The organism is Streptomyces sp. NPDC058663, assembly GCF_042716745.1.
Taxonomy (GTDB): Bacteria; Actinomycetota; Actinomycetes; order Streptomycetales; family Streptomycetaceae; genus Streptomyces.
On the sequence record NZ_JBHXRV010000002.1, the window covers coordinates 90,752 to 147,809 of the forward strand.

49 protein-coding genes and 1 tRNA gene (2 of these 50 cut by a window edge) are annotated in these 57,058 nt (G+C 70.3%); 20 read left to right on the forward strand and 30 right to left on the reverse strand.

Translation table 11 applies throughout. The features are described 5' to 3' along the window. Positions 1–18, reverse strand: the start of a protein-coding gene (locus ACFWVV_RS01665; RefSeq protein WP_384342744.1) for a PPOX class F420-dependent oxidoreductase. The gene continues 414 nt to the left of window position 1, outside the view; only the first 18 of its 432 coding nucleotides appear in the window; the start codon lies at positions 16–18; its stop codon lies off the left edge, out of view. Between the two features lie 141 nt (positions 19–159). Between ACFWVV_RS01665 and ACFWVV_RS01670 the strand changes: the two genes are divergently transcribed. From ACFWVV_RS01670 to ACFWVV_RS01685, 4 genes are all read left to right on the forward strand, one after another. Next, a complete protein-coding gene (locus tag ACFWVV_RS01670) occupies positions 160–711 on the forward strand; it encodes an RNA polymerase sigma factor (protein ID WP_384342742.1) in 552 nt (183 codons plus the stop codon). Continuing rightward, positions 696–1,781, forward strand: a complete 1,086-nt coding sequence (locus ACFWVV_RS01675; RefSeq protein ID WP_384342740.1) for a CU044_5270 family protein — start codon at positions 696–698, stop codon at positions 1,779–1,781. The genes ACFWVV_RS01670 and ACFWVV_RS01675 overlap by 16 nt, the downstream gene beginning before the upstream one ends. A gap of 301 nt (positions 1,782–2,082) precedes the next feature. Further along, a complete protein-coding gene (locus ACFWVV_RS01680) occupies positions 2,083–2,481 on the forward strand; it encodes a hypothetical protein (protein ID WP_384342738.1) in 399 nt (132 codons plus the stop codon). A 165-nt stretch (positions 2,482–2,646) separates the two neighbouring features. Next, positions 2,647–3,540 carry a D-alanyl-D-alanine carboxypeptidase family protein gene (locus ACFWVV_RS01685; RefSeq protein WP_384342736.1) on the forward strand — a complete coding sequence of 298 codons (894 nt, stop codon included), beginning with the start codon at positions 2,647–2,649 and terminating at the stop codon, positions 3,538–3,540. A gap of 100 nt (positions 3,541–3,640) precedes the next feature. Here ACFWVV_RS01685 and ACFWVV_RS01690 read toward each other — a convergent pair whose 3' ends face one another. Then, positions 3,641–4,798 carry a serine hydrolase domain-containing protein gene (locus tag ACFWVV_RS01690; RefSeq protein ID WP_384342734.1) on the reverse strand — a complete coding sequence of 386 codons (1,158 nt, stop codon included), beginning with the start codon at positions 4,796–4,798 and terminating at the stop codon, positions 3,641–3,643. Positions 4,799–5,103: 305 nt separating this feature from the next. On the opposite strand from ACFWVV_RS01690, the gene ACFWVV_RS01695 reads away from it, so the two are divergent. Together ACFWVV_RS01695 and ACFWVV_RS01700 are read left to right on the forward strand one after the other, a co-directional pair. Next, a complete protein-coding gene (locus ACFWVV_RS01695) occupies positions 5,104–5,511 on the forward strand; it encodes an SsgA family sporulation/cell division regulator (protein WP_384342732.1) in 408 nt (135 codons plus the stop codon). A gap of 126 nt (positions 5,512–5,637) precedes the next feature. Continuing rightward, positions 5,638–9,006, forward strand: coding sequence for a S41 family peptidase (locus tag ACFWVV_RS01700; protein ID WP_384342730.1), 3,369 nt, complete (start codon positions 5,638–5,640; stop codon positions 9,004–9,006). Between the two features lie 60 nt (positions 9,007–9,066). On the opposite strand, the gene ACFWVV_RS01705 is transcribed toward ACFWVV_RS01700, so the two are convergent. The 3 genes from ACFWVV_RS01705 to ACFWVV_RS01715 are packed head-to-tail and all read right to left on the reverse strand — an operon-like array spanning position 9,067 to position 12,484. Further along, positions 9,067–9,954, reverse strand: a complete 888-nt coding sequence (locus ACFWVV_RS01705) for an SDR family oxidoreductase (protein ID WP_384342728.1) — start codon at positions 9,952–9,954, stop codon at positions 9,067–9,069. Beyond that, on the reverse strand, positions 9,951–10,964 hold the full coding sequence (locus ACFWVV_RS01710) for an alpha/beta fold hydrolase (protein ID WP_384342726.1): 1,014 nt from the start codon (positions 10,962–10,964) through the stop codon (positions 9,951–9,953). Before ACFWVV_RS01710 ends, ACFWVV_RS01705 begins: the two co-directional genes overlap by 4 nt. Next, complete coding sequence (locus ACFWVV_RS01715; protein ID WP_384342724.1) at positions 10,961–12,484, reverse strand: flavin-containing monooxygenase; 1,524 nt, start codon at positions 12,482–12,484, stop codon at positions 10,961–10,963. The genes ACFWVV_RS01710 and ACFWVV_RS01715 overlap by 4 nt, the downstream gene beginning before the upstream one ends. A 430-nt stretch (positions 12,485–12,914) precedes the next feature. Between ACFWVV_RS01715 and ACFWVV_RS01720 the strand changes: the two genes are divergently transcribed. Next, positions 12,915–13,526: a MerR family transcriptional regulator gene (locus ACFWVV_RS01720; protein WP_384342896.1), complete on the forward strand. Its 612-nt coding sequence runs from the start codon at positions 12,915–12,917 to the stop codon at positions 13,524–13,526. 140 nt (positions 13,527–13,666) lie between these two features. Here the strand turns inward: ACFWVV_RS01720 and ACFWVV_RS01725 are convergent, their stop codons facing one another. Beyond that, on the reverse strand, positions 13,667–14,461 hold the full coding sequence (locus tag ACFWVV_RS01725; protein ID WP_384342722.1) for an exodeoxyribonuclease III: 795 nt from the start codon (positions 14,459–14,461) through the stop codon (positions 13,667–13,669). A gap of 50 nt (positions 14,462–14,511) precedes the next feature. Between ACFWVV_RS01725 and ACFWVV_RS01730 the strand changes: the two genes are divergently transcribed. Then, the gene (locus ACFWVV_RS01730) at positions 14,512–14,997 is read left to right on the forward strand and encodes a GNAT family N-acetyltransferase (RefSeq protein ID WP_384342720.1); all 486 of its coding nucleotides are present in this window, start codon (positions 14,512–14,514) and stop codon (positions 14,995–14,997) included. Between the two features lie 140 nt (positions 14,998–15,137). On the opposite strand, the gene ACFWVV_RS01735 is transcribed toward ACFWVV_RS01730, so the two are convergent. From ACFWVV_RS01735 to galU, 7 genes are all read right to left on the reverse strand, one after another. After that, a tRNA-Ala gene (locus tag ACFWVV_RS01735) sits at positions 15,138–15,211 on the reverse strand. A 75-nt stretch (positions 15,212–15,286) separates the two neighbouring features. Then, positions 15,287–16,669, reverse strand: a complete 1,383-nt coding sequence (gene glpR, locus ACFWVV_RS01740; protein ID WP_384342718.1) for a gephyrin-like molybdotransferase receptor GlpR — start codon at positions 16,667–16,669, stop codon at positions 15,287–15,289. A 130-nt stretch (positions 16,670–16,799) separates the two neighbouring features. Continuing rightward, a complete protein-coding gene (locus ACFWVV_RS01745; protein ID WP_384342716.1) occupies positions 16,800–17,399 on the reverse strand; it encodes a GNAT family N-acetyltransferase in 600 nt (199 codons plus the stop codon). A 17-nt stretch (positions 17,400–17,416) separates the two neighbouring features. After that, positions 17,417–18,028 (reverse strand): molybdenum cofactor biosynthesis protein B, encoded by a 612-nt coding sequence (locus ACFWVV_RS01750; RefSeq protein ID WP_384342894.1) that lies wholly within the window; start codon positions 18,026–18,028, stop codon positions 17,417–17,419. Positions 18,029–18,171: 143 nt separating this feature from the next. After that, on the reverse strand, positions 18,172–18,651 hold the full coding sequence (gene moaC / locus ACFWVV_RS01755) for a cyclic pyranopterin monophosphate synthase MoaC (RefSeq protein ID WP_384342714.1): 480 nt from the start codon (positions 18,649–18,651) through the stop codon (positions 18,172–18,174). An 87-nt stretch (positions 18,652–18,738) separates the two neighbouring features. Beyond that, a complete protein-coding gene (gene glp, locus ACFWVV_RS01760; protein ID WP_384342712.1) occupies positions 18,739–20,136 on the reverse strand; it encodes a gephyrin-like molybdotransferase Glp in 1,398 nt (465 codons plus the stop codon). A 3-nt stretch (positions 20,137–20,139) separates the two neighbouring features. Further along, positions 20,140–21,042: a UTP--glucose-1-phosphate uridylyltransferase GalU gene (gene galU / locus ACFWVV_RS01765; RefSeq protein ID WP_384342710.1), complete on the reverse strand. Its 903-nt coding sequence runs from the start codon at positions 21,040–21,042 to the stop codon at positions 20,140–20,142. 101 nt (positions 21,043–21,143) lie between these two features. On the opposite strand from galU, the gene ACFWVV_RS01770 reads away from it, so the two are divergent. After that, entirely contained in the window at positions 21,144–21,821 is a 678-nt protein-coding gene (locus ACFWVV_RS01770; protein ID WP_384342892.1) for a 5-formyltetrahydrofolate cyclo-ligase, read from the forward strand. A gap of 32 nt (positions 21,822–21,853) precedes the next feature. Here ACFWVV_RS01770 and ACFWVV_RS01775 read toward each other — a convergent pair whose 3' ends face one another. Continuing rightward, entirely contained in the window at positions 21,854–24,706 is a 2,853-nt protein-coding gene (locus ACFWVV_RS01775; RefSeq protein ID WP_384342708.1) for a penicillin acylase family protein, read from the reverse strand. A gap of 184 nt (positions 24,707–24,890) precedes the next feature. Here ACFWVV_RS01775 and ACFWVV_RS01780 point away from each other — a divergent pair, with 184 nt between their 5' ends. The 6 genes from ACFWVV_RS01780 to mscL all read left to right on the forward strand — a co-directional run bounded on the left by ACFWVV_RS01780 (position 24,891) and on the right by mscL (position 30,753). Further along, entirely contained in the window at positions 24,891–26,450 is a 1,560-nt protein-coding gene (locus ACFWVV_RS01780; protein WP_384342890.1) for a potassium/proton antiporter, read from the forward strand. 347 nt (positions 26,451–26,797) lie between these two features. Continuing rightward, positions 26,798–28,024: an MFS transporter gene (locus tag ACFWVV_RS01785; RefSeq protein WP_384342888.1), complete on the forward strand. Its 1,227-nt coding sequence runs from the start codon at positions 26,798–26,800 to the stop codon at positions 28,022–28,024. 66 nt (positions 28,025–28,090) lie between these two features. Continuing rightward, positions 28,091–28,444, forward strand: coding sequence for an FmdB family zinc ribbon protein (locus ACFWVV_RS01790; RefSeq protein WP_384342706.1), 354 nt, complete (start codon positions 28,091–28,093; stop codon positions 28,442–28,444). Between the two features lie 92 nt (positions 28,445–28,536). Further along, positions 28,537–29,370, forward strand: coding sequence for an S-methyl-5'-thioadenosine phosphorylase (locus ACFWVV_RS01795; protein ID WP_384342704.1), 834 nt, complete (start codon positions 28,537–28,539; stop codon positions 29,368–29,370). A 180-nt stretch (positions 29,371–29,550) separates the two neighbouring features. Next, entirely contained in the window at positions 29,551–30,129 is a 579-nt protein-coding gene (locus tag ACFWVV_RS01800) for a hypothetical protein (RefSeq protein ID WP_384342702.1), read from the forward strand. A gap of 153 nt (positions 30,130–30,282) precedes the next feature. Beyond that, the gene (mscL, locus tag ACFWVV_RS01805) at positions 30,283–30,753 is read left to right on the forward strand and encodes a large conductance mechanosensitive channel protein MscL (RefSeq protein ID WP_384342700.1); all 471 of its coding nucleotides are present in this window, start codon (positions 30,283–30,285) and stop codon (positions 30,751–30,753) included. A gap of 22 nt (positions 30,754–30,775) precedes the next feature. Here mscL and ACFWVV_RS01810 read toward each other — a convergent pair whose 3' ends face one another. The 9 genes from ACFWVV_RS01810 to pflB all read right to left on the reverse strand — a co-directional run bounded on the left by ACFWVV_RS01810 (position 30,776) and on the right by pflB (position 41,026). After that, positions 30,776–30,979 carry a hypothetical protein gene (locus ACFWVV_RS01810; protein ID WP_384342698.1) on the reverse strand — a complete coding sequence of 68 codons (204 nt, stop codon included), beginning with the start codon at positions 30,977–30,979 and terminating at the stop codon, positions 30,776–30,778. A 52-nt stretch (positions 30,980–31,031) separates the two neighbouring features. Further along, a complete protein-coding gene (locus ACFWVV_RS01815; protein WP_384342696.1) occupies positions 31,032–32,462 on the reverse strand; it encodes a NarK family nitrate/nitrite MFS transporter in 1,431 nt (476 codons plus the stop codon). A 5-nt stretch (positions 32,463–32,467) separates the two neighbouring features. Further along, positions 32,468–32,854 carry a hypothetical protein gene (locus ACFWVV_RS01820; protein WP_384342694.1) on the reverse strand — a complete coding sequence of 129 codons (387 nt, stop codon included), beginning with the start codon at positions 32,852–32,854 and terminating at the stop codon, positions 32,468–32,470. Next, positions 32,851–33,543 (reverse strand): Rieske (2Fe-2S) protein, encoded by a 693-nt coding sequence (locus tag ACFWVV_RS01825; RefSeq protein ID WP_384342692.1) that lies wholly within the window; start codon positions 33,541–33,543, stop codon positions 32,851–32,853. Before ACFWVV_RS01825 ends, ACFWVV_RS01820 begins: the two co-directional genes overlap by 4 nt. After that, a complete protein-coding gene (locus ACFWVV_RS01830) occupies positions 33,540–34,139 on the reverse strand; it encodes a 4Fe-4S dicluster domain-containing protein (RefSeq protein ID WP_384342690.1) in 600 nt (199 codons plus the stop codon). Before ACFWVV_RS01830 ends, ACFWVV_RS01825 begins: the two co-directional genes overlap by 4 nt. 6 nt (positions 34,140–34,145) lie before the next feature. After that, positions 34,146–36,485: a molybdopterin oxidoreductase family protein gene (locus tag ACFWVV_RS01835; protein ID WP_384342688.1), complete on the reverse strand. Its 2,340-nt coding sequence runs from the start codon at positions 36,483–36,485 to the stop codon at positions 34,146–34,148. Then, the gene (locus ACFWVV_RS01840) at positions 36,482–37,708 is read right to left on the reverse strand and encodes an MFS transporter (protein ID WP_384342686.1); all 1,227 of its coding nucleotides are present in this window, start codon (positions 37,706–37,708) and stop codon (positions 36,482–36,484) included. Before ACFWVV_RS01840 ends, ACFWVV_RS01835 begins: the two co-directional genes overlap by 4 nt. A gap of 46 nt (positions 37,709–37,754) precedes the next feature. Beyond that, complete coding sequence (gene pflA / locus ACFWVV_RS01845; RefSeq protein ID WP_384342684.1) at positions 37,755–38,582, reverse strand: pyruvate formate-lyase-activating protein; 828 nt, start codon at positions 38,580–38,582, stop codon at positions 37,755–37,757. Between the two features lie 167 nt (positions 38,583–38,749). Beyond that, positions 38,750–41,026, reverse strand: a complete 2,277-nt coding sequence (gene pflB, locus ACFWVV_RS01850; RefSeq protein ID WP_384342682.1) for a formate C-acetyltransferase — start codon at positions 41,024–41,026, stop codon at positions 38,750–38,752. Between the two features lie 304 nt (positions 41,027–41,330). Here pflB and ACFWVV_RS01855 point away from each other — a divergent pair, with 304 nt between their 5' ends. From ACFWVV_RS01855 to ACFWVV_RS01865, 3 genes are all read left to right on the forward strand, one after another. Next, on the forward strand, positions 41,331–42,539 hold the full coding sequence (locus ACFWVV_RS01855) for a low temperature requirement protein A (protein ID WP_384342680.1): 1,209 nt from the start codon (positions 41,331–41,333) through the stop codon (positions 42,537–42,539). 200 nt (positions 42,540–42,739) lie between these two features. Next, positions 42,740–43,876 carry a P1 family peptidase gene (locus ACFWVV_RS01860; RefSeq protein WP_384342678.1) on the forward strand — a complete coding sequence of 379 codons (1,137 nt, stop codon included), beginning with the start codon at positions 42,740–42,742 and terminating at the stop codon, positions 43,874–43,876. A gap of 158 nt (positions 43,877–44,034) precedes the next feature. After that, positions 44,035–44,802 (forward strand): DUF6227 family protein, encoded by a 768-nt coding sequence (locus ACFWVV_RS01865; protein ID WP_384342676.1) that lies wholly within the window; start codon positions 44,035–44,037, stop codon positions 44,800–44,802. A 16-nt stretch (positions 44,803–44,818) separates the two neighbouring features. Here the strand turns inward: ACFWVV_RS01865 and ACFWVV_RS01870 are convergent, their stop codons facing one another. The 4 genes from ACFWVV_RS01870 to ACFWVV_RS01885 all read right to left on the reverse strand — a co-directional run bounded on the left by ACFWVV_RS01870 (position 44,819) and on the right by ACFWVV_RS01885 (position 51,134). Beyond that, positions 44,819–47,023 carry a fructose-specific PTS transporter subunit EIIC gene (locus ACFWVV_RS01870; RefSeq protein WP_384342674.1) on the reverse strand — a complete coding sequence of 735 codons (2,205 nt, stop codon included), beginning with the start codon at positions 47,021–47,023 and terminating at the stop codon, positions 44,819–44,821. A 253-nt stretch (positions 47,024–47,276) separates the two neighbouring features. After that, positions 47,277–48,224 carry a 1-phosphofructokinase gene (pfkB, locus tag ACFWVV_RS01875; protein ID WP_384342672.1) on the reverse strand — a complete coding sequence of 316 codons (948 nt, stop codon included), beginning with the start codon at positions 48,222–48,224 and terminating at the stop codon, positions 47,277–47,279. Between the two features lie 105 nt (positions 48,225–48,329). After that, a complete protein-coding gene (locus ACFWVV_RS01880) occupies positions 48,330–49,091 on the reverse strand; it encodes a DeoR/GlpR family DNA-binding transcription regulator (protein WP_384342670.1) in 762 nt (253 codons plus the stop codon). 390 nt (positions 49,092–49,481) lie between these two features. Further along, a complete protein-coding gene (locus ACFWVV_RS01885) occupies positions 49,482–51,134 on the reverse strand; it encodes an MFS transporter (RefSeq protein ID WP_384342668.1) in 1,653 nt (550 codons plus the stop codon). A 63-nt stretch (positions 51,135–51,197) separates the two neighbouring features. On the opposite strand from ACFWVV_RS01885, the gene ACFWVV_RS01890 reads away from it, so the two are divergent. Beyond that, positions 51,198–52,181, forward strand: a complete 984-nt coding sequence (locus ACFWVV_RS01890; RefSeq protein WP_384342666.1) for a helix-turn-helix transcriptional regulator — start codon at positions 51,198–51,200, stop codon at positions 52,179–52,181. Positions 52,182–52,473: 292 nt separating this feature from the next. On the opposite strand, the gene ACFWVV_RS01895 is transcribed toward ACFWVV_RS01890, so the two are convergent. Next, a complete protein-coding gene (locus ACFWVV_RS01895) occupies positions 52,474–53,487 on the reverse strand; it encodes an RNA polymerase sigma factor RpoD/SigA (protein ID WP_384342664.1) in 1,014 nt (337 codons plus the stop codon). Positions 53,488–53,987: 500 nt separating this feature from the next. Next, positions 53,988–54,770 carry a dioxygenase gene (locus ACFWVV_RS01900; RefSeq protein WP_384342662.1) on the reverse strand — a complete coding sequence of 261 codons (783 nt, stop codon included), beginning with the start codon at positions 54,768–54,770 and terminating at the stop codon, positions 53,988–53,990. A 44-nt stretch (positions 54,771–54,814) separates the two neighbouring features. Here ACFWVV_RS01900 and ACFWVV_RS01905 point away from each other — a divergent pair, with 44 nt between their 5' ends. Next, positions 54,815–55,357 (forward strand): MarR family winged helix-turn-helix transcriptional regulator, encoded by a 543-nt coding sequence (locus tag ACFWVV_RS01905; protein WP_384342661.1) that lies wholly within the window; start codon positions 54,815–54,817, stop codon positions 55,355–55,357. 218 nt (positions 55,358–55,575) lie between these two features. Here the strand turns inward: ACFWVV_RS01905 and ACFWVV_RS01910 are convergent, their stop codons facing one another. Next, positions 55,576–57,058, reverse strand: the 3' portion of a protein-coding gene (locus tag ACFWVV_RS01910) for an MFS transporter (RefSeq protein ID WP_384342659.1). The gene runs 101 nt beyond the window's last position; 1,483 of the gene's 1,584 nt are visible here — the last part of the coding sequence; the start codon falls outside the window, past its right edge; its stop codon occupies positions 55,576–55,578.

Below are 57,058 nucleotides of genomic sequence, written 5' to 3' on the forward strand. Positions count from 1 at the left end.
ATTCGCGGTGTTGGACATGATCGCGAGCTTAGGACGTGCCGTGACGCGCTGATCGTGCTGGACGTGCTGGACGTGCTGGACGTGCCCATGCCACGGCAGGAATCCTTCGCGAAGGTGTAAGTCCGGGCGCCCGCTCCACACATACGGGGTGGAGGGGATGTGATTCCAATCGACGACGAGCAGTCGTACACGGACTCCTACCGGCTGCACTTCGCCGCCGTGGAGTCCTACGTGCGCCGACGTGTGCGTGCCGACGCGGTGCCGGACGTGGTGGCGGAGGTATTCACCGTGGCGTGGCGGCGTTGGCACGAGGCTCCTCGCGAGCGGCTGCTGCCGTGGCTGTACGGGGTGGCACGGCTGACGCTGGCCAACGCGTACCGCGACGAGAGGCGCCGCCAGTTGCTCACGGACACTCTGACCCGGGCCGTGACGGAGCACGTCGAGGGTGACCATGCGGCGGACGTGTCCGAACGCCTGCTGATCGCGGCGGCTTTCGAGGTGATGCGTCCCGCAGACCAGGAGGTACTGCGGCTGGACATCTGGGAGGGACTGGCGCCGAGGGACGCGGCGACGGTGCTGGGGTGCACGACGGCGGCGTTCCACGTACGGCTGCACCGGGCGCGGCGCCGATTCCGGCAGGCGCTGGCATCCACCGAGACGCCTCCACGACCCACGGCGGTTCTCGCGGAAGCGGAATGGGGGACCAGATGAAGGACCACTCGTACAGGACGCTGAAGTCGATCGACCCGGCCAGGGACACCGGCACGGGCGCGCGCACGGCCACCGCCCCCGAGGCAGGGGCGGGGTCAGGGGCTGGCGTACGGGACGGCTGGCGCGCCACGCGGCTCGGCCGTGACCGGCTGCTGGAGCAGATTCTCCGCTCCCGCCGTGAGTTGCCCGCGGCCGCACCCCGCCCGGCGCGCAGGTGGCGGTGGTCGGTGGCGGGAGTGGCGGTCGCCACGTCGCTGGCGCTCGCGGTGTCCGCCTACACGATGATCGGACCTTCGCCTCAGCCTGCGCAGGCCGTCACCCCGCCCGCCCTCGGCTACCGGGCCGGCAACCAGTCGCCGCAGCTGGTGCTGGGCCGTCTCGCCGCCGCGGCCCGCAAGGACACCTCTACCGTGCCGGCCGGAGCCACCGTGCGCCTCAAGCACGAGAGCTGGTCCCTGTCGACGCGGGTCGACGGCTTCCAGGTGCGCTCGGCAGTCGTACCGGAGGAGCGGGAGACGTGGCGCAAGCCGGACGGTACCCAGCGGTGGAAGGCACGGACGAAGCCGCCGGTGTTCGACAACCCCGAGGAGAAGGAGGCCTGGGAGGACTCGGGCGCCGTCGGCGAGGACCCGGTGACCACGGAGGGCACCTCGACCGCCCCGGCCGGCTCACGGCCCGCTCCGGAGAACGCGCCGGGCATGGGCAAGTGGCTCCTGTCCAACCACGAGCAGAACTCGGGCTCCGGTGAACTCTTCGACTCCGTCACCGCACACCACCTCACCGAGTTCTGGAACGGGCGGCAGCGGGCCGCCCTGCTCGACCTCCTCGCGGCCCGGCCCGACGTCAAGTACCGGGGAACGGTCACGGACAGGTCCGGCCGTACCGGGCAGGCGGTGTACGTCGACTCCGACTACGGCGGGCTGCCCGGCCGGCACACCCTGATCTTCGACCCCGCCAACGGCAAGCTGCTCGCCTACGAGGAGGAACTCACCAGGACCGCCGGTGCGCTCAACGTGAAGATCCCCTCGGTGATCATGTACGTGAACTTCCTGACCGCACGGGCCGAGTGACCGCCAAGTGCCGTGTACGGCCGACGCCCCCCCGGGCGGTGGCGTCGGCCGCCCCACCACGGCGGCTGCGCAGCTGGAACGTGCCTTTCTGCTGCGCATGAATCCCTCCCGGCCGCGGGCCACTCACCCGGCAGCCACGAGATCCTCACCCGCGGCCGCCGCGAGCGTCGAGATGCTTTCACCTCAAACGCGGGTGGCTCGATTTCATCAGCAGTCCGCGGCGTACCGCCGTGCACCGTCGTGCACCGCAGTTCGTCAACCCGCACCCACTCGGCACTCCGACCCCCGTACGCTCGGTCACATGACACTCGCTCCACGTGGCCTGGCGGCCGCCATGGCCGTTGCCGCGGTCCTGCTACTGGCCGGCTGCAGCGCCGAACCGCCCACGCCCGACTCGGACAGGAAGAGCCTCAGCGCCGGACCCGTCCCCCTCAAGGCGGCACAGGTGGCCGAGCGGTTCCGTAAGGACGGGGGCGAGAAGGCGATCCAGGGGATCGACACGAGCAAGGCCGCCGAAGGTGTGCCGCAGGTGACCGTGTGGTCCACCGACAGGCAGAGCGACGGCGCGCACTTCGACAAGCTGCGGCCCGCACTGGAGGCGTACTTGAAGGAGAAGGAGGGCTTCAAGGCGCCCAAAGGTTACTTCATCGACATTTTCGGTGGCGACGGCAAGCTGCTGCACCGGTTCGACACCACCTGACACCCCCGCACGGACAAAGGCAGGGAAAGGTGACGCTGCGCGCGGGCGAGGTATGGAAAGGGTAAAGCTTTCGGTTTCCGCACATCCATATGCTCTTCACCTGCGTCACACACGCAGGCGACCTCCCCATGTGGTCGCCACTTCAGGGCATTTGGAGCATTTACCTTGAATACTGGCATCAAGACGATCAGTCGCATATCGGCGACTCTCGTCACCGCCGGGTCGGTCATAGCCACCGGGGTCTTCGTCGCCCCGGCCGCGCAGGCCGCCGCACCCAAGGCGCCGTCGATCGTCGCCAAGGGCGGTTTCCTGATGGACGCCGCTTCGGGGCGTACGTACTTCGGGAAGTACGCCGACACCCGGCTGTCCACGGGTTCCACGACCAAGATCATGACCGCCCGGGTGGTGCTCGGCGCCAAGGGTCTCAACCTGGACACCAAGGTCACGATCGACAAGGCGTACAGCGACTACATCGTCAGCCGGGGCGCCTCGTCGGCGCGGCTGATCGTCGGCGACAAGGTGAGCGTGCGGCAGCTGCTGTACGGGCTGATGCTGCCGTCCGGCTGCGACGCGGCGTACGCGCTGGCGGACAAGTTCGGTGCGGGCTCGACGCGGGCGGCACGCGTGAAGTCGTTCATCGGGAAGATGAACGCCACCGCACAGAGCCTCGGCATGAAGAACACCCGCTTCGACTCGTTCGACGGCATCAGCAACGGCGCCAACTACTCGACGCCGCGCGACCTTTCCAAACTGGCCGTCAACACGCTGAAGAACAGCCACTTCCGCGCGATCGTGAAGACGAAGTCGACCACGCAGCGGGTGACCACCAGGAACGGTGGCTACCGCAACATGGCGTGGACCAACACCAACAAGCTGCTCGGCACCTACAGCGGTGCCATCGGCGTGAAGACCGGCTCCGGCAAACAGGCCAAGTACTGCCTGGTCTTCGCCGCCACCCGCGGCAAGCGCACGGTGGTCGGCGCGGTTCTCGCCTCGACCAACGAGGTCAACCGCACGGCCGACGCGAAGAAGATCATGGACTACGGCTTCAAGCTCTGATCCGGCTCCGCACCGCTCGCTCCCACAGGGGTGGGGCGCCCACCTCGGTGGGCGTCCCGCCCTTTTGCGTGGGCCCGCATCGCCGGCGGGACCCGGCGAGCTACAGGCTTTCGCGTACCGCCGCGATCAGCGCCAGTGCCCTCGGGTCTGCCGTGACCCCGGTGCGCAGGCCGTTGGTGACGTACCCCAGAGCGATGCCGGACTCCGGGTCGGCGAAGCCGAGGGAGCCGCCTCTGCCCGGGTGGCCGAAGGAGCCGGGGCCCAGGAGCGGGGAGGCCGAACCGTGCAGCATGAAACCGAGGCCGAAGCGGGTGTTGACCACCAGGACCCGGTCGGGGCCCGAGGACTCCTCGGTGCGGGCGAGGGTGAGCGTCGCGGGGGCGAAGAGGCGCGGGCCGTCGTCGACGGCCCCGATCATCGCGGCGTAACAGCGGGCCAGGGCGCGGGCGGTGGAGATGGCGCCGGAAGCGGGGAGTTCGGCGGCGCGGTAGGCGGGGTCGTTCTCGTCGGGGAGCGGGTCGATGGCGGCGAACGCCCTGCTGGTCAGCGACGCGGGGTCGGCGTAGGCGTCGCTGACCGCGCGCTTGGGGCGGAGCCTGAGGCCCCCGGGGGTGCTGGGTTCCTCGATGCGGCCGATGCGGCCGACACGGTGCGACTCCTCCTGGGGCAGCCCGATCCAGAAGTCCAGGCCGAGCGGGCGGGCGATCTCCTCGGCGACCCAGCGGCCGATGGTGCGGCCGGTGACGCGGCGGACGAGTTCGGCGGCCAGGAAGCTGTAGGTCTGGGCGTGGTAGCCGTGGTCGGTGCCGGGCTCCCACTGCGGGGCCTGGGCGGCGACCGCGCGCGCACCCGATTCGCCGTCGCACGCCTCGGCGGGTGTCAACGGCCGGTCCAGCGCCGGGATTCCGGCCCGGTGCGAGAGCAGGTGGCGTACCCGCACGCGTTCCTTGCCCGCCGCCTTGAACGCGGGCCAGTACGTTCCGACGGGCGCGTCGAGGTCGATCTGGCCCCGCTGGTGGAGCAGGAGCGGGACGGCGGCGGCTATGCCCTTGCCGGCCGAGCGGACCACCTGGGCGGTGTCCAGCGCCCACGGGTCGCCGCCGTCGACGTCGCGGGTGCCGCCCCAGAGGTCGGCGACCTTGCGGCCGTGCCGGTAGACGGCGACGGCCGCACCGCGCTCGCCACGCTGGCGGAAGTTCCGTACGAAGGCGTCCCTGACCGGCTCGAAACCGGTCGCCACCGTGCCCTGGACGTCCACGCACACCACTCCCACTCACACCCGGCACCGACTTGTCCGCCCCCATGGTGCAACGCGTCACCCCGCGGCCCGGTCCCGCCCCCACGCTTGTCTCCTGCGGCCGGTCGCGGGCAGGACGCGGGCCGGCCCGTTCACGGGCGGCGTACAGGGGTACCCGCTGTGACCAGAGACCAAATATGTGACATTAGGCATTAAATGCCACGCATATTTTCATTTCGCACAGGGGATGACGACAAACAGACAAAGACGTACCGAACGATGACGACGCGCAGCGCGCAGGACGACGACGTGAAGGAGCCGGGCCCATGTCCCGCACCGCCGAGGAGCCCGCCGTGACCGGACCCGCGCAGCCCGTACAGCGCGCGTTCGAAGTGCATCTGCGCGGCCGGCTGATCACCGACGCCGCCGTCAGTCCCCGCATCCCGGTCGCACTGCGTCACGACCCGGCGTCCGACCCGCGCGCGGTGAGCGTGGTGCTGCCGACCGCGGAGCCCGGTCAGGACCGCGGCCGCCGGCAGGACCGCACGGTGTGGACCTTCCCGCGCGCCCTCCTCGAAGCGGGCCTGCGCACCCCCGCCGAACAGGGCGACGTACGGATCTGGCCGTGCGGCCGGGTCCAGGCGGTGCTGGAGCTGCACACGGCACGCGGGGTGGCCCTCGTACAGCTCGACTGCGCACCGGTGGTCAGCTTCCTGCGCCGCACCTACGGCTAGACGTACATACGGATACCCCTACGTACGTGTGGACCGGCGTGGGCGGGGATGTCCCGCGGTGTGCGTACCGGGAGAGATCCGGCCGTACGAGTTGCCGGGGCCCTGGTGCGCGGAAAGCATTGGGGCATGCGAGTGCCCATGAACGACGACGCCGAGCAGCCCCACGGTCCCGCGCATCCCGATCCTGAGCATCCCGGCCCCGGGCCCACCGCCCCGGGGCATCCCGTCCCCGCGGCCGCCGCCCCCGGCTACCTGCGCTTCCCGCACCTGCACGGCGACACCCTCGCCTTCGTCGCCGAGGACGACCTCTGGGTGGCGCCGCTCGCCGCCGCCGGTGAGACGCCGGGGCGGGCCTGGCGGCTCACCGTCGACCGGACGCGGGTGGGGCACCCGCGCTTCTCGCCCGACGGCAGCCTGCTCGCGTACACGACCTGGCGCAGCCTGGATCCGGAGGTCCACGTCGTCCCGGTCGAGGGCGGCCCGTCGCGACGGCTGTCCTACTGGGGTTCGGTGGACGCACGGGTGTGCGGCTGGACACCGGAGGGGAACGTCCTCGCGGTCTCCTCGCACAACCAGCCGTTCTCGTACTTCTCCTGGGCGTACTCGCTGCCCGTCAACGGCAGCCCCGGCGGCAGGCTCCCGTGGGGGCCGGTCTCCGGCATCGCGGTCTCGGACGCCCTGCCCGGCTGCGACGGCGAACGGCGCACCCTCCTGCTGACCGGAAAGCCGCCGCACGAGCCGGCCGCCTGGAAGCGTTACCGGGGCGGCGCCACCGGCCGGCTGTGGCTGCACGGCGACCGGCTGCTGCCGGACCTGAACGGGCATCTCGACTGCCCGATGTTCGTCGGTGACCGGATCGCGTTCCTTTCCGACCATGAAGGCATCGGAAACCTTTACTCCTGCCGCACCGACGGCAGTGACCTACGTCGACATAGCGACCATGACGCGTTCTACGCCCGGCACGCATCCTCGGACGGCGCACGGGTGGTGTACCAGTGCGCGGGTGAGCTGTGGCTGGTCGACGACCTGTCGCCGGGCGCCCGTCCCCGCAAGCTGGAGGTACGGCTGGGAGGCCCGCGCACCGGGCGGCGCGGCTACCAGGTACAGGCCGCCGGCCACGTCGGCGGCCTCGCGGTGGACACCACGGGCCGGGCGAGCGCGGTGTCGGTGCGCGGCAGCCTGTACTGGCTGACCCACCGCGACGGTCCGGCCCGCACCATCTCCGACACCCCCGGGGTGCGGGTGCGGCTGCCGGAGATGCTGGGGGCCAGCGGGCAGGTCGCGTTCGTGACGGACACCGAGGGCGAGGACGCCGTCGAGATCGCCTACCTGCCGCGCGCGGCCGGCGCCCGCGCCCCGCGCCGTCTCGCCTCCGGCCAGCTGGGCCGCGTACACGAGATGGTGTCGGACCCGGAGGGCGAGCGGATGGCCATCGCCTCGCACGACGGTCGTCTGCTGCTGCTGAACGTGACCGAGGGCGAGGAGTCCCTGACCGAGCTGATCCGCTCGGTCAACGGTCCGGTGCGCGACCTCGCGTTCTCCCCGGACGGCGCGTGGCTGACCTGGTCGCACCCCGGCATCGGCCGCTCGCTGCGGCAGATCAAGATGGCGCGGATCAACGACAGCCTGATCGTGGACGTCACCAACGGCCGTTTCGAGGACGAGAACCCGGTCTTCACCAGCGACGGCCGCTACCTCGCCTTCCTGTCCTGGCGCGGCTTCGACCCGGTGTACGACGTGCACACCGGCGACCTGTCCTTCCCGCTGGGCTGCCGCCCTTACCTCGTCCCTCTCTCCTCGGCGACCCCCTCCCCCTTCGCGCTCTCCCCCGACGGGCGGCCCGCGGCGGGCGGCCTGGACCCGGTGGAGGCGGCGGAGGGCGACGGCACGGTGACGGTCGAGGTCGAAGGGCTGCCCGCCCGGGTGACCCCCTTCCCGGTCGCCGCCTCCAAGTACTCCTCGCTGTCGGCGGTGAGCAGCGGCGGACTGGTGTGGCTGCGCTGGCCGATCTCGGGCGCGCTGGGCGAGACGTTCGCGAACCCCGCCGACACCTCCGGGCGTCCCACCCTCGAACACTTCGACCTCGTCAAGGCCCGCAGGACGGAACTGGCCGACGACCTGGAGTGGTTCGCGATCAGCGGCGACGGCACGCGGCTGGTGATCGTCGAGGACGGCGACCTGCGTGCCGTCCCGGCCACCGAGCGCGCCGACAACGACACCACCGTCCACCTCGACATGCGGCGCATCCTGCACGACGTGGACCCGGGCGCGGAGTGGCGGCAGTCCTACGAGGAGGCCGGCCGGATCGTCCGGGCGTACTTCTGGGAACCGCAGCTGGGCGGCATCGACTGGGACGCGGTCCTCGCCCAGTACCGTCCCCTGGTCGAACGTGTCGCCTCCCCCGACGAGTTCGCCGACCTCCTGCGCGAGGTGCTGGGCGAGCTGGGCACGTCGCACGCATACGTGGCTCCCGCACGCCGCAACGAGGGGCCGCCGCACTACCAGCGCGCCATGGGTCTCCTCGGCGCCAACTTCTACGTCAAGGACGGCAACTGGACGCTCTCCCGGATCCTCCCGGGCGACTCCTCCGACTCCAAGGCACGCTCCCCCCTCGCGGGCACCGGCATCCGGGTCGGCGCGGTCCTCACGCATGTCGACGGCCGCCCGGTGGACCCGGTCGCCGGCCCCTTCCCGCTGCTGTCGGCGGCCGGCGGTACGACGGTCGAACTGACCTTCCTCCCCGAGGTCCCCGAAGGCAGCGAGGCCCGGCCGCGCCGGGTCGCCGTCGTACCCCTCGTCGACGAACGCCCCCTGCGCTACCAGGACTGGGTGGCCAAACGCCGTGAGGTCGTACGGGCCCTGAGCGGCGGCAAGTGCGGCTATCTGCACATCCCCGACATGGGCGGCTCGGGCTGGGCCCAGTTCAACAGGGACCTGCGCCTGGAGGTCTCCCGCCCCGCCCTGATCGTCGATGTCCGCGGCAACGCCGGCGGCAACATCAGCGAACTGGTCATCGAGAAGCTCACCCGCCGCATCCTCGGCTGGGACCTGACCCGCGACGCCCAGCCGATCTCGTACGCCTCGAACGCCCCGCGCGGCCCGGTGGTCGCCCTCGCCGACGAGGCCACGTCCTCCGACGGCGACATGATCGCCGCCGCTTTCCGCCTGCTCGCGCTGGGCCCGGTCGTCGGCCAGCGCACCTGGGGCGGAGTCGTCGGCATGACCGGCCGCCACCCCCTGGGCGACGGCACGGTGATCACCGTGCCGATGAACGCGGCCTGGTTCGACGAGTACGGCTGGTCGGTCGAGAACCACGGCGTCACCCCCGACGTGCCCTCGCTGCGCACTCCGCTGGACTGGGCGGAGGGCCGCTACGCGCAGCTCGACGACGCGGTCCAGGTCGCCCTCGACCTCCTGGCCGCCTCCCCTGCGGCCACCCCGCCCGACTACTCCTCGGTCCCGGACAAACGCCGCCCGAAACTACCGCCGCGGTAGATCCGGCGCGGGGTGGGTGGCCGCCGTACCCGGCCGCCACCCGCCCCTGTCTGCCGGCCCCTATCCCAGGCCGGCCGAGTGCTGGCGTGTCGACTCGTCGGCCGCTCCCCCGGCGCCGACCAGCCCCTTGCTCACGCCGCCCAGCCGGGGGGCGAACCGTTTCATCTCGCGCTGGCCCACGGTCCCGATGATGCCCGGCAGGTACCCGCGCACGGACTGCATCCCGCGCAGCCACCACTGCGCGTACACGTGCGAGGACCGCCGCTCGATGCCGGCGACGATGCGGTCCACGGCCGGCCCCAGGGGGTACGTGCGGTTGGCGGGCCACGGCAGCCGCTGCCGCAGCTCCCGCATCACGTCGTTCTCGTCCGCGCCACGCACCATGTCCGTGTCCGTCCAGGACAGGTAACCGACGCCGACCCGGACTCCCTTGTAACCGACCTCCGCACGCAGACAGTGCGCGAACGCCTCCACCCCCGACTTCGAGGCGCAGTACGCGCTCATCATCGGCGCCGGGGTGATCGCGGCCAGTGACGCGATCTGCAGGAAGTAGCCGCGGCTCTCCATCAGTACGGGCAGGAACGCCCGGGCGGTCACCGCGCCCCCCACCAGATTCACTTCGATGACCCGCCGCCAGGCTTCCGGGTCGGAGTCGACGAAGGGACCGCCGGACGCGACACCCGCGTTGGCGACCACGATGTCGACTTTTCCGAACCGCTCCTTGACCTCATCGGCGACCCGCGCCATCGCCTCGTGGTCGGTGACGTCGGCGTACCACCAGTCGCACTCGGTGTGCAGCCGGCCCGTGACGTCCTTCAGCTGTTCGGGCTCCAACCCGACCAGGGCGACGTTCGCCCCGCGCGCGGACAGCTTCCGCGCCAGCAGCTCACCGACTCCCCGCGCTGCCCCCGTGACGACGGCGACCTGTCCCTCAAGGCTGTAGCTCACGCGACTCCCTCCCGTACATCCTCATCAGTAGCGGCATCGCCAGCAGCGACGCCGCTGACACCAACCCCGTCAACAACGACGCCGTCAGCAGCAACCTCGCCAATAGCGACATATCGACTCATCAGCTCACGGATCCTGCCGGTCACCAGCTCCGGCGCCTCCACCGGTGTCATGTGACCGACCCCGGTGAGCACCGTCAGCCCCAGTGACTGCGGCAGCGCGGCTTCGATCTCCCGCGCCTGCGACGGCGGCGTCAACCGGTCATCGGCACCCGCCACCACCGCAACCGGCACCCGCAGCTCACGCACACCTGCCGAGAGTTCGAGTTCCGCCAGGACGTGCGACCAGGCCACCCGCACCCCCGGCGGGCACGCGTGTACGATCCGCGCGCACTCCGCGACCCGCGCCGGCGACGCCCCGCGCCCCATCGTGGCGTACTTCAGTACGGCCCTGGAGAGGGGCGTCACCGGTCCGAGCGGCGCCCGCGCACCGAACACGGCCCTGGTGAGCCGGGTCCGCAAGTCCCCCGCGCGCATCGGCAGCACCAGCGCCTCACCGACCAGCCGCGAACTGCCCGTGCTGCACAGCAGTACCGCCGCCGCATGCTCCACGACGCCCGGCCTGCCCGCCGCCGCCATGATCGTCATACCGCCCATGGAGTGTCCCGCCAGCACTGCCTTCTCGCCGGGCGCGAGTGTGGCGGCGAGCACCGCTTCGAGGTCGTCGGCGAGCGCGTCGGTCGAGCAGGTGACCGACGCGGGCGTCCGTCCGTGCCCGCGCTGGTCGTACGCGATGACGCGGAACTCCCGGGCCAGCTCCCGCACCTGTGCGTCCCAGAAGCGGATGGAGCACGTCCACCCGTGGACCAGCACCACCGCCGGCGCACTCTCCGGCCCGTACATCTCGACGTGCAGCCGTGCGCCGTCGGCGGAAGTGACGGTCAGTTCCCGCACGTCCAGTCCGAGATCACGCCGCCGGCCGTTCTCACGCGTCCTCCCCCGCCCGCTCATGCGACGGCCTCCTCGACATCGGCGGTCTCCGCCGCAGGCGCCGCCGCCCGCACCACCTCGTACTCCGCGAGGTTGACCTCGCGGGTCGCCCGCCGGAACTCCGAGGTTGTTCCCGGCCATACAGTCGTATTGCGGCCGTTGGCGTCCAGATACCAGCTGTCGCAGCCGCCGGTGTTCCACACGGTGCGCTTCATCCGCTCCTGCACCCGCCGGTTCCACGCGCCGACCGCCGAAGGCCGGGCGGTCAGCGCCACCCGTCCGCCCAGCACGTTCAGCTGACGCATGTAGTCGGCCAGGTAGTTCAGCTGCGCCTCGATCATCAGGATCATCGACGAATTGCCGAGGCCGGTGTTCGGGCCGATGATCGTCATCCAGTTCGGGAAGCCGACGGCGCTGGCGCCGCGCAGCGACTCCATGCCGCCCTTCCACGCCTCGGCGAGGGTGATCCCCTCGGCGCCCACCACCCGGTCGGCGATCGGCATGTCGGTGACGTGGAAACCGGTGCCGAAGATGATCGCGTCGACCTCGGCCTCCGTACCGTCGGCGGCGAGAAGCGTCGACCCGCGCACCTCGCTCAGCCCGGAGGCGACGACGTTGACGTTGTCCTTGGCGAGCGCCGGATAGTACGTACTGGACAGCAGGATGCGCTTGCAGCCGATGCGGTACGAGGGCGTCAGCCTGGCGCGCAGATCGGGGTCCTTGATGGCCTTGGCCATGTTCGCCTTGGCGATGTTCTCGACGAACCCGAGTTCGCCGGGGCGCTTGGTGAACGCGGACACCTGCAGTTCACGGATGCCCCACAGCAGCCGCCTCCTGGCGGTGCCGGTGAGCGGCACGGTGCGGTGCAGCCACCGTTCGGCCCCGCTGATCCCGCGGTCCATGCGCGGCATCACCCACGGCGGCGTGCGCTGGAACAGCGTCAGTTCGCTCACCTCGGGCTGGACCGCCGGCACGATCTGGATCGCGGACGCGCCGGTTCCGATCATCGCGACCCGCTTGCCCCTGAGGTCGTAGTCGTGGTCCCAGCGGGCGGAGTGGAAGACCTTGCCGGGGAAGGAGCCGAGGCCCGGGATGTCGGGCATCTTCGGGTCCGACAGCGGCCCGGTGGCCGAGACCACGACATCGGCGACGAGGGTCCTGCCGTTCGCCGTCTCGATCTTCCACCACAGCTGTTCGGCGTCCCAGGTCATCATCGTCACCTCGTGGCCGAGGCGGATGTGCGGACGCAGCCCGAAGGTGTCGGTGACCCTCTCCAGGTACGCCCTGATGTGCTCCTGGCCGGAAAAGGTGCGCGGCCACTCGGGATTGGGCGCGAAGGAGAACGAGTAGAGGTGGGAGGGCACGTCACAGGCGCATCCCGGGTAACTGTTGTCCCGCCAGGTTCCGCCGACCGAGTCGGCCCGCTCCAGGACGACGAAGTCGGTGATCCCTTCGCGGCGCAGCCGGACGGCGGCCCCCAGGCCCCCGAATCCGGACCCGATCACCGCCACTCGTACATGCTCGTGCTCGAATTCGGCCATGCCCGACGCCTCCCGCACTCACTTGCTCAACCTATGACGCTGCCAGCAATCACTGGCACGGTTCGGAGCGTAAGGCAGTGGCGTACTGATCGGTAGGGGTAGGACACGACAAGTTACCGGGGGTACGGCATAGGCTTCCGGCGTGGCAGAGGCAGAGAGGTCCAGAGAGCCGGGCGGCCAGCGCGCGAACGGCGACGGCCGACGGGGGCACACCCGGCAGGACGCGAAAGCCGTCGCACCCGGCGCGAGAAAAGTCGACACACCGAGGCCCGTCGAACCGGAAGCAGAAGCGGACGCACACGCGCCGCGTCCGACGGCCGCGACGCACGGCGCACCTGCGCCCGGCGCGGGATCCACCGACCCCACCGACGGCGCTGACTCCACCGGCCCTGCGGCCCCCGAAGAGACCCAAGCCCTCCGCGAGTACCGCATGGAGGAACTGGCCGAGGCCGCCGGCATCCCAGTGCGCACCCTGCGCTTCTACCGCGAGCGCAAGCTCATCCCGCCGCCGCGGCGCGAAGGCCGCATCGCCTGGTACAACGACCACCACCTGGCCCGCCTGCGCACCATCACCGCCCTCCTGGAACGCGGTCACACCCTCACCGGTATCGCCGACCTCGCCTCCACCTTCGACAGCGGCCGCGACGTGGGCGAACTCCTCACCCTGGGCGAGGTCACCGAGGAAACCCCGGTCCGCCTGACTCCCGAACAGCTCGCCGACTACTTCGAGGGCGAGGTCACCCCCGAGAACCTCGCGTCCGCCATGGCGCTCGGCTATCTCGCCATCGACGGCGACGAGGTCGTACACGTCAGCCGTCGCCTGCTCGACGTATCGGCGGCGCTGGTCCGCGAGGGCATCCCCCTCTCGGAGGTGATGGCGGCCGGCCTCGCCGTCCGTGAGCACGCCGACGCACTCGCCCGTATCTTTATCGACTTGGTCGCCGCGCACGACGCCGACCCGCAGCGGCTGCGCCCCTTCGCCAAGAGCGTGGTGGAGGCCGAACTCTCGATGGCCCTGGACCGGCACCTGAGCAAGGGCTGACCCACCACGCCCCCGCCCGCCGTGCGGACCACAGGCCACACACCCGACAGCCAGCCAGGGCACAGGGCAGACAGGGCACAACGCACAGGGAGGCGACTCACCCGTACCGCCCGTACCGCCCGCAGCCCGCATGCCCCCTGCTAGCCGTAGACGACGGTCACCGGCGCATGGTCGCTCCACCTCTCCCCGTGGCTGGCCGCGCGCTCCACCCGTCCCTCAAGGGCACGCACCGCCAGGCCGAGGGTCGCGATCTGGTAGTCGATCCGCCAGCCGGTGTCGTTATCGAAGGCCCGCCCCCGGTACGACCACCACGAGTACGGCCCCTCCACCCCCGGGTGCAGCTTGCGTACGACGTCGACGTACCCCGCCTCCTCGAAGACCCGGGTCAGCCACTCACGTTCCTCCGGCAGGAACCCCGAGGCCTTCCGGTTCCCCTTCCAGTTCTTCAGGTCGGCTTCCTGGTGCGCGATGTTCCAGTCGCCGCACACCACCACCTCGCGGCCGGCCTCAGCCGCCCGGGCCTTCAGTCCCACCAGGTACATCAGGAACTCGTCCATGAAGCGGTACTTCTCATCCTGCCGCTCGGTCCCGACCTCCCCGGAAGGCAGGTACAGACTGGCGACGGTCACCCCTTCCAGATCCACTTCCACATACCGCCCGCTCGCATCGAACTCGGCGCTCCCGAAGCCGATCTGCACCCGCTCCGGCTCCTCGCGCGTGTACAGCGCCACCCCGGCCCGCCCCTTGGCGGCTGCGGGAGCGAGCACCACGTGCCACCCCTCGGGCGCCCGCACTTCCTCGGGCAACTGCTCGGTCTCGGCCCGTACCTCCTGGAGGCACACGACGTCCGCCTTGGTCTCCGCCAGCCACGGCACGAAGCCCTTCTTGGCGGCGGCGCGCAGTCCATTCACATTCACAGTGGTCACAGTCAGCATCCGAAAACCCTACCGACCTGCGCACGCTCGGCCCTCCGTACGCTCCTCCCATGGAAATCCGCTCTGTCGCCTACGACCACCCCGACGCAGTCAAACTCAACGACCAGGTCCAGCTCGAATACACCGAGCGCTACGGCGAGCAGGACCTCACCCCGCTCGACCCGGCCATGTTCGCCCCGCCCCACGGGCTCTATCTGATCGCGTACGACGACGAGGGCTTTCCCGTCGCGACCGGCGGCTGGCGCGCCCAGCGGGCGGGCGAGGAGAACTACGCCGACGGCGACGCCGAACTCAAGCGGATGTACGTCGCCCCCACCGCGCGTGGCCTGGGCCTGGCCCGTCGCCTCCTCGGCCTGCTGGAAGCCGACGCGCGTGCCGCGGGCCGGCTGCGCATGGTTCTGGAGACCGGTACCGAACAGCCCGAGGCCATATCCCTCTACTCCTCGGCGGGCTACACCCCGGTGCCGCAGGCGGAACGTTTCGGCCTCTACCGCCACACCGACGAGAGCCGTTGCTTCACCAAGCCCCTGACGTAACGCACCTCACACCACCCGCACATGGATGCGCAAAAGGAGGGGCCGGCCTCCCGGCCGGCCCCTCCTTCCTCTCAACTCCTGTCACACATGCAGAAGATCCCGCCCGATCTTTCGATCGGACGGGATCTTCTGTGTTGTTGTGGACCTGTGGGGATTTGAACCCCAGACCCCCTCGATGCGAACGAGGTGCGCTACCAGACTGCGCCACAGGCCCTTGCAACGAGTGAAACTCTAGCACCTCTCCGGGGGTGCTTGGAAATCCGTTCCGAGGCCCCCACCTGCGGCGGATTCACTCATTGGCTGCTCGGGGCCGTTCTTCGTCGTCGTACTGGTCGAAGAGCGGGGTGCGGCCGCGGTCGCGCGAGCGGCGGCCTGTCTGCGGACGCCGCTGGGGCGAGGAGGAACCGGAGGCGGACGAGTCCGAAGGGGCCGCCGGGTCCGCGGCAGGGGTCGCGGGGTCGGCGGTGCTGGACCGGGCGGAGCTCCAGGTTCCGGGGGCGCCGAGGTCGAGGTCACCGGTGGCGCGCGGGGCGACCGGGGCGGTGACGTACGTGGGGAGCGGGACGGGAACCGGCTCCCAGCTCTCCCCGCGGGCGGCGCCGCGTTCACGCTCGCGCTGCTGGTCGACCCACTCCGCGTGGTCGGTCTGCTCGACCAGGGCGCGGCGGCCGGCCTCCTGCGGGGAGAGCGCGGGCGCGGGCTCCGGTTCGGGGCGCTCGTCGGACTCGGCGCGGTGGTGCTGCTGCCCGGGGGCGGCCGAATGCTGCTGCGAAGCAGGGCGGCGGACCTGCTGAGTGCGCTGCTCGCGCAGCCGCTGGGCGGCGAGTTCGGCGCGGCGGCGGTCCATGGTGAAGGCGAACCGGCGCTTCTCCTGCCCGCGCAGATGCACGATGTACGCACTGAGCAGGACGGCCGGGATGCCGGGCGCCCACAGGTACCGGAGCCCGCCGACCGCGGCGACGACCGCACCCAGCGTGAACGCGGCGAAGAGCAGCACGGTGGTACGGCGCCGGCGGGCGAGCACCTTCGTACGGCGGGCCCGCTCGGCGGACGCCGGGGACGGGGCCGCGGGAGCGGCGGAACGGGAGCGGCGGGACTGATCGCGCGACGCCTGCTGGTCACGCCCAGCCTCGCGGCCGGGCTGCGGGTCGCGCCCGGCGTGCTGCTCACGTGCGGACTGCTGATCGCGTACGGCCTGCTGGTCGCGCGCGGCCTCGCGGGGCTGGTCGCGCACCTGCTCGCGCGACGGTTCCCGTACGCCCTGTTCGCGTCCCGCCTGCTCGCGTGCCTGCGGGTCCCGGACCTGAGCCTTCACCTGAGGACGAGGCTGCTCCCCGGCGGCGAGGCGTCCACCCCTGGACCGGGGCGCCGCGAAGTCGCGGACGTCGGCCGAGTCGGCCGCCGGGTCCGCACTGCTCGTGATGTCGGGATCGCTGGGCTCCGTGCCTTCCGTACCGCCCGGGCCGTCCGCACTCGCGGAGTCGCGCTGCTGGAGCTCCTTGGCGTACCGGCGCTCCATGGCCGCCCGTCCGGACAGCAGTCGGATGGCGGTGCTGAAGCGTTCCGTCGGGCGGGCCTCGTTGAGTTCGTCCTGCCTGCGGAGCCACATCGGCACCAAGTAGGCGGCCCAGGCCCCGACAATGACTGCGTAGATCAGGCCGCTGCTGCTCACACCTCACACCGTAGAGGTGTACGGAGGGGGCCATCCGCCAATTGGGCCGGTGTGTCGGACGTATCTGTCTGATATTCCGAACTTTTTTGACGTCCGGCATTGCAGCCACGATCGAATTCGAACACTTACTTCATTTCTGGGACGTGGAACGTCTCCGCCACCGGCCGAGGACGCCCTCGGGCACCTCTTCCGAGGTCAGCGCGAAGACCAGGTGATCGCGCCAGGCGCCGTCGATGTGCAGGTACCGCGGCCGCATCCCTTCCTCCCGGAAACCGAGTTTTTCCACGACGCGGCGGCTGGGGCCGTTCTCCGGGCGAATGCACACCTCTACGCGGTGCAGTCCGACGTTGCGGAAACAGTGATCGACGGCCAGGGCGACGGACGTCGGCATCACGCCCCGCCCGGCCACGTCCCGGTCGACCCAGTAGCCGACGTGACCGGAGCACATCGACCCCCAGGTGATGCCGGCGACGGTCAGCTGGCCGACAAGTCGACCTTGGTACTCGATGACGAACGGCAGCATCCGGCCGGCGTTCGCTTCCGCCCGCAGGTGACGGACCATTTGGCGGTACGTCGGCCGGTGCGCGACAGGACCCAGCGGCGCGGGCGGCGGGATGGTCGCCTCCCAGGGGCGGAGCCAGTCGCGGTTGCGCCGGTTGACCTCGCGCCAGGCCCGCTGGTCACGCAGTTTTATCGGGCGGAGGGTGATGTCGCCGTCCACCAGCACCACGGGCCAGGCCGAGCCGTTCAGCTGAGGCTCCCGGGGGGACCGTCCGGATCATCGGGGCCCGTGGGGCTTGCGGGACGCGAGGGGTCGGCAGGCCGCGGGAGGTCGGCCGGCCGCGGGTGGTCACCGCCGCGGAGCTGGTCGACGGCGTGCAGCAGGATCCGGTCGAGCACGGCGAGCCCGTCGCGGACACCGCCGGTCGAACCCGGAAGGTTGACGATCACCGTCGTACCGCCGCCCGCCACACCTGCCAGCCCTCGGGAGAGGGAGGCGGTGGGCACGTGCGGGCGGCCCTCGGCGCGGATGGCCTCCGGAATGCCCGGGATCTCGTGGTCCAGGACGTTGCGGGTGGCATCGGGGGTGCGGTCGGTGGGCGAGATACCGGTGCCACCGGTGGTGACGATGGCGTCGTACGCCGCCGCGATCCCGTCCCGCAGCGCCGCTTCCACGGGATCGCCGTCGGGAACGACGCGCGGCCCGTCGACCGTGAAACCCATCCGGGTCAGGCCCTCGGCGACGAGCGGGCCGCCCTTGTCGGCGTAGACACCGGCGGAAGCCCGGTTGGAGGCGGTGACCACCAGCGCCCGGTACGGCCGCACATCGGGCCCCGCGTGGGCCGGCGCACCCGGCACCTGCGACTGGTAACCGGGTTCGGAGACCGGCCCCGGCACCGGGGCGGGAGGTGCGTGCGCCTCGGAGGTGCGTGCGTCGGCGTCGGCGGACGCGTCGGGTGCGAGCGCGCTCGCCGGGTGAGCGCCGGCCTGGGGCGAGGAGGTCATGAGCGCGTCCAGTCGCCCGACTTGCCGCCGGTCTTCTCCTCGACGCGCACGTCGGTGATGACCGCGCCCTTGTCGACGGCCTTCACCATGTCGACAACGGTGAGCGCCGCGACCGTGACGGCCGTCATCGCCTCCATCTCGACACCGGTGCGGTCCGTGGTCCTCACGGTGGCGGTGATCTCCACCGCGTCGTCGGCGACCGACAGGTCCAGCGTGACGCCGGAGACCGCGAGCGGGTGGCACAGCGGGATCAGGTCCGGCGTGCGCTTGGCGCCCATGATGCCCGCGATGCGTGCGGTGGCCAGGGCGTCACCCTTGGGGACGCCCTCGCCCCGCAGCAGTTCGACGACGCGCGGCGACACGAGGACGCGTCCGCTCGCACGTGCCGTACGGGTGGTGACGTTCTTCTCGGAGACGTCGACCATCCGGGCCGCGCCCGCCTCGTCGATGTGCGTCAGCCTGCTGTGCGTACTCATTAACTCCGCCTCGCGTTCCGGCGCCGGTCGTTGCCTGGGCAGTCGTTGCCACGGCGCAGCGGCAGACACCGTACCGCCACCGGACGCTCACTGGGCGAGCAGGACCACCTCGACTTCCGCTCCCGGGTCGACGCTCCGCGTGTCCTCGGGGACGACGAGCAGGCAATCCGCGTGGGCGAGGGCGGCGATCAGGTGCGAGCCGGAGCCGCCCACGGGGGTGACCGTACCCGTGGCGACGTCGTACACCCCGCGCAGGAACTGGCGCTTTCCGGCGGGCGACGTCAGCGGCCCGTCGGCCGTGAGAGTGGCCCTGGCGGTCGGGCGGTGAACGTCCGGCAGTCCCCTCAGGGCACGGATCACCGGGCGTACGAACAGCTCGAAGGAGACGTAGGACGACACCGGGTTGCCGGGCAGGGCGAGGATCGGGGTGTGGTCGGGGCCGATCGAGCCGAAGCCCTGCGGCTTGCCCGGTTGCATGGCCAGCTTGCGGAAGTCGACACCGCTGCCCGCTTCGTCCTCGTCGCCGACGGAGGAGAGCGCCTCCTTGACGACGTCGTACGCGCCGACGCTGACTCCTCCGGTGGTGACGAGGAGGTCGGCGCGCACCAGCTGGTCCTCGATGGTGGCGCGCAGTTCGTCGGCGTCGTCGGTGACGGCGCCGACCCGGTAGGCGATGGCCCCGGCGGCGCGGGCGGCGGCGGTAAGGGTGAAGCTGTTGGAGTCGTAGATCTGGCCGGCGGCCAGCTTCTCACCGGGCTGGACCAGTTCCGAGCCGGTGGACATGACGACCACCCGCGGGCGCGGACGGACCAGCACGGTGGCCCGGCCGATCGCGGCGAGCAGGCCGATCTGGGGCGGGCCGAGCACCGTGCCCGCTTCGAGTGCCGTGTCGCCGGCCTTCACGTCGCTGCCCGCCGCGCGGACGTGCGCGCGGGCCTCGGCGGGCCGGTGCACACGGACCTCGCCGGTGGCGTCCTGCGGATTGGTTCCGGCGGACCGGAAGGTGGTGGCGGGGCCGCCACCACTGCCGCCGTCGGTCCACTCCACGGGCACGACGGCCTCGGCGCCCGGGGGCAGCGGCGCGCCGGTCATGATGCGCGCGGCCTCACCGGGACCGACCCTGAGCCGCTCCCGGCCCGTGGCCTCGTCCGCGTCGTCGAGGTCGCCGGAACCACCACCGAAGCCCGCCGCCACGTCGCCGATGACGGTGAGCACGGAGGGGAACTCCGTACTCGCGTCGGCGACGTCGGCCACTCGCACCGCGTATCCGTCCATCGAACTGTTGTCGAAGGGCGGGAGGGCGAGCGGCACGACGACGTCCTCGACCAGTACACAGCCCTGCGCGTCGGGGAGTTGGAGCTCGATCGGCTCCAACGGGCGGATCGCGCCGAGGACGTCGTCCAGGTGCTCGTCCACCGACCAGAGGTGGCCGGGGCCGCCGTCGCTGTGGTGGGCGCCGGCGGACGGTGCTTCGGTGGTGCTCACTTGCTACATCTCCTCGGTGACGTAACTGCGCAGCCAGGCCTTGAAGTCCGGGCCCAGGTCATCACGTTCGCATGCAAGTCTGACAATCGCCCGAAGATAGTCGCCGCGGTCCCCAGTGTCATAGCGCCGGCCCTTGAAGACCACGCCGTGGACGGGACCGCCCAGCTTCTCGTCGACCGCCAGCTTCTGGAGCGCGTCGGTGAGCTGGATCTCCCCGCCACGGCCCGGCTCGGTCTCCCGCAGTATGGCGAAGACGGCCGGGTCGAGGACGTAACGGCCGATGATCGCCAGGTTGCTGGGTGCCTCGCCGGGCTCGGGCTTCTCGACGAGACCGGTGACCCTGACGACGTCGCCGTCCGTCGTGTGCTCGACGGCCGCGCAGCCGTACAGGTGGATCTGCGCCGGATCGACCTCCATGAGGGCGATCACGCTGCCGCCGTGCTGCTCCTGGACCTCGACCATGCGGGCGAGGAGCGGGTCGCGCGGGTCGATCAGGTCGTCGCCGAGCAGAACCGCGAAGGGCTCCTCGCCGACGTGCGGGGCGGCGCACAGGACGGCGTGGCCCAGTCCCCTGGGGTCGCCCTGACGGACGTAGTGCATGGTCGCGAGGTCACTGGATTCCTGAACCTTGGCGAGACGTCCCGCGTCGCCCTTCTTGGTGAGGGCGGATTCCAGCTCGTAGTTGCGGTCGAAGTGGTCCTCGAGGGGACGCTTGTTGCGGCCGGTGACCATCAGTACGTCGGACAGTCCGGCCGCCGCCGCCTCCTCGACCACGTACTGGATGGCCGGCTTGTCGACAACCGGGAGCATCTCCTTGGGTGTCGCCTTGGTCGCCGGAAGGAAGCGGGTGCCGAGTCCCGCCGCCGGGATGACAGCCTTACTGATCCTGGGATGTACCTGAGTCATGACGGAACGATATCGGCTGTCTCGGCACGCTAGATCGGGTTCAAGCCTTTTGTTGGCTTATGAGCGGAATGCGTAGGTGAGTGATCGTGGGCGAAGCGGACATGGCGACAGGTGCGGCGGCAAAGGCCGCGCTGCGGCGTGCACTTCTCGGCCGAAGGCGTCTCTTGACCGATGAGGACGCACAGGAGGCGGCTGCGGTTCTCGCCGGACGGGCCCTGGAACTGCCCGAGCTCGCGGACGCGGGCACCGTCGCCGCGTACGTCTCCATCGGCCGCGAGCCCGGCACGCGCGTACTGCTCGACTCGCTCCGTGCGCGCGGGGTGCGCGTGCTGCTGCCGGTGCTGCTGGCCGACAACGACCTGGACTGGGCGGCGTACGAGGGCCTGCAGGCGCTGGAGCCGGCCGGGCGCGGCCTGCTGGAGCCGACCGGGCCGCGTCTGGGTGTGGATGCCGTACGGGAGGCGGACGCGGTGCTGCTGCCGGGCCTCGCGGTGGATGGGCGGGGGATGCGGCTGGGGCGTGGCGGCGGGTCCTACGACCGGGTGCTGGCGCGGCTGGAGCGCGCGCGCCGTCAAGCGCGGGAAACCCCGGGGGACGACCGGTCACAGGTGCAGGACCCGCCGCACGCGCGTACGCGTGCGCGCGTGGCCGCGGTGGGGGCTGCCCGGCTGGTGGTGCTGCTGTACGCGAACGAGGTGGTCGCGGAGGTTCCGGTGGAACCCCACGACCACCCCGTGCACGCGGTGGTGACGCCGGCCGGCGTCCGCAGGTTCGACTGAGCTCTACGGGTGCCCGCCAATTCGGCCGATTCCTACGGGGAGGGTGTGTCGCCGCCCTGTCCCGGCTTGAGGACCAGGGTTTCGGTGGCGCTCTTGTCGACGGCCTGCTTGGTGAACGCCCAGTCGAGCAGCTCGCCCTTGGCCCACTTGTCCGTCTGGTCGCTGTAGTTCGCGCTGTACGCGTGTCCGGAGGCACCCGTCAGGTTGATCCAGCGGGACTTGTCGAGGTTGTCCAGGTTGACGACCATGCGCATCGACGGGACCCATACGACCTCGTAGCCGCCGGCCGCGTTCCAGCCGGTGGCGTTGACAGTGGCCTCACCGCCGCCCAGGTTCCAGGGGCCGCGGTTGAGCAGGTGCTGGACGAAGCCGGGGCCCTTGATGCCGAGGGTCTGGTTCTTCAGCGTGAGCTGGTGCAGGCGGCCCCAGTTCCACGTCTTGATGTTCTTGCCGAGCTTGGCGGTGAGCTCCCAGCGGGCGTCCTCCATGGCCCGGGCGAACAGCTGGTCACGGGTCGTGGTGGCCTTGTCCGTACGGGAGGCGGGCGAGGACCACCACTCGCTCTTCTCGTCCTGCACCAGCTTGCGCACGACCTCGAACCAGCGGTCGCCGCCGTCGGGCTGGGCGGAGTCGCCGTCCCGCTCGCCGCACTCGCGCGTGGGCTTGGCGAGGTCGTCGACCGGGCCGGAGCCGTCGGCGGCACGCACGTACAGGCAGGAGCCCTTGACCCGGAGTTCCTTGGGCATCTTGTTTCCGAAGGCGAGCCGCAGGACGTTGCGCCAGACGCCGTTGAAGTACGCGGCGGCGGCCGAGTCGGACTCCTGGGTGTAGTCCCAGCCCTCGAGAAGCTTCTGCGCCTCGCGGATGTACGGGTCGGAAATGTCGATTTTCAGCAGGTAGGGCGTCAGCAGCTTGGCGATGTCGCTGCTGTTGTCCATCTGCATGGTCCGCATGTCGTCCGAGCTGATCTTGCCGCCGTCCTTGGTCTTGGACTCGATCAGGTCGTTGATGCGCTGGCTGCGGGCGCCGTACCCCCAGTCCTCGGTGAGGAGGTAGGGGTACTTCTTGCTGTCGATCACGGCCTGGTTGGCGGTGACGATGTAACCGCGCCGGGGGTTGTACTCGTACGGGAGTTCGCTCTGCGGGATGAAGCCCTGCCAGCCGTTCTTCGACTCCCAGCCGGCGGCCGGCAGGCGGCCGTCCCGGCCGCCCTTGCGGATCGGGATGCTGCCGGGGGCCTGGTAGCCGATGTTGCCCGCGGTGTCGGCGTAGATGAGGTTCTGCGACGGCACCTCGAAGTGGGCGGCGGCGGCCCGGAAGCTCTTGAAGTCCTTGGCCTTGTTGAGCTCGAAGACGGCGTCCATGGACTTGCCCGGGATCAGGGCGGTCCACTTGAGGGCGACCGCGTATCCGTTGCCGCGGTCGGGGGCCGCGTTGTCGACGGGGGCCTTCTGACCGACCGACTCCAGTTTGCTGTCGCGGTCGGAGACCAGCGGGCCGTTCTCGGTCGAGCGGACGGTGATCTTCTTCGACTCGCCGCCGGCGACCTTGATGGTCTCCTCGCGGGTCTTGAACGGCTTCTCCTTGCCGTCGTACAGGTACGTGTTGTTGACGCCGACCTTCTCCAGGTAGAGGTCGGTGACGTCGGCGCCGAGGTTGGTCATGCCCCAGGCGATGTCCTGGTTGTGGCCGATGACCACACCGGGCATGCCGGAGAAGGTGTAGCCGGCGACGTCGTACTGGCACTGCGCGGTGACCTGGCGGCAGTGCAGGCCCATCTGGTACCAGAGGGACGGCATCTGCGGGGCGAGGTGCGGGTCGTTGGCCAGGAGAGGCTTGCCGGTGGTGGTCTTGGAGCCAGAGACGACCCAGGAGTTGGAACCGATGCCGTTGCCGTTGGGGCCCAGCAGGGCGGGGATCTTGTCCAGGGCGTCGGAGATACGGGCCAGCTGGGTACTGACGCCCTGGGTGGCGCCGGCGCCGGTGCTTGCCCCGGTGCCGGTTCCCGTGCCGGTGCCGGTTCCCGTTCCGGTCCCTGTGGAGTTGCCGGTACCGGTACCGGTACCGGTGCCCGTGGCCGGCGTCGTACCCGTACCCGTACCGGTACCCGAGGCGCCCGTCGCCGGCTTGGCCTTGTTCTCTTCGACGATCGGCTTGTGCCGGTCGAAGGGGTACGCCGGGTACAGGTCGCTGATCTGCTTGGCGTCGAGACGGCTCGTCATCAGCGAGCGGTCGATCTCGTCCTGCATGTTGCCGCGCAGGTCCCAGGCCATCGCCTTGAGCCAGGCCACGGAGTCGACCGGGGTCCACTCCTCGGGGGTGTAGTCGGTGGTGAAGCCGAGGGCCGCGTACTCGACCGAGATGTCCTTGTTGGCGCGCCCCTTGAGGTACTGGTTCACGCCCGCCGCGTACGCCTGGAGGTACTTCTTCGTCTCGGGCGACAGCTTGGTGTCGTACTCCTGCTGGGCGACCTGGCGCCAGCCGAGGGTGCGGAGGAAGGCGTCGGTCTCGACCTGGCTCGCGCCGAACATCTCGGAGAGGCGGCCGGACGTCATGTGCCGGCGGACGTCCATCTCCCAGAACCGGTCCTGGGCCTGTACGAAGCCCTGTGCGCGGAAGAGGTCGGCGTCCGACGAGGCGTAGATCTGCGGGATTCCGTTGGCGTCGCGCTTGACGTCGACCGGCCCGCTCAGGCCGTCGAGCGTGAGCTCGCCGCTGGTCTGCGGGAACGAGGCTCGCACGGTGCTGACGCTCCAGTACGTGCCGTAACCGACGCCCGCGACAATCGCCAGCACCAGCACGATGACGAGCAGGCGGGCGCGACGCCCCTTCTGTTTCTTGCCGCCGGAAGCGGCTCCGGAAGGGGCTGTTGTGGTGGCGGGCATCGCTGTCCTTCGAGGGGCAGGGTGGTCCTGGAGTGCTGGAGCAACCATAGGCGCAGGCCCGTACCGCTCCTGACTCGGTCTCCGGAACCCCGGAGGCGCGGTTCTGGACCACCGCAGGAAAGGCGTTAAGAAGGCATCAAAGATTAGGTAAGGTAATGAAACTACCTCGCAGCCGGCAGGAACGATCCCGCAGGCCTCAGGAAAGGACCGGCCCCTGACTGTCCACCAGCTCAACGAACTCCTGCTCATCTGCGCGGTGGTCCTTCTTGTCGCCGTCGCGGCGGTCCGGCTCTCCTCGCGCAGTGGGCTCCCCAGCCTGCTGATCTACCTCGGCATCGGCATCGCGCTGGGCCAGGACGGCATCGGCAAGGTCGCGTTCAACAATGCCGAGCTGACCCAGGTGATCGGATACGCCGCACTGGTCGTGATCCTGGCCGAAGGCGGTCTGGGCACGAAGTGGAAGGAAGTCAAACCCGCTTTGCCCGCGGCTGTCGTCATGTCGACAGTCGGTGTCGCGGTGAGCGTGGGCATCACTGCGGCCGGAGCGCACTATCTGGTGGGGCTCGACTGGCGGCAGTCGCTGATCATCGGTGCGGTGGTCTCCTCGACGGACGCGGCGGCGGTCTTCTCCGTGCTGCGCAAGGTGCCGCTGCCCTCCCGGCTGACGGGCGCCCTGGAGGCCGAGTCAGGATTCAACGACGCCCCGGTGGTGATCCTGGTCGTCGCGTTCTCCACGACCGGACCTGTGGATTCCTGGTACGCCCTGGTCGGTGAGATAGCCCTCGAACTGGCGATCGGCGCGGCCATAGGCCTCGCGGTCGGCTGGCTGGGGTCACTGGGTCTGCGCAGCGTGGCCCTTCCCGCGTCCGGCCTCTACCCGATCGCCGTGATGGCCATCGCCGTGACCGCGTACGCGGCCGGCGCACTGGCGCACGGCAGTGGCTTCCTCGCGGTGTACCTGGCTGCGATGATCATGGGCAATTCCAAGCTGCCGCACTGGCCGGCCACCCGCGGTTTCGCGGACGGGCTCGGCTGGATCGCTCAGATCGGCATGTTCGTGCTGCTCGGCCTGCTGGTCACTCCGCATGAGCTGCTCGACGACATCTGGCCGGCGCTGGTGGTCGGGCTGATCTTGACCATGGTGGCGCGTCCCGCGTCCGTACTGATCAGTCTGCTGCCCTTCCGTACGTCACTGCGCGAACAGGTCCTGCTGTCGTGGGCCGGGCTGCGAGGGGCCGTGCCCATCGTGCTCGCCACCATCCCGATGGTGGCCGGTGTCGAGGGCAGTGACCAGATCTTCAACATCGTCTTCGTGCTGGTCGTCGTCTACACGCTGGTGCAGGGCCCGACCCTGCCGTGGGTGGCTCGTCGGCTGCGCCTCAAGGAGGCTCCGGAGGCGGCCGCCGACCTGGGCATCGAGTCGGCACCGCTGGAGCGGTTGCGCGGACACCTGCTGTCCGTGGCCATCCCGGAGAAGTCCCGGATGCACGGGGTGGAAGTGGGTGAGTTGCGGCTGCCGCCTGGCGCCGCGGTCACCCTGGTGGTCCGCGAGGGCAAGAGTTTCGTTCCCATGCCGATGACAGTGCTGCGACGGGGTGACGAACTGTTGGTGGTGGCCACCGATCCCGTGCGGGACGCTGCCGAGCGACGGCTGCGGGCGGTCGGCCAGGGCGGCAAGCTGGCGGACTGGCTAGGCACGGGCGGGGAACCGGTTCCACGGCCCGCGACCCGTAAAACCCTGTAAAGGAAAGCCGCCAGGACGATTCTCCCTGTACCATGAAGGTGAATTGATCGACCAACTCTGCCTGACGCAGAGCTGGCGCGACCGCACGGCGGCCTGTTTTCCCTGTTCAGGGGAGATGCCTGGTATCTACCGCCGGTCCTGCGCAAGAGGACAGCTCTCGGCAGCTCCCGCACGCGCGCGTGCCACGTACGCCCGTACGTAAGGCCCACGACGCAGGTGCAAGGGGAGCGCTACCAGGCGGCAGAAAGGCAAGGGCCGTGACGCACACGGTCACGACCGACGCCACCGAAGGCCCCGGCGCGACGGGCTCCGGCCCGGGCGACGCCAAGCGTCCCGGATATGGGCAGCTGCTGCGCACCCCCGGGGTCTGGACGTTCCTGATCCCCGGCTTCCTGGCCAGGCAGCCCTTCGCGATGCTGACCATCGGCATCGTGCTGCTGGTGCAGCACACCACCGGTTCGTACGGCAGCGCGGGCATCGTCGCCGCTGTCACCGGTGTCTCCATGGCACTGTTCGCCCCGCAGAGCGGCAAGCTCGCCGACCGCTTCGGCCAGCGTGCAGTACTGCTGCCGGGCGTCTTGGTGCACACGGTGGCGGTCGCCGCGCTCACCGCGCTGGCTCTCGCCGACGCTCCGCTGTGGGCACTGTTCGTGGCGGCCGTCCCGGCCGGTGCGTCGGTGCCGCAGGTGGGTCCGATGGTTCGGGCGCGCTGGGCGGCCAAGCTGGACGGTTCACCGCTGATGTCGACGGCTGCCGCTTTCGAGTCGGTGACCGACGAGTTCACGTTCGTGGTCGGCCCGGTGCTGGCCACGGCCCTGTGCACGGGCGTGCATCCGGCGGCGGGTCTGATCGCGGAGGCGACGCTCACCCTGGCCGGCGGCCTGTTCTTCGCGGCGCAGAAGCGTACCCAGCCGGTCCCGTCCCGCACGTCCGGCGGCCCGCGCGTGAAGCACGTCTCCGCACTGTCGATCCCAGGTGTCCGGGTGCTTGCGGTGGCGTTCCTCGGCATCGGCGCCGTCTTCGGCGGCATGCAGGTCTCGATGACCGCGTTCGCCTCCGAGATCGGCAACCCGGGCATCAACGGTCTGCTGTACGGAATCTTCGCCGGCGGCAACATGCTGGCGGGCATCGCCTGCGGCACCATCGCCTGGAAGATCGGACCGCGCCGCCGGCTGATGACCGGCTACGTCGGTCTGACACTGTTCGCCGCGGGCCTGTGGGCGGTGCACTCCGTGCCTCTGCTCGCGGGACTCGGGCTGCTCGTGGGTCTGTGCATCGCCCCCGCTCTGATCACCGGCTACACGATGGTCGAGACGCTGGTGCCGGCGACCGCGCGCACCGAGGCCTTCACCTGGCTGACCGGTGCGGTGGCGTTCGGGCAGGCCATGGCCGTGACGGTGGCCGGGCGGCTGACGGACGCGTTCGGCTCGTCCGCCGGATTCCTGGTGCCGCTGGGCGGTACGGTGCTCGCGCTGATCGTGCTGGTCACGCTGCGCTCGCGGCTGCTGCCGCAGTCGTCGGGGCGGGTGGCCGCACGTGGCGTGAGTCACCGCGTGCCCGTCACGGTGGACTGATTCCGCGGAATACGTCACTATGGACCGTCGTTAGCACTCAACGACTGAGAGTGCCAGGAGGATCAAGTGCCGACCTACCAGTACCAGTGCACCGCATGTGGCGAAGGCCTTGAGGCAGTGCAGAAATTCACCGACGACGCACTGACCGAGTGCCCGAGCTGCCAGGGGCGCCTGAAGAAGGTCTTCTCTGCGGTCGGCATCGTCTTCAAGGGCTCCGGCTTCTACCGGAACGACAGCCGTGGCTCCTCGTCGAGCAGCACGCCGTCGTCGTCCTCGGCCGCGAAGTCGGGTGCCGCTTCCACCTCGGGCGGCTCGGACTCGAAGCCCGCAGCGGCGTCCTCGACCTCTTCGGCCGGAACCTCGGCTTCGTCGAGTTCGAGTTCGTCCAGCGGTTCCTCGGGGTCGTCTTCGGCCGCCTGAGTGCCGTAAGAGTGCCTTGTGCTTTCCAGTGGTCCCCGCCGTCCCCGACGGCGGGGACCACTGCGTTTCGGGGCGCGGTTAGGGTGACGGCCATGGTGAACGCAGAGATCGGCGTTATTGGCGGCTCGGGCTTCTACTCCTTCCTGGAGGAGGTGACCGAGGTACAGGTCGACACCCCTTACGGCAGTCCCAGTGACTCGCTGTTCCTGGGTGAGATCGCGGGACGGAAAGTGGCGTTCCTCCCCCGGCACGGGCGTGATCACCACCTGCCGCCGCATCGCATCAACTACCGGGCCAACCTGTGGGCGCTGCGCTCGGTGGGTGCGCGCCAGGTGCTCGGCCCGTGTGCGGTGGGCGGGCTGCGCACGGAGTTCGGGCCGGGCACGCTGCTGGTCCCGGACCAGCTGGTGGACCGGACGAAGGCCAGGGCGCAGTCGTTCTACGACGGTGAGACGCCGGTCGGCGGCAGGCTGCCCGAGGTGGTGCACATGTCCTTCGCGGACCCGTACTGCCCCGAGGGGCGCAAGGTGGCGCTGGCCGCGGCACGCGGTCGGGACTGGGAGGCGGTGGACGGCGGGACGCTGGTGGTCGTCGAGGGACCGCGCTTCTCGACCCGTGCGGAGTCGGTGTGGCATGCGTCGATGGGGTGGTCGGTGGTCGGCATGACCGGGCACCCGGAGGCTGTGCTCGCCCGCGAGCTGGGCCTCTGTTATACGTCGATGACGCTGGTCACGGACCTGGACGCGGGGGCCGAGACCGGTGAGGGCGTCTCGCATGAGGAGGTGCTGAAAGTGTTCGGCGCGAACGTGGACAGGCTGCGGACGGTGCTGTTCGACGCGGTGGCGGCGCTGCCGGCCAATGCTGCGCGGGACTGCCTGTGCGCACACGCTCTGGACGGCATCAAGACGGGCATCGCGCTTCCGTAAGGTCCGTGGTGGCCGGGGCGGGGGCGAGGGCGCGTGGCGCGCCTCGGGGTCCACCCGCGAGGGTGAGCGGGTTGTCCACAGGCTGAGGTCTGTACACAGGCCTCAGCGGGATCGGGGCGGAACGCGGATCGTAAGAGGCGTTCCATCCGAACACCTGTTGCGATCTGGTGGTGATGCTCCGTGTCCCCGACCTCTTCCATTCCCCCTCCGCCCCCGCTTCCCCAGTCCCTGCCGGCGCCCGAGCCCTACGGGGTGCCGGAGTTCCCGCCGTTGCGGGTACGTGGCGGCGGCAGCTGGCACCGGTTTCGGCGGGCGGTGCGGCGCAAGCGCCGGGCGGTGGCGGTCGGACTCGCGATGACCGCGGCCGCGTTGGCCGCTGTGGCACCCCGCGCCATGGAGCGCGTGGAGACGCACACGGAAGCCGCGGCAGCGGTCGACGTACGTGGCCGGGAGCGCCCGCGTGCCGCCCCGCGGGCCGAGGTGGTGTCGGCACCGGTACGGATCGCGGACGCGGCCACCGTGGGGCTGTTGCGGCGCGGAGACCGGGTGGATGTCATCGCAGCCCCGAACTCCCCTGACGGCACTAGGAGTTCCATGGGAAGGGTGGTGGCTGCCGGGGTGCGCGTGGCCCATGTGCCCATCGTGAGGGAAGCCTCTTCGGACAACGGGGCCCTTGTGGTGCTGTCCGTTCCGCGGGCGACTGCAGTCCAACTGGCAAGCGCGGGCGCGGTGTCACGTCTGGCGGTGACGCTGTGCTGACACTTCGCGTCGTACTCGGATGTGTGCCGAATTGCACTGGCGAACAGTGGGGTCACCGGTACGGGTTGACGGATTGGACAGCGGCGACCTGTGCTGCCGTAGGTTTCGGGGGAATTTGCTCCGCCCCCTGCACATGCGAAAAGAGGCTCACTTGTGAGCAACGAGAAGACCAGCCTGCTGGACGGCTTCAAGGCTTTCCTGATGCGTGGCAACGTGATCGATCTCGCGGTGGCGGTCGTCATCGGCGCCGCGTTCACCAACATCGTGAACTCGATCGTCAAGGGCGTGATCAATCCGCTCGTCGGAGCGTTCGGTACCAAGGACCTGGAGGGGTACCACTCCTGTCTGAAGGGGACCTGCGCGAAGACCGCGAACGGCACGATCGACGGTATCCAGATCATGTGGGGGTCGGTCCTCAGTGCGGCACTGAGCTTCCTGATCACCGCGGCCGTCGTCTATTTCCTGATGGTGTTGCCGATGGCGAAGTACCTGGCCAGGCGCGCTGCGAAGGAAAAGGCGAAGGAAGCGACCGAAGAGGTGATGGACGCCACCGAGATCGAGCTGCTGAAGGAGATCAGGGACGCCCTGGTCGCGCAGCGCGGGTCGGGACACGGCAACCCGTAACGCCACGGTCGCCACGCCGGGATCAGAGGTGGTGCGGCGGCTTCTCGTCGAGGAAACGGGCGAGGTCCGTCGTTCCGCCGCTCGTCGTGGGCCGGTCGCCCCAGCCCCGGTCCGTGTCGTCCGACGACGGCTGGTCCAGCGGGTCGTCGAAGACCAGTGTGGACTTGGGGCGCTCTGCCGGTTCGGGGCGAGCGGGGCCGGGGGCGGCGTGGTCGGAGGTGTTCATTCCTCCAGGGTACGGCGGTGACGCCCCCGGCCCTGTGGAGTCCGTGGCCCGGTCAGCTGGGGGCCTCGGCGCCCTTGCGGGCGTAGAACCACCAGCAGACGGCCAGGCACGTGACGTAGAAGGCCACGAACACCCAGAGGGAATTGACCACGGGGAAGTTCGCGAACATCGCGGGGATGAAGAAGAAGCCGTAGGCGGCGATGCCGGAGCTGAAGCCGGTGACCGCGCCCGCTTCCATCTCGGACTGCTTGAGCGCCGTTACCCGGGCCTGCTCGCCCTTGCCCTCCGCGTTCTGCAGGTGCTGGTCGCGGAAGATCACCGGGATCTGCCGGAAGGTCGAGCCGTTGCCCAGGCCGCAGAACAGGAAGGCGACCAGGAAGCCGGCGTAGAAGACCCAGAAGTTGCCGCTGTCGCCGCTGTGCGGGAGAGCGGTGATGACGACGACCAGAGCGGCTCCCATGCCGACGAAGGACAGCATGGTGACGCGGGCGCCGCCCATCTTGTCCGAGAGCCAGCCGCCGCCCCAGCGGGCGAGCGCCCCGATGAAGGGTCCGATCCAGGCGTACGTCGTCGCCGAGTAGTCCGGGTTGATCGGTGTGAACGTGGTGTTGATCAGGTTGGGCAGGGCTGCGGCGAAGCCGATGAAGGAGCCGAAGGTTCCGACGTACAGCCAGGTCATCAGCCAGTTGTGCTTCCGTTTGAAGATGACCTTCTGCTGGCTGAACGGGGCGGCGGCGACCTTGAGGTCGTTCATGAGGAACCAGGCGAGCAGCGCCATGACGACCAGCAGTGGCACCCAGAGGAAGGCGCCGTTCTGGAGCCAGATGTCCTCGCCGGTTTTCTTGCTCTTCAGCGGGCCGCCGGCCGGGGCGAACAGGACGGCGGCGGTGACGACGAGCGGCGCGACCAGCTGCACGACGGAGACGCCGAGGTTGCCGAGCCCACCGTTCATGCCGTTGGCGTTGCCCTTTTCCCGCTTGGGGAAGAAGAAGCCGATGTTCGCCATCGAGGAGGCGAAGTTGGCGCCGCCCAGGCCGCAGACGGCGGCGATCAGCACCATTTCCCAGTACGGGGTGCTGGTGTCCTGGAGGGCGAAGCCGAGCCAGAGCATCGGGGCGATCAGGATGATCGTGGAGAACGTGGTGAACTTCCGCTCGCCGAAGATCGGCCCGATGAACGTGTAGAGGATGCGGAAGGTGCCGCCGGTGATACCGGGGATGGCGGTGAGCCAGAAGAGCTGCGACTTGGAGTAGTCGAAGCCGACGTCTCCGAGCTTGACGACGGTGACCGACCAGACCTGCCACACGACGAAGCCCAGCATCAGCGCGGGGACCGAGATCCACAGGTTTCTTCTGGCGACCTTGCGGCCGGTGGACCGCCAGAAGGTCTCGTCCTCGGGGCGCCAGTCGGCGATCGTCGTACCTGGTTTGTACGTGTCGGTGGCGGGCCCGCCACCGGGTCCTGTCGGGGTTGCTGTCGCCATGGGGGTCACCGGTCCTTGGGGTCGAGGAGCCAGAGGAGGAGGACCGCCAGGAAGGACAGGCACAGGAAGCCGGCTCCCCACCAGGCGGTGCCGGTGTCTCCCTTCATCCACTCGTTGACGGTGATGGTCAGTGCCCAGAGCTGGCCGATGACCACGGACAGGGCGAGTACCAGGCGGGCGGTGAGTTTGGCGGAGCGTTCCGGTTCCTGCTCGGTGCCCGCGCCGGGGCCGGGGCCGGTGTGGCGGACCCGGGGGTCGCCGTAACCGCTGGTGGAGCGGATCTGCGGGTAGCGCTCGCGGACCGGGCGGTTGAGGCGTGGATCGGCGCTGCCGGGGCGGTACTCGGGGCGCGGCGGAACGCCGGGGGTGGGGTTCGGGGGCGGGGTGGTCATGTCTGCCTCCCCTGCCGGGTGGAGTCGGCGGGCGCTTTCGGGCGGTCGGCGGCTCCGGGGCAGCCGATGCGGGCGGCGAAGTCCGGGCGTTCGTCAAGGATCTGGCGGCACAGGCCGGCTTCGACGCTCTCACCGGAGCGGGTGGTGCCGATCGCCCAGATACTGCCGTCGACCTCTTCGATGACGACGACTTTGGGCAGACCCCGGGGCGGCGGGCCGGCGGTGACCTCGCCGGTTCTGGCGTCGAAGATGCCTTCGTGGCAGGGGCAGTACAGCTCGCCCTCGGTGCCGCGTTCCTTGCGCCAGAGCACAGCGCAGGCGAGGTGGGTGCAGACCGCGGAGTAGCCGACGAGGGAACCGTCCTCGAGTCGGACTGCGACGGCGCGGTCCTCGTCGCCTGGGTACCGGAAGGAGACCGACTCGCCGGGGGGCAGGCCGTCGGCGATGCGTTTCGCCTTCGGGACGCCGTCACCTTCTGGTTCGCCGTGCCGGTGCAGTACTCCCCCGGCGACCGCCAGGCCGCCCACGGCGAGTCCTCCGGACACCGTGGCGACGATGCGGAGGTAGTCACGGCGGGTGGTGAGGGAGTCGGCGCTGATCCGGTCGTGGAGGGCGGAGCGGGCGTCGTCCGTGCTGCCCGGGATGCCGGTGCCGGTGGTTTCCGGTGGTGGGGGCTGGACCGTGCTCATCGGACGTCGACTCCGTTCACCTCGACGACCGGGAGCCCGCCGGGCACCGGCCACTGGACCTTGTCGGCGGGGACGACCATCGCGACCCCGGTGGAGACCATCACGTCGCCGAAGGCGAAGGAGTCGGCGACCTGGACACCGGGCCGCTCGGCCTGGAGCTCTTCGAGGGTTCCGTAGAAGAGGGCCCCGGTGGGGCAGACCGTGGCGCACATCGGGGCGAGGCCGTAGGCGGTGCGGTCGTAGCAGAGGTTGCACTTCATCTGCAGCTTGGCTTCGAGATCGATCTTGGGGACGCCGAAGGGGCAGGCGTTGACGCAGTTGGCGCAGCCGATGCAGCGGGTGGTGTCGGCCTGCTGGACCACTCCGTCCGCGGTCACCAGGATCGCGTCGGCAGGACAGACCTCGGCGCACGGGGCGACCGGGTCCTCGCAGTGCATGCAGACCGTGGGGAGGGAGGCGACGGACTGGCCCGGGTCGGTGTAGTCGAGGTGGATCATCGACTTGCCGCGGTGCGAGTCGCATTCGCGGCAGGCGGAGACACAGGCCTGGCAGCCGATGCAGCGACCCGGGTCAATGAAGATCGTTTTGCCCATCATGGCTGGTCAGCTCCTCTCTTCTGCGGTTGCCCTGCCCTGTGGGGCGGTGGGCGGCAGGGGGTCGGTGCGGGAGACCTGGGTCTCCGGGTACGCGACGTGGCCGGGGGCGACGGGCGGGGCGGGGACCTCGTCGATGTGGTCGGCGCGCTCGATGCGGCAGGCGCAGACCTTGTACTCGGGGATCTTGGAGCGGGGGTCCAGGGCGTCGATGGTGAGGACGTTCGCAGCCGTCGGGGCGGGCCAGTGGTACGGGATGAAGAAGGTGTCCGGGCGGATGGCCTCCGTGACGAGTGCCGGGTAGACGGAGCTGCCGCGGCGGGTGACGACGCGGACCGGGTCGCCGTTCTTGAAGCCGTGCGACGGGTGCACCTCCACCCACGGGCGGGGGGTCTGCTCGACCAGGGCGCCGAGGCGGCGGGTCTGGTTGCCGGAGAGGAAGTGGGCGACGGTGCGGCCGGTGGTGAGCGACATGGGGAAGTCGTCGTCGTACGGGTCCATCGGCGGGTGCCACTCGACGACCTGGAGGTGGATCTTCCCGTCCGGGTGGTAGCTGCGGCCGTCCTCGAAGAGGCGGGGGGTGCCGGGGTGGGAGGTGTCGGGGCAGGGCCAGGCGATGCCGCCGGTCTCCTCCAGCCGTTCGTAGGTGATGCCGTAGTAGTCGTTGACGGTGCCGGCGGAGGCGGTACGCAGTTCCTCGAAGACTTCGCGGGAGCCGGCGAAGGCAAACTTGTCGCCGGCTCCCAGGCGCTGGGCGAGCTGGCACATCACCCAGGTGTCGGTACGGACGCCTGCCGGGGGCTCCTGGGCCTTGTTGTGCTTGACGACGCGGGCTTCCGCGTTGGCCATCACGCCTTCATCCTCGGCCCAGGTGGTGACGGGGAAGACGACGTGCGCGTTGGCGGCCGTCTCGGAGAGGAAGAAGTCGAACTGCGCGTGGAACTCGGTCGCGTCGTACCCCTCCTTCACCACCCGGTAGTTGGGGAGGGACACGAAGGGGTTGTTGCAGACGCCGATCAGGCCGCGGATCTCGCCGCGCTGCATCTGCCAGACCATTTCCATCATCGAGGTGCCGGCGGGTGGCAGTTCGGATTCCTCGATGCCCCAGATCTCGCAGATCTGGCGGCGGTGCTCGTCGTTCATGATGGAGCGGCCGCCCGGGAGCAGGTCGGATTTCTGGCCGTGTTCACGGCCGCCCTGGCCGTTGCCCTGGCCGGTGATGGTGCCGTAGCCCGCGCCGGGCTTGCCGATGTTGCCGGTGGCGACGCACAGGTTGATGACGGACAGGCAGTTCTCCACGCCCTGCGAGTGGTGTTCGATGCCTCGCGCGTGCCAGGCCATGGCCTTGCCGGCGGCCGCGAACACGCGGGCGACCTGCTCGATCTGGGCGGCCGGGACGCCGCAGATCCCGGCGGAGCGCTCCGGTGGGTACTCGGCGGCCTTGGCCTTCACCTCGTCCCAGCCGGTGGTGTTCGCCGCCAGGTACGCCTCGTCGGTGAGGTTCTCCCGTACGACGACGTGCAGGACGGCGTTGAAGAACGCCGAGTCCGTGCCGGGCTTGAGGGCGACGTGGATGTCGGCGGTGCGCGCGACGGCCGTCTCGCGGGGGTCGACGACGATCAGCGTCGCTCCCCGGTCGCGTGCACCCCACAGGTACTGGGTCATCACCGGGAAGCACTCGCCGACGTTGGAGCCGGCGATGAGCAGGCAGTCGGTGAGGAGGATGTCGGAGAACGGGTTGCCCGCGCGGTCGATGCCGAAGGCCAGTTTGTTGGCGCCGGCGGCGGAGACCATGCACAGGCGGCCGTTGTAGTCGACATGTCGAGTTTTGAGGGCGACTCTGGCGAACTTGCCGACCAGGTACGTCTTCTCGGAGAAGAGGCTCGCGCCGCCGAGCATGCCGAACGCGTCGTTGCCGTACGTCTGCTGGATGCGACGTACCTCCGACGCCGTGAAGTCGAGGGCCTCCTCCCAGGAGACCTCCCGGAACTCCTCGTCGCGGGAGCGGCGCATCAGGGGTGCGGTCAGCCGGTCGGGGTGGTTGACCTGCTGGTAGGCGTTGATGCCTTTGGGGCACAGGCGCATGCGGTTGATGTCGTGGTTGCGGGGTTCGACGCCGAAGACCTTGCCGCCCTTGTCGACACGCAGGTACATGCCGCACTGCACGCCGCAGAAGCAGCAGTGGGTGGGGACCAGGGTTTCGCCGTGCTGGTCGGCGTGCCACTGGTCGGCCGGGATGCCTCCCGCGTCGCGGAAGCCCCGGGTGCCGGGCGGTGCGAGGGAAGGGTCCAGCGGGATGCGCGGCCGGTTGTGCGGGGCGGGCCTGGGGGCAGACTGCGGGGACGTCACTTGAAGCCCTTCTTGACGTGCGAGAGGTAGGCGTTGCCGCGCAGTTCGCGTTTGCAGCGCGGGCAGTACTCGGCCCACTGGGCGAAGTCGAGCTCCAGGTCGCGCATGGTCGCCTCGAGGTTCTCGACGTACGGCGCGGTGTCGATGGGGGTGTGGCAGCGGCGGCAGTGGAAGACCTCGTCCTTCTGCCGCGCGGTGTACTTGAAGAGCTGCATGCCGACGGCTGCCGGCCGCTGCACGATGTGGAAGAACTTCCCGAACGGGATGTAGATGAGCGTGAAGACCACCGACACCATGTGCAGGATCGCCAGGAACTCGTAGCCGCCGCCGTGCAGGAAGATCGACGAGAAGGTGAGCAGCAGGCCGGTGACGGAGATGACGATGAGCGCGATGAGGGGTACGAGGTCGTACGCGAAGCGCTGGCCGGTCATCGCGCCGCGGTCCTTCATCCGGCGCCACAGGAAGTAGGAGGCGCCCGGGATGACCAGGACGGCGGCGATGTCGAGGCCGTGGAACATCAGCCAGCCGATGAGGCTGGAGGAGTCGTAGCCCAGCACCTTGATGCCCCAGATCCGCATCTCGTAGCCGGGGCCCGAGCCGCTGCCCGAGGTGAAGGTGAACCAGCCCCAGGTGAGGGGGAAGGTGATCGCCGCTGCGAGGATGCATCCCCAGAAGATGAGCTGGTGGGCGGCCCAGCGGGCGTGTGAGCGGGCGCCGAGGAACTTCTGGAAGCCGAGGTAGGTGGCGATCATCTTCGGCAGGGCGGTGGGGGCCTTGCGGAAGTTCTCCGCCGAGAAGAGGCTGCCCCAGCCCTTCTTGAAGAGGCGGCGGGCGCCGGGGGCGGAGACCCAGACGGTGTAGCGGTAGGCGACGCCGAAGGCGAGGAAGATCGTTGCCACCGCGTAGGGGATGAGCGCGGAGTCGAAGTCCCTCAGCATCCGGCTGCCGAAGTAGATGGCGAGGATGAGGAGGAGCGAGACCGCCGTGGCGACCAGGGTGGCACGGCGGGTCACCGAGGGCGTGGCCGGCGCGGAAGCGGGCCGGGGGCAGCCGAGGGGCGCGGCGTCGGCGGGGGCCGTTGGCTGCCCACCCGTGCCGCTGTCCGGGCTCCCCCGCTGCCCGAGGGGCGGCGCGGCGTCGGCGGTCCCTGCGCCCGCGGGGGGCGCACCCCCGGGATTGGGGGGCGGGGTCGGGTCCGGGGTGGGGGGCGAGGGCTCGGTCACCCCATAAAATTAGGACGAAATTGCCCTTTTCACCCCTTGGGCGCGCTCAAACGGCGTACAGGCCGTGCCTCTGAAATATGGCGCGGGCGGCAGCCACCTGGTCCGGGCCCGGCGACGGGGTGTCGTGCAGCGTGAACGGTTTGCCCAGGGCCTCCCACTTGGCCTCGCCCAGCTTGTGGAAGGGCAGGACGTCCACCCGGGAGACGACGCCCAGGGACGCGGTGAAGGCGGCGACGCCCTCGATGTTCGCCGGGTCGTCGGTCAGGCCGGGCACGAGCACGAAGCGGACGTGCACCTCCTTGTCGAGGGCGGCCAGCCGTTCGGCGAAGGCGAGGGTGGGTGCCAGTTCGCGGCCGGTGACCTTCCGGTACGTCGCCGGGTCCCACGACTTGATGTCCAGGAGCACCAGGTCCACGTCGCGCAGCAGTGCGTCGGTGGCGCGGGCGCCGAGGTAGCCCGAGGTGTCGAGCGCAGTGTGCAGGCCGAGCTCGTGCTTGAAGCGGTGGAAGAGCTCGCCCGCGAAGACGGGCTGGAGGAGGGGTTCCCCGCCGCTGAGGGTGGTGCCGCCGCCGGCCGCCTTGATGAACGTCGTGTACTTGGCGGCTTCCGCGACGATGTCGTCCGCCGCGTACCGCTTGCCGCTGCGCATCCGCAGGGTGTCGGGGTTGTGGCAGTAGAGGCAGGCGAGCGGGCAGCCGGCGAGGAACGTCACGAAGCGGGTGCCGGGCCCGTCGACACCGGTGGACAGGTCCCAGGAGTGCACGGAGCCACTGACCGGCCGCTGGGTGGCGGCACCTGCCGGGGTGGTGCCGGTGGGAGTGGCCGGAGCGGCGGCCCGTACCGGGATCCCGGTTCCGAGAAGTACAGCGGCCATGGCGGGAACTCCTGGGAGGAGGGGCGGGAGGGGGTGTGTACGGCGCCGGGGCCGGGTGCAGTCAAGGGGGGATCGGCCCCGGCGCCGTACAGCTTGAGGGCTCCTGGCGGAGCGGTGGTGCTCCGGAGGGAGCCGTGGTGCTCCGGAGGGCGCCGTGCGGTGTTCGGCTAGAGGGCGCCGTGGAAGGTGCGGTTGATGACGTCGAGCTGCTGCTCGCGGGTCAGTCGCACGAAGTTGACGGCGTACCCGGAGACCCGGATGGTCAGCTGCGGGTAGTTCTCCGGGTGCTCCATGGCGTCTTCGAGCGTCGCCTTGTCCAGCACGTTGACGTTCATGTGGAAGCCGTTGCTCGCCATGTAGCCGTCGAGGACTCCGGAGAGGTTCTGGACGCGCTCCTCGGCGGTGCGGCCCAGTGCGTCGGGGGTGATGGTGTTGGTCAGTGAGATTCCGTCCTCGGCGTCGTCGTACGACAGTTTCGCGACCGACAGGGCGGAGGCGATGTAGCCGTGCTCGTCGCGGCCGTTCATCGGGTTGGCGCCGGGCGCGAAAGGCGCGCCGGAGCGCCGGCCGTCCGGGGTGTTGCCGGTCTTCTTCCCGTAGACGACGTTCGACGTGATGGTGAGCACGGACTGTGTGTGCACGGCGTCGCGGTACGTCGGGTGCTTGCGGATCTTCTGCATGAAGTCCTCGACGATGCGCCTCGCGAAGTCGTCCGCGCGGTCGTCGTTGTTGCCGTAGGCGGGGTAGTCGCCCTCGATCTCGTAGTCGACGGCGAGTCCGGTCTCGTCGCGGATCACCTTCACCCGGGCGTGCTTGATCGCGGACAGCGAGTCGGCGGCGACCGACAGCCCGGCGATGCCGCACGCCATGGTGCGCAGGATCTCCTGGTCGTGCAGGGCCATCTCGATGCGCTCGTAGGCGTACTTGTCGTGCATGTAGTGGATGACGTTGAGGGCGTGGACGTACGTCTTCGCCAGCCAGTCGAGCATCGCGTCGTAGCGGCCGGCGACTTCCTCGTAGTCGAGGTAGTCGCCTTCGACCGGCTCGAAGCCCTGGACGACGACCTTGCCGGTCTTCTCGTCGCGGCCGCCGTTGATCGCGTACAAAAGCGCTTTGGCGACATTGACGCGAGCGCCGAAGAACTGCATCTGCTTGCCGACGGCCATCGCCGAGACGCAGCACGCGATCGCGGTGTCGTCGCCGTACTTGGGGCGCATCAGCTCGTCGGACTCGAACTGGATCGCCGAGGTGTCGATGGCGACCTTCGAGGCGAACGCCTTGAAGGTCTGCGGCAGCCGCTGCGACCAGAAGACGGTCAGGTTCGGCTCGGGGGCCGGGCCGAGGTTGTAGAGCGTCTGGAGCGCGCGGAAGGTGGTGCGGGAGACCAGCGGGCGGCCGTCCTCGCCGATGCCGGCCATGGACCAGGTGACCCAGGTGGGGTCCCCGGAGAAGCCCTCGTTGTATTCGGGGGTGCGCAGGAAGCGCACGATGCGCAGCTTGATGACGAAGTCGTCGATGAACTCCTGTGCCTGCTCCTCGGTGATCAGGCCCTTGGCGAGATCGCGCTGCAGGTAGATGTCGAGGAAATTGTCGATACGGCCGATCGACATGGCGGCACCGTTCTGTTCCTTCACGGCGGCCAGGTAGGCGAAGTACAGCCACTGGACGGCCTCACGGCCGGTGCGCGCCGGGCCGGAGATGTCGTAACCGTAGGAGGCGGCCATCTTCTTGAGCTCGTGCAGCGCCTTGATCTGCTCGGAGACCTCCTCGCGGTCCCGGATGACGTGCTCGGTGGCCCACCTCTCGCCCAGTCGCGCCCGGTCGGCCTCCTTGGCCGCGATCAGCCGGTCCACTCCGTACAGGGCGACCCGGCGGTAGTCGCCGATGATGCGGCCGCGGCCGTAGGCGTCGGGCAGGCCGGTGATGATGCCGGAGGACCGGCAGGCGCGGATTTCGGGGGTGTACGCGTCGAAGACGCCCTCGTTGTGGGTCTTGCGCAGGTGGGTGTAGATGTCGCGGACCTCGGGGTCGGCTTCGTAGCCGTACGCGTGGAGGGCGCTTTCCACCATCCGCCAGCCGCCGTTGGGCATGATCGCCCGCTTCAGCGGGGCATCGGTCTGGAGGCCGACGATGAGGTCCTTGTCCGCGTCGATGAAGCCGGGGGCGAAGGCGTCGATGCGCGAGGGGGTCTTCACGTCGACGTCGTGGACGCCCTTGCTGATCTCCTCGGGGAACATCGACAGGAGCTTCTGCCATACGGCGGTGGTGCGCTCGGTGGGGCCTGCGAGGAATGCCGCGTCGCCCGCGTAGGGCGTGTAGTTGCGCTGCACAAAGTCGCGGACGTCCACCGCGTCGCACCACGGTCCGCCCCTGAAACCGTCCCAGGCCGTCAGGGCCTCGCCCGCTTGCGTACCGGCCGTTGTCTCCGCCTGGGTCGCCGTCATGACCACACCTTTCGCTCGGGGGACGCTCGCTGGGCGCCTGCGCTGCGCCGTGAACTCCGCTGACTTCATTCCACTCCTGTACGGAGCCCCCGACGGGCCGCAATGGTCCTCAACAGCGGACCATTCGTCCCGACCTTCTCTTCAGGGAAGCCGGATTCAGGGCGCTGACCTGCGAATTCACCGAGGACCAAAGTCATTAGTTCTCTTGTGAATACGTTCACAAAGTTCTCGGCGGCAAGCGCCTCCGTGCACTGTGCGTGGTGCTCCGCGCGCGTTCCGTGGCCACTTCTGCTCTCGTGTACGTATGAGCGAGTCAACGACCGCGCCCACGGGCCACGGCATGCTGCGCCGGATGACCGCGCGCCGCCCGGACGAGGGGCACCGCGCCGCCACCCCGCTGGAGCTGTTCTTCGACCTGTGCTTCGTCGTCGCAGTCGCCCAGGCCGGGGTCCGGCTGGTGCACGCCCTTGCCGAGGGGCACGTCGCGTCGGGGCTGCTCGGCTACTTCTTCGTCTTCTTCGCCATCTGGTGGGCGTGGATGAACTTCACCTGGTTCGCCTCGGCCTACGACAACGACGACGTGTTCTACCGGGTCGCCGTGCTGGTGCAGATCGCGGGTGTCCTGGTGCTGGCGGCCGGGGTGCCGCGCGCCTTCGACCACGGCAACTGGTCCGTCGCCATCGCCGGATACGTGGTGATGCGCCTGTCGATGACCTGTCAGTGGCTGCGGGCGGCCCGGCACAACACCGGCGCGGAGCGGTCCATGGCGCTGAAGTACGCCGCCGGGCTCGTCATCGTGCAACTCGGCTGGATCACGGTGCTCTTCGTGCCCGCGGACGTACGACCGTACCTCTTCCTGGTGCTGGCGCTCGCCGAGCTGAGCGTGCCGCCGATCGCGGAGAGGAACTTCAGGTCCACCTGGCACCCGCACCACATCGCCGAGCGGTACGGACTGTTCACCATCATCGTGCTCGGCGAGTCACTGACCGCCGCGACCATCGCCGTCCAGGAGGGCCTGGACGAGCACGACCACCTCGGAGAACTGCTGTCGATCGCGGGCGGCGGACTGCTGATCGTCTTCGCCGTCTGGTGGATCTACTTCGCCAACCCCGCCCAGGAGCGGCTCACGTCCATGAAACGGGCCCTGCAGTGGGGATACGGGCACCTGTTCATCCTGGGCTCGGCGGCGGCGATCGGCGCGGGCATCGAGGTCGCCGTCGAACAGGTGACGGGCAAGGCCCACCTCTCCCCCGTGGCGGCGACAGCGGCCGTGACGATCCCGACGGCTCTGTTCCTGCTCACCGGCTGGTACCTGCAGGCCAGGCACTTCAAGCGGGACACCGCCGAGAAGGCGCTGATGCCGGTCACCGTGGCCGTCGTCCTCGCCTGCACCTTCCTCGGCACCTGGGGAGTGCTGGCGGCGGGCCTCGTGATGGCGGTGGCGGTGACGGTCGGCACCGTGCTGTCCGCCCGGCCCGAGTCCGACACCCTGCGCAAGCCCCGGCTGACCTGACGCCACGTCGGCCGCATCCGTGCCGGGCGGTACCAAGCCTGTGCCGTCCGCCGCATCCCGTACCCGGGCGGTACGAGGCCCGTGCCGTCGGCCGGATCCCGTACCCGGGCGGCACCAGGCCTGCGGCGCCGGCCGGATCCCGTGGCCGGGGCGGTACGAAGCCTGTGCCGTCCGCCCTGCCGCGTGATACGCAGGTTCCCATGGCAGACCTCACCGCGAAGCCCGGACCGAACGACGCGCTGACCGATGTGGACGGCCTGCGGGTCGGCCACGCGCGCGTGGAGCGAATGGACGCCCTGACAGGCACCACCGTCGTCCTCGCCCCCGAGGGCGGTGCGGTCGCCGCGGTGGACGTACGGGGCGGGGGCCCCGGCACCCGGGAGACCGACGCCCTGGACCCGCGCAACCTGGTGCAGCGCACCGACGCCGTCGTACTGACCGGCGGCAGCGCCTACGGGCTCGACTCCGCCTCCGGAGTCACCGGCTGGCTGGAGGAGCAGCGGCGCGGCTTCAGGATCGGCCCGGATCCCGCCCAGGTGGTGCCCGTGGTGCCGGCGGCATGCCTGTTCGACCTGGGGCGCGGCGGCGACTGGCGGGCCAGGCCGGATGCCGCGACGGGACGTGCCGCGGTGGCCGCGGCCGCCCGTACGGCCCGGGGCGCGCCCCTCGCGCAGGGATCGGTCGGCGCGGGTACGGGTGCGGTGGTGGGCGGCCTCAAGGGCGGGGTGGGCACCGCGAGCGTGCGGTTGTCCGCAGGGCCGGCGGCGGGGGTCACGGTGGCGGCCCTGGTGGTGGTGAACGCGGTGGGTTCGGCGGTCGATCCGCTGACCGGGGTGCTGTACGGGGAGTACTTCCAGGGGCGGGTCGCCTACCCGCACGAGGAGGTGCACCAGGAGGCTCTGCGGCGCACCCGGGAGGCGCACGAGGAGTCCACGCGCCGGTACGCAGGTTCCGTACGCCCCCCGTTGAACACCACCTTGGCTGTGGTCGCCACGGATGCGGAACTCACCCGCGCGCAGGCGCAGAAGCTCGCCGGGACCTCGCACGACGGATTCGCGCGCGCCCTGCGGCCCGTGCACCTGCTCACCGACGGGGACACGGTGTTCGCGCTGTCCACGGGCGCGGTGGCGCTGGGTGCCGGGGAGCCGGACGGGCCGGATCCGGCATTCGCCGCCCTGTGGGCGGCCGGGGCCCTGAACGAGGTACTGGCGGCTGGTGCGGACGTGGTGACCAGGGCGATCGTGAAGGCGGTGCGGGCGGCGGCGGGCGTCGACGGGCCCGGCGGGGTGTTCCCCGCCTACCGGGACCTGTATGCGGAGCCTCCGGTTTCGGGGTGAGCCTTCCGGATGGGCCCGAACCCGGCGAATTCCGGGGCGATTTGCGGGAACCTCCCGTACGGCGTCCTTCGTTTTCACCAAACCGGGGCGCGATGTCAGACCCATTGGCTACTTTGAGTGCAGGAAGTGTGACGCGCGGCAATGGCCTGGAGAAGCCCTTGAACGATTCGGACGAGTACGAGAGCGACGGCCTCGCTACGCCCGAGGATCACCTCGGGGTGCTCCTGGGCCGTGCGCTGAACTCCTTCGACCTGCCCGACGAGACCGTCGAGCGGCTCGCATCGGCGTTGGCGCACAGCTCCTCGCTGCGCTCCTCGCACCACAGCGCGGGGCTGCGCCGCTCTCTGTACCGGCACACGTTCCTGCTTACCGACGGCTCCTCCCTCACCCTCTGGGAGCTGGTGCACAACGCGGGCCGCGACCGCCGCGTCGAGCACGAGCTGTACACCGGCATCGGCGAGGCCAGGCTGGCCGCCGGCCGGCTGCCCGGTGTGCCGGGTTCCCGCGCCGACGACCTGCCGCTCTTCCCGGAGTACGCGGACGTCCCCGACGCCATGGCGGAGCTGCTCGCCCAGCCCCGCAGGGAGGCCCGGCGCGCGTTCGTCCCCGACCGGTCGGCCGATCATGCGCGCCGGGTGCTGCGGCGCGCGGAGAACGCGGACCGGCCGGGCCCCGAGACGGCCCGGCGGCTCGCGGACGCGCTCGCCCACGAGATCACGCAGGTCTGCGGACGGCAGTACCGCAGCAAGGGCAGAGAGGTGGGCTTCACGCTGTACGAGCACGCGTTCCTGCTGATGGACGGCAGCGAGGCCAGCCTGTGGGAGGTCGAGCACACGGCGACCCCGGACGGGCGGCACATGTGCGAGGTGTACGAGGCACAGCACACCGCCCGCGAAGCGATGGAGCTGCGCGGGCGGGTGTGCTGAGGGGGGTCCTGCCGGCTCAGACCGTGGTGACGGCCTGAGCCTTGTCCGCAGCGGCAGCCGTAGCCGCGGCCCGGGTCTTGTCCGCAGTCTCGGCGTGCGTCTTGTCCGCCGCCTCGGCCTGCGTCGGGGCGGCGGCCGTCGGCTTCCTGCGCATTCCCTTGAACAGGACGACGAGGGCCGCGCCGACCACGGTGCCGGCGACGATCGACACCAGGTAGAGCCACGGGTTGCCGATCAGCGGGATCACGAAGATGCCGCCGTGCGGGGCGCGCAGGGTGCTGCCGAACGCCATGGACAGTCCGCCGGTCACCGCGCCGCCCGCCATCGCGGCGGGGATGACGCGCAGCGGGTCCGCCGCCGCGAACGGGATCGCGCCCTCGGTGATGAACGAGGCACCGAGCACCCAGGCCGCCTTGCCGTTCTCCCGTTCGGTACGGGTGAAGAGCCTGCCGCGCACGCTGGTGGCAAGCGCCATCGCCAGCGGCGGGACCATGCCCGCGGCCATGACGGCGGCCATCACCTTGAGGCTGCCGTCGTTGGGGTTGGCGAGCCCGCCGACCGCAAAGGTGTAGGCCACCTTGTTGAACGGGCCGCCCATGTCGAAGCACATCATGAGGCCCAGGACGATGCCGAGGATGATCGCGTTGCTGCCGGACAGTCCGGACAGCCAGTCGGTGAGCGCCGTCTGCAGCTTGGCGATCGGCTCGCCGATCACCAGGAACATCAGGAAGCCAACGACGATCGAGGAGATCAGTGGGATCACCACCACCGGCATGATCCCGCTCAGCGCAGCGGGTACGCGCACCCGCTGGATCGCCATCACCACGGCGCCGGCGATCAGACCGGCGGCCAGTCCGCCGAGGAAGCCTGCCTTGATCGCGACGGCGATCGAGCCGCCGACGAAGCCGGGCACGAGTCCAGGACGGTCGGCCATGCCGTACGCGATGTAACCGGCCAGCACAGGTACTAGGAAGGCGAAGGCGAGCCCGCCGATCTGGAACATCAGGGCGGCCCAGCTGGTGTGGTCCGCCCAGGCGAAGTGCTCGATCACGGAAGGCGCTTTGTCGACCTGGTAACCACCGATCGCGAAGCCGAGCGCGATCAGCAGACCGCCTGCGGCGACGAACGGCACCATGTAGCTCACGCCGCTCATCAGCCACGTGCGCAGTTTCGCGCCGTAGCCCTCCCCCGCCTCGCCGGCTTCCTCGACGGGCGTGCCCTTGGGTGCGGACGTGGTGGTCTCGCCGCGGGCGGCCTTCTCCCTGGCCTCGGCGATCAGTTCGTGCGGGCGGTTGATGCCCGCCTTCACACCGACGTCGACGGTCGGCTTGCCCGCAAACCGTTCGCGGTCCCGCACCGGCACGTCGTGCGCGAAGATCACCGCGTCGGCTGCGGCGACGACCTCCGGGTCGAGGCGGGTGAAGCCGGAGGAGCCCTGCGGTTCGACGGTGAGCTGCACCCCGGCGTCGTTGCCGGCCTGTTCGAGGGCTTCGGCCGCCATGTAGGTGTGCGCGATGCCGGTGGGGCAGGAGGTGACGGCGACGATACGGAAGAGGGGGCGGGCAGGGCTTGTGGCCACGTTCTCGCCCGGGCTCCCGTCAGGACTCCCCTCGGAGCTCCCGGCCGGACTTCCGGCAGGGTTTCCGACCGGCCTCTCACCGGGCTCGGCCGAGACCGGGGCGGCCTGGCGTGGGGCAGTCTGGCGTGGGGCGGTGTGGGCCGGGGCTGTCTGGTCCGGGGCTGTCTGGTCCGGGGCTGTCTGGTCCGGGGCTGTCTGGGGCTCGTCGCCGCTGATCATCGCGGCGACCTCCTCCGGAGTGCCCGCGGCGCGCAGTGCGGTGGTGAACTCCGCGTTCATCAGCTGCCTGGCCAGGCTGGAGAGGATCGTCAGGTGGGCGTCGTCCGCGCCGGCCGGGGCGGCGATCAGGAAGATCAGGTCGGCGGGCCCGTCCGAGGCGCCGAAGTCGACACCGGCGGCGCTGCGGCCGAATGCCAGGGTGGGTTCCGTGACGTGGGTGCTGCGGCAGTGCGGGATGCCGATGCCGCCTTCCAGGCCGGTCGGCATCTGCGCCTCGCGCGCAGCCACGTCGGCGAGGAACCCGTCCAGGTCCGTCACCCGCCCGAGCGCCACCATCCGGGTCGCGAGGAGGCGGGCCGCCTCCTGTTTGGTGTCAGCGGCCAGGTCGAGGTCGACCAGGTCCGCGGTGATCATCTGGCTCATCGCGGGCTCCTTCGCACGGATGTGAGGGCAGATACGGCGGGGGCAGCAGGGGAAAACGGTTCTGCGCATGCCGTGGGCAGCGCGGGCTCTGTGGGTACAGCGGGCACGGCGGGTGTTGCAGGTGCAGCGAGCACAGCGGGTGTTGCAGATGTAGCGGGTGCTGCAGGTGCTGCGGGCGCAGCCGGTGTTGCAGGTGCTGCGGCTATGGCGGTTGTTGCGGGCTGAGGGAGCGGCGCGCCGCCGGTCGTGGCCTTCATGCCGCCGGTTCCGTCAGGACGCGGTCCAGCGGTACGTCGGCGGTAACGGTGACCGCCGCCGGGTCCAGGTCGGACGGGGTGGGCATCACGCTGCCGGGCAGCTGTACGGCGGCCGCCCCGTGCGCGACGGCGGAGGCGAGCGCGTCGGGGCCCTCGCCGCCCGCCGCCAGGAATCCGGCGAGTGAGGCGTCGCCCGCGCCGACGTTGCTCCGTACGGCGTCGACAGTGGCGGACGCGAAGTGCACGCCTTCGGCGGACACCAGGAGCTGACCGTCGGCACCCAGGCTGGCGAGTACGGTCCTGGCGCCGAGCGTGCGCAGTTCCTCGGCCGCCTCGACGGCGTCGCCGATCGTCCGGAGGGGGCGGCCGACGGCTTCGGCCAGTTCCTCCGCGTTCGGCTTGACCACGTCGGGCCGTTCCCTCAGGGCGGCGATGAGCGAGGGGCCCGAGGTGTCGAGTGCGATGCGGGCGCCCGCATCGTGTGCGCGGGCCACCAGGTCGGCGTACCACTGCGGGGAGAGGCCGCGCGGGAGGCTGCCGCAGCAGGCGATCCAGTCGGTGTCGGCCGAGTGGGCGCGTACGGCGGTCAGCAGGGCCTCGGACTCGGTGGGGGTGAGTTCGGGTCCGGTCGCGTTGACCTTGGTGAGGGTCCCGTCGGGCTCGGCGATGCTGATGTTGGAGCGGGTCTGCCCGGACACCCGTACCGGAGCGACCTCGATGCCTTCGGCGGCGAGGAGTTCCGCGACGAGGGCGCCGGGGGCCCCGCCCAGCGGGAGGACCGCGACGGTGCGGTGACCGGCAGCGGACACGGCACGCGAGACGTTGACGCCCTTGCCGCCGGGATCCATGCGGTCGGTGGTGGCCCGCAGGACTTCGCCGCGCATCAGTTCGGGGACCTCGTAGGTCCGGTCGAGGCTGGGGTTGGGGGTGACGGTCAGGATCATCGTCGGCTCATTCGTGAGGTGGTGCGGGTGGTGGCCCTGCGGGTTCTGTGTCCGCGGGGAACTCCGGGGCGCTGCGGCCCGCCCGGGCCGGGACGGGGTGGGTCGTCAGACACACAGCACCTCGATGCCCGCGGCCAGGAGGGCCGCTTCGTCCCCAGGGTTGAGGCCGGTGTCCGTGATGAGCAGATCGATGTCGGTGAGGTCCCCGAAGCGGGCGAAGTGCTCCTGCCCGTGCTTCGCGGAGTCCGCAAGCAGCACCACCCGTCGGCCGGCCGCCACCACGGCCCGCTTGACGGCTGCTTCGGCGAGGTCGGGGGTGGTCAGGCCGTGCGCGAGCGAGAAGCCGTTGGTGCCGAGGAAGACGACGTCGGCGCGGATCTCTCCGTACGCCCGCAGCGCCCAGGCATCGACGGCGGCCCTCGTACGGTGCCGTACCCGGCCGCCGACGAGGTGGAGGTCGATGCCCGGGTGGTCGGCGAGGCGGGCGGCGGCGGGCAGCGAGTGGGTGACGACGGTGAGCGCGCTCTCCAACGGGACTCCGGCCGCGAGCCGTGCCGCGGTGGAACCCGCGTCGAACACCACGCTTCCCTCGTCGGGCAGTTCGGCGACCGCCGCCCGCGCGATGCGGTCCTTCTCGTCCGCTGCGGTGGACTCGCGCTCGGCGAGGTCGGGTTCGAAGTCGAGGCGGCCCGCCGGGATCGCCCCGCCGTGCACCCGGCGCAGCAGACCGGCCCGGTCGAGTGCCTTGAGGTCGCGGCGGATGGTTTCGGCGGTGACCTGGAAGGTGTCGGCGAGGGACAGGACGTCGACCCGGCCGCCGTCCCGCGCGAGACGGAGGATTTCCTGCTGGCGCTCCGGTGCGTACATGTGGCTTTACGTCCGATCGATGCCCGAACCTGTGGTTTTCCCTCGAGAGTACGCCCAGGAGCCAGGCAAGTAAACACAACCGGACCCACTTCGGGCACAGACGGACTTTGGCCCCTTTCGTGCGAGTCACCACGGCCGCCAGCGGGTCACCACGCACGCTGCCACGCAGGCAACCCGCCCACAGCCGCGCGCATGGATGGACGCCCACCCGCCCCAGCACGCCGAAGAGCCTGCCCCCGCACTCAGCTGCACGGGGACAGGCTCTCGACTTCGGCACCTCGGCCGTCCGAGGCTCCTGCACTACTGCACTACTGCACTACTGCACTACTGGACTACTGGGCCCCGGGCTCCACCTGTCCCTGACCTGCGGGGCCCCGGGTTCCACGGCGGTCACACCGTCACCGCGGACTCCTTCTGTACGCCGCCGAGCGCAGCCGCACCGCCCGCAGCCGCCCCACCGGCCCCGGTCCCCTCGCCGGACGCGGGCCCGGACCCGCCAACGCTCCCCGCCATCCCGCCGCCCTCGGGCGCACCGTGCCCCGCCGCCTTCTTCGGCAGCGCGAACATCAGCAGGAAGATCGCGAGCAGCACCGCTACCGTCCAGCCCAGCGCACTCTGGAACGCTTCGACGTACGCCCCGCCGACGGCAGCCGGCGCCCCGTGCGCGGCCTCGATCCGGTTGTCGACAATTCCGAAGAAGACGACCGACACCAGGCCGATGCCGAACGCATTGCCCGTCTGTCCGGTGGTGTTGATCAGCCCGGAGGCCGAGCCCGCGTGCTCCTTGGGCACCTCGGACAGCACCGCGTCCGTCAGCGGCGCCACGATCAGGCCCATACCGAGGCCCATCACGATCAGCGGCAGCGCCATCTGCCAGGAGGTGATCTCCGCACCGAAGTGCTTGGCCTCCCAGATGTAGAGCAGCAGGCCGGCCGCCATCGTCAGCGCACCGGTCTGCAGCACCTTGCGGCCGAAGCGCGGCACCAGTTTCTGCACCGAGATGCCCGCCGCCACCGACACCGCGATCGAGAACGGGATGCCGGTGACGCCCGCACGCAGTGCGCTCCAGCCGAGCCCGATCTGCATGTACAGGGTCCACACCATGAAGAAGATGCCGGTGAAGACACCGAAGGTGAGCTGTACCGCGATGCCGGCGGCGAAGCTCTTGACCCGGAACAGCGACAGTTCCACCAGCGGCGAGCCGTCCCGCCGCGTCTTGTACTTCTCGTACGCGACGAACACGGCGAGCACCAGCAGGCTGCAGCCCATCGACACGTAGCCCCAGGCCGGCCAGTCCAGCTCACGGCCACGGGTCAGCGGGTAGATCAGCGCGAGCAGGGCGAGGGTGACCAGCACCACGCCCGGCAGGTCCAGACGCAGTGCGCGCGGCGCCTTGGACTCGGTGATGTACTTGCGCCCCAGCAGTAGCCCGGCAATGCCGACGGGCAGGTTGATCAGGAAGATCGGGCGCCATTCCAGCCCGAAGAGGTTCCATTCCGTGAGCAGGGCGCCGAGCAGCGGCCCGGTCACCGCGCCGAGGCCGACGATCGCGCCGAACAGTCCGAAGACCTTGCCGCGCTCGTGCGCGGGGAAGGTGGCGTGCACGATCGACAGCACCTGCGGGACCATCAGCGCGGCCGTCGCACCCTGGAGGATGCGGGACGCGACCAGGACGTCCGGGTTGGCGGCGAATCCGCAGAGCGCGGAGGCGACCGTGAAGCCACCCATACCGATCAGGAACAGGCGTTTGCGGCCGTAGATGTCACCGAGTCGGCCACCCGTGATCAGTCCGGCGGCGAACGCGAGCGCGTACCCGGCGGTGATCCACTGAATCGCGCTGAAGGTGGCGCCCAGGCTGCCCTGGATGCTGGGGATCGCGATGTTGACGATGGTGACGTCGACCAGGTCCATGAAGGCGGCGGTCATCACGATCGCCAGCGCGAACCAGCGGCGCCGGTCGGTGGGCGCCGGCTCCGGCCCGGTTCCGGGCGCGGCGGCTATCTGGGTCCCGGAGGATGTCCCCGACGGGGGTGCTGAAGTCATGTCGAAGACGTTAGTCCTCATATAGGACACACTGTGGCCCACTTCGGCGTCATCCTGAGTGACATGACGGACACACCGGCACGGCTGCTGCAATTGCTCTCACTGCTCCAGACGCCCCGCGAATGGCCGGGCAGCGAACTCGCGGTGCGGCTGGAGGTCTCCCGCCGCACGGTACGCAGGGACATCGACCGGCTCCGTGACCTCGGCTATCCGGTGCAGGCCTCGATGGGCGCCGAAGGCGGGTACCGGCTGGTCGCGGGCAAGGCGATGCCGCCACTGGTACTCGACGACGAGGAGGCGGTGGCCATCGCGGTCGGGCTGCGGGCCGGCGCCGGACACGCCGTCGAAGGCATCGAGGAGGCGTCTGTCAGGGCGCTGGCCAAGCTGGAACAGGTGCTGCCCTCCCGGCTGCGCCACCAGGTCTCCTCGCTCCAGGCCGCGACGATCCCGCTGACCAACGGCGACGGGGCGAGTATCGATCCGCAGACGCTGACCGTCATGGCGGGGGCGGCGACCGGGCACGAACGCCTGCGGTTCGGCTACCGGGCGGGCGACGGTACGGCGAGCAAGCGCCTGGTGGAGCCGTACCGGCTGGTCAGCACCGGGCGCCGGTGGTACCTCGTCGCCTACGACATCGATCGCGAGGACTGGCGGACCTTCCGCGTGGACCGGGTGAGCGAGCCGTTCGCCACGGGGGCGCGGTTCACGCCGCGCGGGCTGCCGACGGGCAATGCCGCCGATTTCCTGCGGCAGTCGATGCAGGCGCTGGGAAACGGACGGAAGGAGCCGTTCCGCCTGGTGGTGACGTTCGAGGCGCCCGCCGAGTTCGTGGCACCGCGCCTGCCGGCCTCGCTGGGGGCGCCGGCGCCGACCGGCGATCAGGCCTGCCGACTGGAGGCGAGCCTCGGGGATTCCCTGGAGTGGGTGGGGGTCCGACTGGCCATGGTGGGCTGCGAGTTCGCGGTCCAGGAACCCGAGGAGCTGGTCGAATACCTGACCTCGCTCGGGGGGCGGGTCGGGCGGGCGGTCACTGCGCGGGAGGAGTGACGCCGGCGATCCGCGTGCGGGGGGGGTGATCGCCGGCCCCTGGCTCCGCTCACGCCGCCGACTGCGCCCGCACGTCCGCTACGTGAGCCCGTACGTGTGCTCCGGCCCGCACGCCCGCTCCCCACGCGCGTACGTTCGCTCCATGCAAGCGTTGCCCCTGTCCCACGGGCAAGGCGGGGTCCGCCGACACGTTGACGGGGGCCCGGCGCCGGGGGTGGGCGCCGGGGCCGCTTCCCGGGGAGGACGCGCCGCTGCTACCGGCGTACCGGCGCCACCCGGTTCCGACGGCCGGTTACGCCGCCGCGTCGAAGCCCGTGTCGTGGGCCATCTTCTTCAGCTCCAGCAGCGCGTGCTTCTCTATCTGCCGGATCCGCTCGCGGGTCAGCCCGTGCTGCTTGCCGACCTCGGTCAGCGTGCGCTCCCGGCCGTCCTCGATTCCGTACCGCATGCGGATGATGGAGGCGGTGCGCTGGTCCAGCTTGCCGATCAGGTCCTCCAGCTCCTCGCTGCGCAGCATGGAGAGCACCGACTGCTCGGGCGAGATCGCCGAGGTGTCCTCGAGGAGGTCTCCGAACTGGGTCTCGCCGCCGTCGTCGACCGGCATGTTGAGCGAGACCGGGTCGCGTGCCCAGTCCAGTACGTCGCTGACGCGCTGGGTCTTGGTGTCCAGCTCGCGGGCGATCTCCTCGTGCTCGGGATCCCGCCCGTTCTCCCGGTTGAACTCGCGCTGCACGCGCCGGATCCGGCCCAGCTCCTCCACCAGGTGGACGGGCAGGCGGATGGTGCGGGACTGGTCGGCGATGGAGCGGGTGATGGCCTGACGGATCCACCAGGTCGCGTACGTGGAGAACTTGAAGCCCTTGGCGTAGTCGAACTTCTCGACGGCGCGGACCAGGCCGGCGTTCCCCTCCTGGATCAGGTCGAGCAGCGGCAGACCGCTGCGCGGGTAGCGGCGGGCCACGGCGACGACGAGGCGCAGGTTGGACCGGATGAACAGGTCCTTGGCGCGCTCCCCCGCCTCGTACAGCGCTTCCAGCTCCTCGCGGGAAGCGGCACCGGCCTTCTTGGAGTCGCCCGCCTGCGGGGACACCGCCTCGCCGTCGAGGATCTGGCGTGCGTACACACCGGCCTCGATGGTCTGGGACAGTTCGACTTCCTTGGCTGCGTCGAGCAGTGGCGTCCGTGCGATCTCGTCGAGGTACATGCCGACCAGGTCGCGGTCGGCGATCTCCCCGCCTACGGCGCGAACGCTGCTTGCCCGGGTCGATCCGGTCGAGGACCGACGGGCGACGGCACGGGTTGCCATGCTTGGTGCTCCCTTGCGTGAGTAGGTCGCGTGTGGTGTTGCTGTGGCTGCCGGGACTTCTTTCGGGTTCCCCGCTTCCACTGGATCCAACGGCTGGAATCCGGACAGAATTCCCCTCGGTCGCCCTCAATTTCGTGATCTTGCAGTACCCTGTCGCTCCGCCAGGGCGGAATCTTGGGCCAAATCACCATGAAATTGCAGGTCAGGCCGGGTTTTGAGGGAGGACGACAGCGTGTCGGTGGCCTTTATGGCCACTTCACGGGTGAGACGTCCTTCACTCTCCGAGCGGCCCCGTTTCGCACCCCTCGGGTGTAGGTAGCCCCTCCTTCGCTCCTCAAGACGGCACAAGGTGCCGCAAGGTTGCTCAGGATGACCGCTCCGCCCGAAGCATCCCTCTATGCAGTGATCGGGACTGCCCGCTTCGCGAGCGCACGCAGCACGCAGCACGCAGCACGCAGCACTCGAGAACCGGAACTCGCGCGGCCGGTGCCGACCGGCACTCAGCCGAACTGCACCGACCGCTTCGCCAGCCCCATCCAGAACCCGTCGATCACACTGCGCGCGCTGCCGAGCTCGCCCTCGGCCGCCCCGAGCGTCACGAACAGCGGGGCAAAGTGCTCGGTGCGCGGGTGGGCGAGCGCGCCCGCCGGGGACTTGTGCGCGAAGTCGAGCAGCGCGTCCACGTCGGCAGCGGCCAGCGCCCGCCGTCCCCAGTCGTCGAACTCGGCCGACCAGGACGGCACGCCGGGACCGGCGTGCCGGAGGGGCGCCAGGTTGTGCGTGAAGAAGCCGCTGCCGACGATCAGCACGCCTTCGTCCCGCAGCGGCGCCAGCCTGCGCCCGATGTCCATGAGGCGCTGCGGGTCCAGTGTCGGCATCGACACCTGGAGCACCGGAACGTCCGCCTCCGGGAACATCTCCACCAGCGGTACGTACGCCCCGTGATCCAGCCCCCGGTCCGGTACGTCCTGGACGGGCAGCCCGGCCCCCCGCAACAGCTTCCGCACGGAATCCCCCAGTTCAGGGGCACCCGGCGCGGCATACCGCACCGCGTAGTAGTGCTCGGGGAAGCCCCAGAAGTCGTGGACGAGCGGGACCGTCGTGGTGGCGCCGAGGGCCAGCGGCGCCTCCTCCCAGTGGGCGGAGACGATGAGAATCGCGCGTGGCCGGGGCAGGTCGGCCGACCAGGCGGCGAGCTGGCCCGGCCACAGGGGATCATCGGCGAGCGGCGGGGCACCGTGGCTGAGGTAGAGCGCGGGCATGCGCGCGGAGAGGGATGTCATGCACTCTAGTTTAACTTTCAATGAGGGGCTTTACAGTGGAGAGCATGAGCACACGAAAGAAGGCAGCTCGCGGCACCGGGGCAACGGACAGCGCCGCCGTCGTGCAGCCCCGCTGGCTCACTGACGAGGAGCAGCGCGTCTGGCGCGCGTACATCCATGCGACCACCCTCCTCGACGACACCCTCGACCGTCAGCTGCAGCGCGACGCGGGCATGCCGCACATGTACTACGGGCTGCTCGTCCAGCTCGCCCAGGCTCCAGCCCGCAGACTGCGGATGACCGAGCTGGCGAAGAACGCGAAGATCACCCGCTCCCGGCTCTCGCACGCGATCGCCCGCCTGGAGAAGAACGGCTGGGTGCGCCGCCAGGACTGCCCCTCCGACAAGCGCGGCCAGAACGCGATCCTCACGGACGAGGGTTACGAGGTGCTGAGGACTGCTGCGCCGGACCACGTGGAACTCGTCCGCAGGGCGATGTTCGACCGGCTGACCGAGGAGCAGGTGCGCCAGCTCGGCGAGATCATGCGCACCATCGCCGAGGGACTGGAGCCGACGGGCACGGGCGCGGACCTGCCCTGGCTGCGGTGACACGTACAACCCGTTTCCGCGGGCGCAGCAGGGCGCCGCGCGGATCCGGGCGGGACGCCGCATCGCTTCAAGCAAGGCACCACACGGTCCCGGACAGCACACCGCCCCGGCACCGCTGCGGACGGCAGCGGAACCGGGGCGGCGTTGCAGGCACTGCCCCGCGGATCAGTACGCGACGGGCAGACGGGCAGACGGGCAGACGGGCAGACGGGCAACGGTCAGTGCGCGATGACGGGGATCCTCACCTCGTCCTCGGAGCCCTGGCTCCCGGTCCGGCCCTGGCCGCGGCCCTCACCCGAGGACACCGTGGTCATGCCCGGCTTGCCCGCTGTGATCAGCGTGAAGGCGATACCCGCCGAGACCACCAGGATGCCGACGGCCCACCAGATGGCACTGGCGTATCCGTGGACGGCCGCCTGCGCCCCGAGCAGCTGTGCGGGCAGCCCGTCACCGGCGTGGGTCAGTGCGTAGTCCCGGGTGGCGCTCACCGCGACGGTGCTCAGCAGCGCGGTGCCGATGGCGCCGCCGACCTGCTGCGAGGTGTTCACCATGGCGGAGGCGACGCCCGCGTCGCGCGGCTCGATGCCGTGCGTGGCCAGCGACATGGCCGGCATGAACGCCGTACCCATGCCGAGTCCGAGCAGCAGCTGCGCGGGCAGGATCAGACCCGCGTACGAGGAGCCGGTCTCCAGCTGGGTGAGCAGCAGCATGCCGGTCGCCGCCACCAGGAAGCCCGGGCCCATCAGCAGACGCGGCGGCACCCGGGTCATCAGCCGGGCACCGATCTGGGTGGAGCCCGTGATCATGCCCGCGATCATGGGCAGGAACGCGAAGCCGGTCATGACGGGCGAGTAGCCCTTGATGGCCTGGAGGTAGTACGTGAGGAACAGGAACAGGCCGAACATCGCGATGACGGCGAGCCCCAGCGAGAGGTAGACCCCGCCCCGGTTGCGCTCCAGCAGGACGCGCAGCGGCAGCAGCGGGTTCTTCACACGGGCCTCGGTGGCCACGAAGGCACCGAGGAGCAGGACCGCGGCGGCGAACATGCCCAGGGTCATACCGGCGGTCCAGCCGTCGGTCTCGGCACGCGTGAAGCCGTACACGAGGGCCACCAGGCCGAGGGTGGAGAGGACCACGCCAGGAATGTCGAGCGGCGAGCGGTTGCGGCCGCCGGCCGGTTCGCGGATGAAGAAGTACGCGCCCACGGCGGCGACCACCGCGAAGGGGATGTTGACGTAGAACGTCCAGCGCCAGTCCAGGTACTCGGTGAGGAAGCCGCCGAGGATCAGGCCGACCGCACCGCCGCCGCCCGCGATGGCGCCGAAGATGCCGAACGCCTTGGCGCGCTCCTTCACGTCGGTGAAGGTCACGGCGAGGAGCGAGAGCGCGGCCGGTGCCAGGAGGGCGCCGAAGACACCCTGGAGGGCGCGCGAGCCGAGCATCATGGCCTCGCCCGTCGCAGCACCGCCCAGTGCGGAGGCGGCGGCGAAGCCGATCAGGCCGATGACGAAGACGCGCTTGCGGCCCCACAGGTCGGCGAGGCGACCGCCGAAGAGCAGCAGCCCGCCGAAGGCGAGGGCGTAGGCGGTGATGACCCACTGCCGGTTGGCGTCGGAGATGCCGAGGTCGCTCTGGGCGGACGGCAGGGCGATGTTCACGATGGTCGCGTCGAGGACCACCATCAGCTGGGCGACCGCGATG

What these genes read in the sequence shown, in the direction of transcription:
- ACFWVV_RS01675 (WP_384342740.1), top strand. Translation starts at nt 696, where the DNA reads ATGGGGGACCAGATGAAGGACCACTCGTACAGGACGCTGAAGTCGATC.
- ACFWVV_RS01680 (WP_384342738.1), top strand. Translation starts at nt 2,083, where the DNA reads ATGACACTCGCTCCACGTGGCCTGGCGGCCGCCATGGCCGTTGCCGCG.
- ACFWVV_RS01695 (WP_384342732.1), top strand. Translation starts at nt 5,104, where the DNA reads ATGTCCCGCACCGCCGAGGAGCCCGCCGTGACCGGACCCGCGCAGCCC.
- ACFWVV_RS01700 (WP_384342730.1), top strand. Translation starts at nt 5,638, where the DNA reads ATGCGAGTGCCCATGAACGACGACGCCGAGCAGCCCCACGGTCCCGCG.
- ACFWVV_RS01710 (WP_384342726.1), bottom strand. Translation starts at nt 10,964, where the DNA reads ATGAGCGGGCGGGGGAGGACGCGTGAGAACGGCCGGCGGCGTGATCTC.
- ACFWVV_RS01715 (WP_384342724.1), bottom strand. Translation starts at nt 12,484, where the DNA reads ATGGCCGAATTCGAGCACGAGCATGTACGAGTGGCGGTGATCGGGTCC.
- ACFWVV_RS01720 (WP_384342896.1), top strand. Translation starts at nt 12,915, where the DNA reads ATGGAGGAACTGGCCGAGGCCGCCGGCATCCCAGTGCGCACCCTGCGC.
- ACFWVV_RS01725 (WP_384342722.1), bottom strand. Translation starts at nt 14,461, where the DNA reads ATGCTGACTGTGACCACTGTGAATGTGAATGGACTGCGCGCCGCCGCC.
- ACFWVV_RS01730 (WP_384342720.1), top strand. Translation starts at nt 14,512, where the DNA reads ATGGAAATCCGCTCTGTCGCCTACGACCACCCCGACGCAGTCAAACTC.
- moaC (WP_384342714.1), bottom strand. Translation starts at nt 18,651, where the DNA reads ATGAGTACGCACAGCAGGCTGACGCACATCGACGAGGCGGGCGCGGCC.
- galU (WP_384342710.1), bottom strand. Translation starts at nt 21,042, where the DNA reads ATGACTCAGGTACATCCCAGGATCAGTAAGGCTGTCATCCCGGCGGCG.
- ACFWVV_RS01770 (WP_384342892.1), top strand. Translation starts at nt 21,144, where the DNA reads ATGGCGACAGGTGCGGCGGCAAAGGCCGCGCTGCGGCGTGCACTTCTC.
- ACFWVV_RS01775 (WP_384342708.1), bottom strand. Translation starts at nt 24,706, where the DNA reads ATGCCCGCCACCACAACAGCCCCTTCCGGAGCCGCTTCCGGCGGCAAG.
- ACFWVV_RS01795 (WP_384342704.1), top strand. Translation starts at nt 28,537, where the DNA reads ATGGTGAACGCAGAGATCGGCGTTATTGGCGGCTCGGGCTTCTACTCC.
- ACFWVV_RS01810 (WP_384342698.1), bottom strand. Translation starts at nt 30,979, where the DNA reads ATGAACACCTCCGACCACGCCGCCCCCGGCCCCGCTCGCCCCGAACCG.
- ACFWVV_RS01815 (WP_384342696.1), bottom strand. Translation starts at nt 32,462, where the DNA reads ATGGCGACAGCAACCCCGACAGGACCCGGTGGCGGGCCCGCCACCGAC.
- ACFWVV_RS01820 (WP_384342694.1), bottom strand. Translation starts at nt 32,854, where the DNA reads ATGACCACCCCGCCCCCGAACCCCACCCCCGGCGTTCCGCCGCGCCCC.
- ACFWVV_RS01825 (WP_384342692.1), bottom strand. Translation starts at nt 33,543, where the DNA reads ATGAGCACGGTCCAGCCCCCACCACCGGAAACCACCGGCACCGGCATC.
- ACFWVV_RS01830 (WP_384342690.1), bottom strand. Translation starts at nt 34,139, where the DNA reads ATGATGGGCAAAACGATCTTCATTGACCCGGGTCGCTGCATCGGCTGC.
- pflA (WP_384342684.1), bottom strand. Translation starts at nt 38,582, where the DNA reads ATGGCCGCTGTACTTCTCGGAACCGGGATCCCGGTACGGGCCGCCGCT.
- pflB (WP_384342682.1), bottom strand. Translation starts at nt 41,026, where the DNA reads ATGACGGCGACCCAGGCGGAGACAACGGCCGGTACGCAAGCGGGCGAG.
- ACFWVV_RS01855 (WP_384342680.1), top strand. Translation starts at nt 41,331, where the DNA reads ATGAGCGAGTCAACGACCGCGCCCACGGGCCACGGCATGCTGCGCCGG.
- ACFWVV_RS01860 (WP_384342678.1), top strand. Translation starts at nt 42,740, where the DNA reads ATGGCAGACCTCACCGCGAAGCCCGGACCGAACGACGCGCTGACCGAT.
- ACFWVV_RS01870 (WP_384342674.1), bottom strand. Translation starts at nt 47,023, where the DNA reads ATGAGCCAGATGATCACCGCGGACCTGGTCGACCTCGACCTGGCCGCT.
- pfkB (WP_384342672.1), bottom strand. Translation starts at nt 48,224, where the DNA reads ATGATCCTGACCGTCACCCCCAACCCCAGCCTCGACCGGACCTACGAG.
- ACFWVV_RS01880 (WP_384342670.1), bottom strand. Translation starts at nt 49,091, where the DNA reads ATGTACGCACCGGAGCGCCAGCAGGAAATCCTCCGTCTCGCGCGGGAC.
- ACFWVV_RS01885 (WP_384342668.1), bottom strand. Translation starts at nt 51,134, where the DNA reads ATGACTTCAGCACCCCCGTCGGGGACATCCTCCGGGACCCAGATAGCC.
- ACFWVV_RS01890 (WP_384342666.1), top strand. Translation starts at nt 51,198, where the DNA reads ATGACGGACACACCGGCACGGCTGCTGCAATTGCTCTCACTGCTCCAG.
- ACFWVV_RS01895 (WP_384342664.1), bottom strand. Translation starts at nt 53,487, where the DNA reads ATGGCAACCCGTGCCGTCGCCCGTCGGTCCTCGACCGGATCGACCCGG.
- ACFWVV_RS01900 (WP_384342662.1), bottom strand. Translation starts at nt 54,770, where the DNA reads ATGACATCCCTCTCCGCGCGCATGCCCGCGCTCTACCTCAGCCACGGT.
- ACFWVV_RS01905 (WP_384342661.1), top strand. Translation starts at nt 54,815, where the DNA reads ATGAGCACACGAAAGAAGGCAGCTCGCGGCACCGGGGCAACGGACAGC.